Source organism: Novosphingobium cyanobacteriorum, from assembly GCF_029436685.1.
In the GTDB taxonomy this organism is placed as follows: Bacteria; Pseudomonadota; Alphaproteobacteria; order Sphingomonadales; family Sphingomonadaceae; genus Novosphingobium; species Novosphingobium cyanobacteriorum.
This window is the reverse complement of sequence record NZ_JAROCY010000016.1, coordinates 1-57,364: the sequence shown is the minus strand read 5'-3', so window position 1 is coordinate 57,364 and position 57,364 is coordinate 1. Positions and strand designations below refer to the sequence as shown.

General features: G+C 64.8%; 51 protein-coding genes and 1 tRNA gene. 35 read left to right on the top strand and 17 right to left on the bottom strand.

Annotated elements, in window-relative coordinates; genetic code table 11:
* Positions 1-117: 117 nt before the first annotated feature.
* Positions 118-1,512, top strand: coding sequence for an aspartate aminotransferase family protein (locus POM99_RS16090; protein ID WP_277279505.1), 1,395 nt, complete (start codon positions 118-120; stop codon positions 1,510-1,512).
* A gap of 229 nt (positions 1,513-1,741) precedes the next feature.
* Here POM99_RS16090 and POM99_RS16085 read toward each other — a convergent pair whose 3' ends face one another.
* The 3 genes from POM99_RS16085 to POM99_RS16075 are packed head-to-tail and all read right to left on the bottom strand — an operon-like array spanning position 1,742 to position 5,722.
* Positions 1,742-3,871: a xanthine dehydrogenase family protein molybdopterin-binding subunit gene (locus POM99_RS16085; protein WP_277279504.1), complete on the bottom strand. Its 2,130-nt coding sequence runs from the start codon at positions 3,869-3,871 to the stop codon at positions 1,742-1,744.
* On the bottom strand, positions 3,871-4,344 hold the full coding sequence (locus POM99_RS16080) for a (2Fe-2S)-binding protein (RefSeq protein WP_277279503.1): 474 nt from the start codon (positions 4,342-4,344) through the stop codon (positions 3,871-3,873). The genes POM99_RS16085 and POM99_RS16080 overlap by 1 nt, the downstream gene beginning before the upstream one ends.
* Before the next feature lie 25 nt (positions 4,345-4,369).
* Positions 4,370-5,722 (bottom strand): glutamine synthetase family protein, encoded by a 1,353-nt coding sequence (locus POM99_RS16075; RefSeq protein WP_277279502.1) that lies wholly within the window; start codon positions 5,720-5,722, stop codon positions 4,370-4,372.
* A gap of 232 nt (positions 5,723-5,954) precedes the next feature.
* On the opposite strand from POM99_RS16075, the gene POM99_RS16070 reads away from it, so the two are divergent.
* The 8 genes from POM99_RS16070 (at position 5,955) to POM99_RS16035 (ending at position 15,692) form a co-directional block, all read left to right on the top strand.
* Entirely contained in the window at positions 5,955-6,821 is an 867-nt protein-coding gene (locus POM99_RS16070; protein WP_277279501.1) for an ABC transporter permease, read from the top strand.
* Entirely contained in the window at positions 6,818-7,657 is an 840-nt protein-coding gene (locus POM99_RS16065) for an ABC transporter permease (protein WP_277279500.1), read from the top strand. Before POM99_RS16070 ends, POM99_RS16065 begins: the two co-directional genes overlap by 4 nt.
* A gap of 17 nt (positions 7,658-7,674) precedes the next feature.
* Complete coding sequence (locus POM99_RS16060) at positions 7,675-8,793, top strand: ABC transporter ATP-binding protein (RefSeq protein WP_277279499.1); 1,119 nt, start codon at positions 7,675-7,677, stop codon at positions 8,791-8,793.
* An 81-nt stretch (positions 8,794-8,874) separates the two neighbouring features.
* Complete coding sequence (locus POM99_RS16055; RefSeq protein ID WP_277279498.1) at positions 8,875-10,203, top strand: NAD(P)/FAD-dependent oxidoreductase; 1,329 nt, start codon at positions 8,875-8,877, stop codon at positions 10,201-10,203.
* A gap of 12 nt (positions 10,204-10,215) precedes the next feature.
* Positions 10,216-11,559, top strand: a complete 1,344-nt coding sequence (locus POM99_RS16050; protein WP_277279497.1) for a glutamine synthetase family protein — start codon at positions 10,216-10,218, stop codon at positions 11,557-11,559.
* Between the two features lie 83 nt (positions 11,560-11,642).
* A complete protein-coding gene (locus POM99_RS16045) occupies positions 11,643-12,695 on the top strand; it encodes a polyamine ABC transporter substrate-binding protein (RefSeq protein ID WP_277279496.1) in 1,053 nt (350 codons plus the stop codon).
* A 229-nt stretch (positions 12,696-12,924) separates the two neighbouring features.
* Complete coding sequence (locus POM99_RS16040) at positions 12,925-15,510, top strand: TonB-dependent receptor (protein ID WP_277279495.1); 2,586 nt, start codon at positions 12,925-12,927, stop codon at positions 15,508-15,510.
* 105 nt (positions 15,511-15,615) lie between these two features.
* A tRNA-Met gene (locus POM99_RS16035) sits at positions 15,616-15,692 on the top strand.
* Positions 15,693-15,850: 158 nt separating this feature from the next.
* Here the strand turns inward: POM99_RS16035 and POM99_RS16030 are convergent.
* A complete protein-coding gene (locus POM99_RS16030; RefSeq protein WP_277279494.1) occupies positions 15,851-16,606 on the bottom strand; it encodes a DUF6118 family protein in 756 nt (251 codons plus the stop codon).
* A 10-nt stretch (positions 16,607-16,616) separates the two neighbouring features.
* Positions 16,617-19,502: a Ti-type conjugative transfer relaxase TraA gene (gene traA / locus POM99_RS16025; protein WP_277279493.1), complete on the bottom strand. Its 2,886-nt coding sequence runs from the start codon at positions 19,500-19,502 to the stop codon at positions 16,617-16,619.
* Between the two features lie 172 nt (positions 19,503-19,674).
* Here traA and POM99_RS16020 point away from each other — a divergent pair, with 172 nt between their 5' ends.
* Positions 19,675-19,980, top strand: a complete 306-nt coding sequence (locus POM99_RS16020) for a conjugal transfer protein TraD (RefSeq protein ID WP_277279492.1) — start codon at positions 19,675-19,677, stop codon at positions 19,978-19,980.
* A gap of 22 nt (positions 19,981-20,002) precedes the next feature.
* Positions 20,003-20,224: a conjugal transfer protein TraD gene (locus POM99_RS16015; RefSeq protein ID WP_277279491.1), complete on the top strand. Its 222-nt coding sequence runs from the start codon at positions 20,003-20,005 to the stop codon at positions 20,222-20,224.
* A 156-nt stretch (positions 20,225-20,380) separates the two neighbouring features.
* Here the strand turns inward: POM99_RS16015 and POM99_RS16010 are convergent, their stop codons facing one another.
* Genes POM99_RS16010 through POM99_RS16000 form a run of 3 tightly spaced genes read right to left on the bottom strand, consistent with a single transcriptional unit; the run spans position 20,381 to position 22,679 of the window.
* Positions 20,381-20,995 carry a carbonic anhydrase gene (locus POM99_RS16010; RefSeq protein WP_277279490.1) on the bottom strand — a complete coding sequence of 205 codons (615 nt, stop codon included), beginning with the start codon at positions 20,993-20,995 and terminating at the stop codon, positions 20,381-20,383.
* Positions 20,996-21,006: 11 nt separating this feature from the next.
* Positions 21,007-22,209: an NnrS family protein gene (locus tag POM99_RS16005; RefSeq protein ID WP_277279489.1), complete on the bottom strand. Its 1,203-nt coding sequence runs from the start codon at positions 22,207-22,209 to the stop codon at positions 21,007-21,009.
* Positions 22,209-22,679 carry a hypothetical protein gene (locus tag POM99_RS16000; RefSeq protein ID WP_277279488.1) on the bottom strand — a complete coding sequence of 157 codons (471 nt, stop codon included), beginning with the start codon at positions 22,677-22,679 and terminating at the stop codon, positions 22,209-22,211. Before POM99_RS16000 ends, POM99_RS16005 begins: the two co-directional genes overlap by 1 nt.
* Positions 22,680-22,761: 82 nt before the next feature.
* Here POM99_RS16000 and POM99_RS15995 point away from each other — a divergent pair, with 82 nt between their 5' ends.
* Positions 22,762-23,988: an alginate export family protein gene (locus tag POM99_RS15995; protein ID WP_277279487.1), complete on the top strand. Its 1,227-nt coding sequence runs from the start codon at positions 22,762-22,764 to the stop codon at positions 23,986-23,988.
* Here POM99_RS15995 and POM99_RS15990 read toward each other — a convergent pair whose 3' ends face one another.
* Positions 23,989-24,684, bottom strand: a complete 696-nt coding sequence (locus tag POM99_RS15990) for a cyclic nucleotide-binding domain-containing protein (protein ID WP_277279486.1) — start codon at positions 24,682-24,684, stop codon at positions 23,989-23,991. It abuts the gene before it with no gap.
* A gap of 215 nt (positions 24,685-24,899) precedes the next feature.
* Here POM99_RS15990 and POM99_RS15985 point away from each other — a divergent pair, with 215 nt between their 5' ends.
* Genes POM99_RS15985 through POM99_RS15930 form a run of 12 tightly spaced genes read left to right on the top strand, consistent with a single transcriptional unit; the run spans position 24,900 to position 38,987 of the window.
* Complete coding sequence (locus POM99_RS15985) at positions 24,900-27,638, top strand: nitrate/nitrite transporter (protein WP_277279485.1); 2,739 nt, start codon at positions 24,900-24,902, stop codon at positions 27,636-27,638.
* Positions 27,635-31,372 carry a nitrate reductase subunit alpha gene (locus tag POM99_RS15980; protein ID WP_277279484.1) on the top strand — a complete coding sequence of 1,246 codons (3,738 nt, stop codon included), beginning with the start codon at positions 27,635-27,637 and terminating at the stop codon, positions 31,370-31,372. Before POM99_RS15985 ends, POM99_RS15980 begins: the two co-directional genes overlap by 4 nt.
* Positions 31,369-32,895, top strand: coding sequence for a nitrate reductase subunit beta (gene narH / locus POM99_RS15975; RefSeq protein WP_277279483.1), 1,527 nt, complete (start codon positions 31,369-31,371; stop codon positions 32,893-32,895). The genes POM99_RS15980 and narH overlap by 4 nt, the downstream gene beginning before the upstream one ends.
* A complete protein-coding gene (gene narJ, locus POM99_RS15970) occupies positions 32,895-33,590 on the top strand; it encodes a nitrate reductase molybdenum cofactor assembly chaperone (RefSeq protein ID WP_277279482.1) in 696 nt (231 codons plus the stop codon). The genes narH and narJ overlap by 1 nt, the downstream gene beginning before the upstream one ends.
* Positions 33,583-34,278: a respiratory nitrate reductase subunit gamma gene (gene narI, locus POM99_RS15965; RefSeq protein ID WP_277279481.1), complete on the top strand. Its 696-nt coding sequence runs from the start codon at positions 33,583-33,585 to the stop codon at positions 34,276-34,278. The genes narJ and narI overlap by 8 nt, the downstream gene beginning before the upstream one ends.
* Positions 34,275-35,075, top strand: coding sequence for a peptidylprolyl isomerase (locus POM99_RS15960; protein ID WP_277279480.1), 801 nt, complete (start codon positions 34,275-34,277; stop codon positions 35,073-35,075). Before narI ends, POM99_RS15960 begins: the two co-directional genes overlap by 4 nt.
* A gap of 1 nt (position 35,076) precedes the next feature.
* Positions 35,077-36,063, top strand: coding sequence for a GTP 3',8-cyclase MoaA (gene moaA / locus POM99_RS15955; protein WP_277279479.1), 987 nt, complete (start codon positions 35,077-35,079; stop codon positions 36,061-36,063).
* A 1-nt stretch (position 36,064) separates the two neighbouring features.
* Positions 36,065-36,325 carry a MoaD/ThiS family protein gene (locus POM99_RS15950; RefSeq protein ID WP_277279478.1) on the top strand — a complete coding sequence of 87 codons (261 nt, stop codon included), beginning with the start codon at positions 36,065-36,067 and terminating at the stop codon, positions 36,323-36,325.
* Positions 36,322-36,792 (top strand): molybdenum cofactor biosynthesis protein MoaE, encoded by a 471-nt coding sequence (locus POM99_RS15945; protein WP_277279477.1) that lies wholly within the window; start codon positions 36,322-36,324, stop codon positions 36,790-36,792. Before POM99_RS15950 ends, POM99_RS15945 begins: the two co-directional genes overlap by 4 nt.
* A gap of 4 nt (positions 36,793-36,796) precedes the next feature.
* On the top strand, positions 36,797-37,333 hold the full coding sequence (moaB, locus tag POM99_RS15940) for a molybdenum cofactor biosynthesis protein B (protein ID WP_277279476.1): 537 nt from the start codon (positions 36,797-36,799) through the stop codon (positions 37,331-37,333).
* Positions 37,330-37,806 (top strand): cyclic pyranopterin monophosphate synthase MoaC, encoded by a 477-nt coding sequence (gene moaC / locus POM99_RS15935; protein WP_277279475.1) that lies wholly within the window; start codon positions 37,330-37,332, stop codon positions 37,804-37,806. Before moaB ends, moaC begins: the two co-directional genes overlap by 4 nt.
* Positions 37,803-38,987, top strand: a complete 1,185-nt coding sequence (locus POM99_RS15930; RefSeq protein ID WP_277279474.1) for a molybdopterin molybdotransferase MoeA — start codon at positions 37,803-37,805, stop codon at positions 38,985-38,987. Before moaC ends, POM99_RS15930 begins: the two co-directional genes overlap by 4 nt.
* Here the strand turns inward: POM99_RS15930 and mobA are convergent.
* Positions 38,968-39,561 (bottom strand): molybdenum cofactor guanylyltransferase, encoded by a 594-nt coding sequence (mobA, locus tag POM99_RS15925; protein WP_277279473.1) that lies wholly within the window; start codon positions 39,559-39,561, stop codon positions 38,968-38,970. The genes POM99_RS15930 and mobA overlap by 20 nt on opposite strands.
* Positions 39,551-40,282, bottom strand: a complete 732-nt coding sequence (locus POM99_RS15920) for a sulfite exporter TauE/SafE family protein (protein WP_277279472.1) — start codon at positions 40,280-40,282, stop codon at positions 39,551-39,553. The genes mobA and POM99_RS15920 overlap by 11 nt, the downstream gene beginning before the upstream one ends.
* Between POM99_RS15920 and POM99_RS15915 the strand changes: the two genes are divergently transcribed.
* The 3 genes from POM99_RS15915 (at position 40,281) to POM99_RS15905 (ending at position 41,107) form a co-directional block, all read left to right on the top strand.
* Positions 40,281-40,415: a hypothetical protein gene (locus POM99_RS15915; protein WP_277279471.1), complete on the top strand. Its 135-nt coding sequence runs from the start codon at positions 40,281-40,283 to the stop codon at positions 40,413-40,415. The two genes, POM99_RS15920 and POM99_RS15915, sit on opposite strands and share 2 nt — an antisense overlap.
* A 297-nt stretch (positions 40,416-40,712) precedes the next feature.
* Positions 40,713-40,919: a helix-turn-helix transcriptional regulator gene (locus tag POM99_RS15910; protein ID WP_277279470.1), complete on the top strand. Its 207-nt coding sequence runs from the start codon at positions 40,713-40,715 to the stop codon at positions 40,917-40,919.
* A 29-nt stretch (positions 40,920-40,948) separates the two neighbouring features.
* A complete protein-coding gene (locus tag POM99_RS15905; protein ID WP_277279469.1) occupies positions 40,949-41,107 on the top strand; it encodes a helix-turn-helix domain-containing protein in 159 nt (52 codons plus the stop codon).
* Here POM99_RS15905 and POM99_RS15900 read toward each other — a convergent pair.
* Together POM99_RS15900 and POM99_RS15895 are read right to left on the bottom strand one after the other, a co-directional pair.
* Positions 41,085-42,281 (bottom strand): tyrosine-type recombinase/integrase, encoded by a 1,197-nt coding sequence (locus POM99_RS15900; RefSeq protein ID WP_277279468.1) that lies wholly within the window; start codon positions 42,279-42,281, stop codon positions 41,085-41,087. The genes POM99_RS15905 and POM99_RS15900 overlap by 23 nt on opposite strands.
* Positions 42,282-42,548: 267 nt before the next feature.
* Positions 42,549-42,860 (bottom strand): hypothetical protein, encoded by a 312-nt coding sequence (locus POM99_RS15895; protein ID WP_277279467.1) that lies wholly within the window; start codon positions 42,858-42,860, stop codon positions 42,549-42,551.
* 466 nt (positions 42,861-43,326) lie between these two features.
* Here POM99_RS15895 and POM99_RS15890 point away from each other — a divergent pair, with 466 nt between their 5' ends.
* The 7 genes from POM99_RS15890 to POM99_RS15860 all read left to right on the top strand — a co-directional run bounded on the left by POM99_RS15890 (position 43,327) and on the right by POM99_RS15860 (position 50,969).
* On the top strand, positions 43,327-43,956 hold the full coding sequence (locus POM99_RS15890) for a DUF6644 family protein (protein ID WP_277279466.1): 630 nt from the start codon (positions 43,327-43,329) through the stop codon (positions 43,954-43,956).
* Entirely contained in the window at positions 43,953-44,777 is an 825-nt protein-coding gene (locus POM99_RS15885; RefSeq protein WP_277279465.1) for a DUF6644 family protein, read from the top strand. The genes POM99_RS15890 and POM99_RS15885 overlap by 4 nt, the downstream gene beginning before the upstream one ends.
* A 176-nt stretch (positions 44,778-44,953) precedes the next feature.
* Positions 44,954-46,315, top strand: coding sequence for an SMP-30/gluconolactonase/LRE family protein (locus POM99_RS15880; RefSeq protein ID WP_277279464.1), 1,362 nt, complete (start codon positions 44,954-44,956; stop codon positions 46,313-46,315).
* Positions 46,316-46,347: 32 nt separating this feature from the next.
* Positions 46,348-48,753: a TonB-dependent receptor gene (locus tag POM99_RS15875; RefSeq protein WP_277279463.1), complete on the top strand. Its 2,406-nt coding sequence runs from the start codon at positions 46,348-46,350 to the stop codon at positions 48,751-48,753.
* A 14-nt stretch (positions 48,754-48,767) separates the two neighbouring features.
* On the top strand, positions 48,768-49,190 hold the full coding sequence (locus POM99_RS15870) for a DUF6152 family protein (RefSeq protein ID WP_277279462.1): 423 nt from the start codon (positions 48,768-48,770) through the stop codon (positions 49,188-49,190).
* Position 49,191: 1 nt separating this feature from the next.
* Positions 49,192-49,992: a hypothetical protein gene (locus POM99_RS15865; protein ID WP_277279461.1), complete on the top strand. Its 801-nt coding sequence runs from the start codon at positions 49,192-49,194 to the stop codon at positions 49,990-49,992.
* Positions 49,992-50,969: a hypothetical protein gene (locus tag POM99_RS15860; RefSeq protein WP_277279460.1), complete on the top strand. Its 978-nt coding sequence runs from the start codon at positions 49,992-49,994 to the stop codon at positions 50,967-50,969. The genes POM99_RS15865 and POM99_RS15860 overlap by 1 nt, the downstream gene beginning before the upstream one ends.
* Positions 50,970-51,046: 77 nt before the next feature.
* On the opposite strand, the gene sorB is transcribed toward POM99_RS15860, so the two are convergent.
* The 3 genes from sorB to POM99_RS15845 are packed head-to-tail and all read right to left on the bottom strand — an operon-like array spanning position 51,047 to position 53,621.
* Positions 51,047-51,358 carry a SorB family sulfite dehydrogenase c-type cytochrome subunit gene (sorB, locus tag POM99_RS15855; protein WP_277279459.1) on the bottom strand — a complete coding sequence of 104 codons (312 nt, stop codon included), beginning with the start codon at positions 51,356-51,358 and terminating at the stop codon, positions 51,047-51,049.
* Positions 51,358-52,557, bottom strand: a complete 1,200-nt coding sequence (sorA, locus tag POM99_RS15850) for a SorA family sulfite dehydrogenase catalytic subunit (RefSeq protein WP_277279458.1) — start codon at positions 52,555-52,557, stop codon at positions 51,358-51,360. The genes sorB and sorA overlap by 1 nt, the downstream gene beginning before the upstream one ends.
* An 11-nt stretch (positions 52,558-52,568) precedes the next feature.
* Entirely contained in the window at positions 52,569-53,621 is a 1,053-nt protein-coding gene (locus POM99_RS15845; RefSeq protein WP_277279457.1) for a LysR substrate-binding domain-containing protein, read from the bottom strand.
* A 361-nt stretch (positions 53,622-53,982) separates the two neighbouring features.
* Between POM99_RS15845 and POM99_RS15840 the strand changes: the two genes are divergently transcribed.
* Positions 53,983-54,468 (top strand): hypothetical protein, encoded by a 486-nt coding sequence (locus POM99_RS15840; protein ID WP_277279456.1) that lies wholly within the window; start codon positions 53,983-53,985, stop codon positions 54,466-54,468.
* Positions 54,469-54,478: 10 nt separating this feature from the next.
* On the opposite strand, the gene POM99_RS15835 is transcribed toward POM99_RS15840, so the two are convergent.
* On the bottom strand, positions 54,479-56,383 hold the full coding sequence (locus POM99_RS15835) for a TonB-dependent receptor domain-containing protein (protein ID WP_277279455.1): 1,905 nt from the start codon (positions 56,381-56,383) through the stop codon (positions 54,479-54,481).
* Between the last annotated feature and the right edge of the window lie 981 nt (positions 56,384-57,364).

Here is a 57,364-nt window from a genome sequence, read left to right as displayed (position 1 = left end):
ACCCCCCCGGCAATCAACGTTTCCGCAAAAAGGATGCAGCTTTTCGGCGCGTTTTCATTGACGCAGACCCTGCCAAGAGCCTATCTGTGATCTTAGATCAACTGCCCGGGACTGACGATGGCCACCCCCCCTACGATTGGCGTCCGCAACTATGACATCCCCGCCCTGCGCGAGCTGGACGTGGCGCATCACCTGCCGGCGCAATCGAGCTACAAGCTGCAGCAGGACCTGGGCGGCAGCCGCATCATCACCCATGCGCAGGGCTCCACGATCTATGACGGCGAAGGCCATGCGATCCTGGACGGCATGGCCGGGCTGTGGTGCGTGAACGTGGGCTATGGCCGCCCCGAACTGGCCGAAGTGGCGGCGCGGCAGATGGAGGAGCTGCCGTTCTACAACACGTTCTTCCGCACCGCCACGGTGCCGCCGATCGAACTGGCGACCAAGCTGGCCGGCCTGCTGGGCGGCAAGCTGCAACACGTGTTCTTCAACAATTCTGGCAGCGAATCCAACGATACGGTGTTCCGCCTGGTCCGCACGTACTGGGGCCTGAAGGGCGAGCCAAACCGCACGGTGTTCATCAGCCGGCACAATGCCTACCACGGATCGACCGTGGCATCGGCCAGCCTTGGCGGCATGACCTTCATGCATGCGCAGGGCGGGCTGCCGATCCCCGGCATCGAACACGTGATGCAGCCCTACCCCTTTGGCGAAGGCTTTGGAGAAGATCCGGAAGCCTTTGCCACGCGCGCGGCGCAGGCGATCGAAGACCGCATCCTGGCAGTGGGGCCGGAAAACGTGGCGGCCTTCATCGGTGAACCCGTGCAGGGCGCGGGCGGCGTGATCATCCCTCCGCCCGGTTACTGGCAGAAGGTGGAAGCGATCTGCCGCAAGTATGGCATCCTGCTGGTTTCAGACGAAGTGATCTGCGGTTTTGGCCGGCTGGGCGAATGGTTCGGCTTCCAGCACTATGGCATTTCGCCAGACATCGTCTCGATGGCCAAGGGCCTGTCTTCCGGCTACCTGCCGATTTCGGCCACCGGCGTTTCAAGCGAGATCGTGGAGGTGCTGCGCGCCTCGGGCGAGGAGTTCGTCCACGGCTATACCTACTCAGGCCACCCGGTTTCAGCGGCGGTGGCGCTGCGCAACCTGCAGATCATCGAGGACGAGCACCTTGTCGACCGCGTGCGCGAGGATGTGGGGCCATACCTGAACGCGGCGCTGCAGCGGCTGGCCGATCAGCCGCTGGTGGGCGAAGTCCGCTCGATCGGCCTGCTTGGCGCGGTTGAGATCGTGGCCGAAAAGGGCACCAACAAGCGCCACGGAACAGGCGGACAGGCCGGCCCGATCGTGCGCGATCACTGCATCGCCGGCGGCCTGATGGTGCGCGCGATCCGCGACTCCATCGTGATGAGCCCGCCGCTGGTGATCACGCACGAGGAGATCGACCGGCTGGTGGGGATCATCGGCGCGGCGCTGGATGCCAGCATGGAGCAGCTGGCGGCGTTGTGACGGTTGGCCGAGATTAAGAGAAGGGTTTCTCGCAGAGACGCAGAGAAGAAGGGAGAGCGCAGAGCGCTTACGGCGAAGCCGCCCTTCTGCGCGTTCCGCCGCGCAATCTGTAGTGAAATTATTGGCGGCCTTCGGCCAGACGCTGGCTCTCTGCGCTCTCTTTTCTCTCTGCGTCTCTGCGAGAAACCGAACCTTTAAAGCCTCTCCCGCGCGCGGGAGACAAGAACGGTCAGGCCAGCGCTTCGAAGCCTTTCTGCAAGGGCAGGCTGCGCACGCGCTTGCCGGTGAGAGCGTGGAGAGCGTTGGCCAGCGCAGGGCCGATCACGGCACAGGGCGGTTCGCCCATGCCGCCGGGCTTTTCGTGGCTGTCGATGATCATGGTTTCGATCACCGGGCATTCGGCCATGCGCATCACGCGGTAATCGTGGAAGTTTGATTGTTCCACGGCGCCACCGGCAATGGTGATCTCTCCCCACAGCGCCGCGCTGCCGCCGAAGATCACGCCGCTGTCAATCTGCGCGCGGATGCCCGAGGGGTTGACCACCTGCCCGCAATCGACCGCCACGGTCACCCGGTTGATGCGGATCTGCCTGTCCGCGCCCACGGAAACATCGGCCACGGCGGCCATGTAGGTATCCCAGTTGTGGATCACCGCCACGCCCAGCCCGGAATTGGGGGTGCGCTTGTCATCCCAGCCGGATTGCTTGCGCACCGCTTCCAGCACGGCGCGGGCGCGCGGATCGCTGGTCAGCTGCAGGCGATAGCCGATGGGGTCGATATTGGCGGCGTTGGCCAGTTCATCGACCATGCATTCCACCGCAAAGGCGGTGCGCAGCGGGCCAACGCCACGCCACCAGCCGGTGGGCACGCTGCTTTCCACCTGCTGGAAGGTGACGGTGCGCGGGAAGCCATCGTAGAGCGGGGCATTGAGGCCATCGACCACGTCTTCGTCCACGCCCTTGAACGCCGGGCCCATCAGGCGCGCCATGATCGAGGAGCCGGCGATCTTGTGCGTCCAGGAAACCGGCCTGCCCGCCGCATCAACACCCACGGTGAAGCGATCGGCATAGGCCGGGCGGAAGAAATCGTGGGTCATGTCCTGCTCACGCGCCCAGGTGAGCTTGACCGGCCAGGGCACCCGCCTTGCAAGGCCCACCGCGCGCACGACCATGTCGGGCTCAAGCCGCCGGCCGAAGCCGCCGCCCATCAGGCGGTTGTGGAACGTGACCTTTTCCAGCGGGAAGCCGAGCGCCTTGGCCGCAGCCTCGCGCGCGTCGGACGGGATCTGCGATCCGGTCCAGATCTCGCATGCGCCGTCCTTCACCTGCGCCACGCAGTTGGAAGGCTCCATGGTGGCGTGGGCGAGGAAGGACTGGTGGTATTCCGCCGTGATGGTGCGGGTGGCGGCGGGCAGCGCAACCTTGGGATCGGCGTTGATCGCCACGGTGCCGGGCTGGTTGAGCCCGGCAGCCACCGTGCCGACGATGGCGGCCTGCTGGGCGCCCTTGGCAGCGGGGGGAGCATCCCACTTGGGATCGGCGGCGATAAGCGCCTGCCGCGCGGCCCAAGTGTTGCCCGCCACGATCATCAGCGCGTCATCATCACGGATCACCGCGTCCACGCCGGGCACGGCCTTGGCCGCAGCTTCGTCGAGACCCGCCAGCTTGCCGCCAAAGATCGGACATTCGGCAATGGCCGCGAACTTCATGCCCGGCACGATCACATCGATGCCATATTCGGCAGTGCCACGGGCCTTGGCCGCGCCATCCAGCCGGCGCTGCGCCTTGCCCAGCACCTTGAACTCCGTCGGGGAGAGCAGCGGCGCATCCTTGGGCAGCGGCGCAGCGGCGGCGACGGGGACCAGCGCGGCAAACGTCAGCACCTTGCCGCTGGGCTTGTGCAGAACGGCGCCATCGTGCGCCACGCAATCGGCCACGGGCGCCTTCCACTGCGTGGCGGCGGCCTGCAACAGCGCGGCGCGGGCCTTGGCCGCGGCTTCGCGCAGCGGCTGCCACACTTCACGGATCGAGGTGGAGCCGCCGGTGCCTTGGCTCAGCGGGGCAAAGCGGGCAGCGTCACCTTCGGCAATGGTCACCTGCACCGCTTCGGGCGCGACGGCCAGTTCCTCGGCAGCGATCATGGTGATGGCGGTCAGGATCCCCTGCCCCATCTCGGTCTTGGGCAAGGCCAGCGCGATCTTGCCATCCGGGGTCACGGCCAGCCAGGTGTTGGCGGCCAGCCCGCCCTTGCCAGGAGAGCCGGTGGCGGCGCAGGCGGTGAGCGGCACCAGCAGCGCGCCGCCGAGCAGCGCCGAACCGGCCAGCATTTCACGCCGGGAAGCGTTGAGCGTCAGGTCCATCACGCCTTCCCTCCCGCATTGATCGCGGCGGCGCGCTTGATGGCGGCGCGGATGCGCGGATAGGTGCCGCAGCGGCAGATGTTGCCGCTCATCCCCGCATCGATCGCGGCATCGTCGGGCCTGGGGTTCGCTTTCAGCAGCGCGGCGGCGGCGACGATCTGGCCCGGCTGGCAATAGCCGCACTGGACCACGTCGGTTTCATCCCACGCGGTGGTCAGCGCCTTGCCCAGCGGCTGTTCGGCCAGCCCTTCGATGGTGGTGACCGATTTGCCCGCGGCATCGCCCGCCGGGGTCTGGCAGGAAAAGGCGCGCTCGCCATCCACCAGCACGCTGCACGCGCCGCACAGGCCCGCCGCGCAGCCGAACTTCGTCCCGGTCATCTGCGCCACATCGCGCAGCAGCCACAGCAGCGGCATCTCCGCCGGCACATCGAACGCGCGCGGCTTGCCATTGATGGTGATCGTGATCGCCACCCCGTTTACTCCCGATGATCCTGTGTCAAAGCACGTTGAGATAGGTATCGTACTCGAAACGATCGATGTGCGACAGGAAAGCTTCGCGATCCTGGCGCTTGCACGCAACAAGGATGTTTCGGAAGCGTTCGCCGAAGATGCGTTCCGCCGTTTCCGAGCCGGCGAAGGCGTCGATCGCGGCGCCCCATTCCACCGGCAGGGCGCGGCCCTGCCCCGGATTCATCGGGTCCTGTGGCGGGGGCGGCAGGATGGCGGCTTCGATCCCTTCGATCATGCCGCCGAGCATCGCCGTCATCGCCACATAGGCGTTCACGTCTGCGCCCGAGATGCGGTGTTCGATCCGTGTCGCCTTGGGATCGGCCACGATCACGCGCACGGCGGCGCTGCGATCGTCAATGCCCCAGCTGGCCGAAAGCGGGGCATGGGCATCGGGGCGGAAGCGGCGGAACGAATTGTGGTTGGGCGCGAAGGCCAGCATCGTTTCCGGCATGGCCGACAGGAGGCCCTCAACCGCATGATAGAGCATGTCGCTCGCCCCCCCGCCAGGCCCCGTGCCAGTTTGGGCGAAGGGGAGCGTGCCATCGGCGCCGACCACGCTGGCGTGAATGTGCATGCCGCTGCCCGAACAATCGCCATAGGGCTTGGCCATGAAGGTGGCGCCAAGGCCGTGCTGCGCGGCAAGGGCGCGGACAATGCGCCGCATCAACATGACATCGTCCGCCGCAGCCAGCGCATCCGCGCGATGCAGCAGGTTCAGCTCGAACTGGCCCGGCCCCGCCTCGCTGATCATCCCATCGGCGGGGATGCCGATTTCGCGGGCGGCGGCGAAGATCGCATCGAACAGATCAGCATGGGCGGCAAGCGCCTTGGTCGACAGGGTATCGTTGCGGCGGGCCATGCCATCGGGCGGCACGGGCAGGCCGTCTTCCAGGCGATAGAGGTAGAATTCCAGCTCCATCGCCACCACCGGGGTCAACCCCCGGGCCGCATAGCGCGCCAGCACGCGTTCCAGCGCGCCGCGGGGGTCGGACACCACGGGCTGGCCATCGGCGGTGCGCATGGCGAGGAAGCACTGCCCTGTGCCCGCGCCCACCCAGGGCATGGCTGCAAAGCGGCCCGCAACCGGATAGCACAGGCCATCGGGATCACCGGTGCCAAAGGCGAGGCCCGCGCCGGGCACGTCGCAGCCCCAGGCATCCTGCGCAAAGACCGAGACCGGCACCGGCAAGCCCTTGGAATCCAAGCCATAGGCCTTGTCCCGTTCAAGCCACTTGCCCTTGCCCGCGCCCATCAGGTCAAAGACAAAGGCCTCCACCCGCGTGATTTCGGGGTGGGCATCGAGCCATGCGGAAAGACTGGACTGGTCGCTGTTTGCCATGTGTGATCACATATGGCGACGGTGTGAGGCTGTCCAGCCCGTGCGGCGCCCTCTTTAGCACAACCCGTATCGAGGGCGTTGACGAGTTCGGACGCCGACGATAGGTGTGATCGCAGAATCCGGCCAGCAAGGATCGGGCTCATCGCAGCAGGCTGGAATTCCCCATGGCTGCGTGCCAAGCAAGGCGCGCGTCTCGTTTTCGTTGAGGGCAATCGATGGAACCTGCATCCCGATGGTTGGGCCGATGAACGGTGACTGGCGGCGGGAAAGGCTGGCCTTCCTTTCGGTGATCACCGCGCCGGCGGCGTGGATCGTGCTGTTCTTCGTGATCCCGCTTGGCGTGATCTGGGCCTACAGCTTTGGCCGCACGCTGAACCTGACCGAAGTGGCGGTGACCGGCACGCTCGACAACTATGCCCGCGTGCTCGACCCGGTCTACCTGATGATCTTCGCCAAATCGCTGGTCTTTGCCGGCGTGACCACGGCGATCTGCCTGCTGGTGGGCTTTCCCTATGCCCTGGTGATGACCTTTGCCACCCCGCGCGGCAAGATCTGGCTGCTGCTGGGGATCATGCTGCCGTTCTGGACCAACCTGCTGGTGCGCACCTATGCGCTGATGGCGGTGATGCGCACCGAAGGGTGGATCAACGATGCGGTGGGGCTGGTGGGCCTTGGCCCGTTCGAGATGCTGCACACCAACTTTGCGGTGATCGTGGGGCTGGTCTATGTCCACCTGCCCTTCATCGTTCTGCCGCTCTATTCCACGCTGGACCGGCTGGACCGTTCGTTGCTGGAGGCGAGCCTGGACCTGGGCGCGGGGCATATTCGCACGATCCTGCAGGTGGTGGTGCCGATTGCGCGGCCGGGCATCCTTTCGGCGGTGATGCTGTGCTTCATCCCCGCGCTGGGATCATATCTGACGCCGGACCTGCTGGGCGGGCCGGACAGCCAGATGATCGCCAGCGTGATCGAACGCCAGTTCAAGCGCGCCAACGACTGGCCGTTTGGCGCGGCGCTTTCGTTCATGCTGATGTACCTGACGCTGGCCGCAATGGCGGTGCGCGCGCTGCAGGACCGGCGCAAGGGGGCCATCGCATGAGCCGCAAGCCCGCCAAGGGACCGCTGGAATACGCGCGCAGCTGGCCGCTGCGGCTGTGGGTGGGCGCGGTGCTGCTGTTCCTCTACCTGCCGCTCGCCAGCCTGATCCTGTTCAGCTTCAACGACAGCCGCCGCACCATCCGCTGGGAAGGGTTCACCTTCGACTGGTACGGTAGGATGATGGACGACGCCGCGCTGATCGACGCGTTCACCAATTCGCTGACCATCGCCGCCATATCAACGCTGTTCAGCGTGGTGCTGGGCGCGATGACGGCGATCGCGCTGTGGCGCTTCCGCTTTCCGGCCAAGAGCCTGTTCGACGGCGCGGTGACGCTGCCGATCGTGGTGCCGGAAATCTGCATGGGCGTGGCCATGCTGGTGTTCTTCGGGCAGGTGATGCCCTGGCCGCGCGACCTCGTCTGGCCGCTGGACCTGGGCGCGATCATCATCGCCCACATCACCTTCAGCTTCCCCTTCGTGGCGGTGGTGGTGCGCGCGCGGCTGACGAGCTTCAACCGCGAGATGGAGGAGGCTGCGCGCGATCTGGGCGCGAGCGAGCTGCGCGCGCTGGTTGACGTGCTGCTGCCGCACATCCGCCCGGCTCTCGTCGCCGGGGCGCTGCTGGCCTTCACGCTCAGCCTCGACGACTTCGTCATCACCTTCTTCACCGCCGGGCCCAATACGGTGACCTTCCCGGTGAAGATCTATTCCATGGTCCGCTTCTCGGTAACGCCGGAAGTAAACGCCGCGTCCACCGTGCTGATGGCCATCACCGTGATCCTCACCGTGATCGGCATGAAGCTGCAGGGGCGCGAAATTGCCCAGCAGGGTCACTGAACAATGAAGTCCAAGCTATGACTGGTAAAAGCCTGATCCGCTTCGAGAATGTGAGCAAGCGCTTCGGCAGCTTCATCGCGGTGGACGACGTCTCGCTCGACATAGGCGAAGGCGAGTTCTTCACCCTGCTGGGCCCGAGCGGCTGCGGCAAGACGACGCTGCTGCGCATGCTGGCGGGGCTGGAGACGCCCACCGAGGGGCGCATCCTGATCGACGGGGTGGACGTGACCGACGTGCCGCCCAACCGCCGCCCGGTGAACATGGTGTTCCAGTCCTACGCAGTGTTTCCCCACCTGAGCGTGGCGGACAACGTGGCCTATGGCCTGAAGATCGACAAGGTGGCCAAGGCCGAGCGCGACGAGCGCGTGGCCGAAGCGCTGCGGCTGGTGAAGCTGGAAGACTTCGCCGCGCGCAAACCCGACCAGCTGTCTGGCGGGCAGCGGCAGCGCGTGGCGCTGGCCCGCGCGCTGGTGAAGCGCCCGCGCGTGCTGCTGCTGGACGAGCCGCTCTCCGCGCTGGATGCCAAGCTGCGCGAGGCAATGCGCGGCGAACTGGCAGCGATCCAGGACGCGGTGGGCGTGACCTTCGTGATGGTGACGCACGATCAGGACGAGGCGCTTGCCATGGCCAGCCGCTGCGCGCTGATGAACCGGGGCCAGCTGCAGCAGGTGGCGGCACCGGGCGATCTTTACGAATACCCCGCCAACCGCTTCGTGGCCGACTTCATCGGCACGATCAATATGGTGGAAGGCACGCTGGGGCTGGACGAACCCGACCAGGCCGCCGTGACCAGCGAGGCGCTGGACTGCCCGGTGTGGGTCAACCACGGCGTCACCGGCGCACCGGGCACCCCGGTGTGGGTGGGCATCCGGCCCGAAAAGATCGCCATGACCCCGATCGACCAGCCCCGCCCCGCCGGCCCGGAAGAAATGCCCGCTGCCAACGTGACCCAAGGCGTGATCGTGCGCAGCGCCTACCTCGGCGCGAGCACGCTCTACGAAGTGGAAATCGCCACCGGCATCGTGCTGAAAGTAGCGCAAGCCAACGGGGATCGCGACGCCGGGCAAGGCCTGCCGGCGGGATCGAGCGTGTGGCTGTCATGGGCGCCGAAGGCTCCGGTGGTGTTGCTGGGGTAATTGCCAGCCTCTTCTTGCTCCACCGGGGGAGGACCAAGCCCCAATTGACCGCCCCAGCCCACACTGATACGTGTGATCGCAATGTTTTCGTCTCGATCCATCGAGAAGGCAGGACCGGGCGGCGAGGATGTGGGCCGCCATGCCCCGAGCTTCTATGCTGCAACCGCCCCTGCTGGTCCGGCGGCGCCACTTCTTGACGAAAATGTGATCGCAGATTGCTGCGTGGTCGGCGGCGGGTTTGCCGGGCTGGGCGCGGCGCTGGCGCTGGCGCTTGCAGGGCGCAGCGTGCGGCTGGTGGAGGCGGGGCCGCTGGGTTGGGGCGCATCCGGGCGCAACGGTGGGCAGGTGCATATCGGCTGGAACCAGGACCAGCCCTGGCTTGAGCGCAAGCTGGGCCGCGTGACGGCACATGCGCTGTGGGACGTGGCACTGCAGGCGCGCGCAAACCTGGATACGCTGATTGCGCTCGATCCCGAGGCTTGCGATTTCCGCCCCGGCCATGTCCACGCCGATCACAAGCCCCGCTTCGTGGCGCACAGCCATGCCTGGGTGCGGCACATGCGGCAGGAATACGCCTATCCCCACCTGCGCGCGGTGGACCGGGATGAGATGCGCGCGCTGGTGGACAGCCCCGGCTTCTTCGGCGGCAGCGTCGATGATCTGGGCGGGCACCTGCATCCGTTGAAGCTGGCGCTGGGAATGGCGGGCGAAGCGGTGCGGCTGGGCGCGAAAGTCCATGCCCACAGCCCCTGCACCACAATCACGCGCGATGGTGACGGCTGGCGCGTATCCACCCCGCAAGGCAGCGTGCGCGCCGGGCAGGTGGTGGTGGCCGCAGGCGGCTATGCCACCGGGCTGCTGCCGCAGGTGGATGCGCACGTGCTGCCGATCAACAACTTCATCGCCACCACCGCCCCCCTGCCCGGTGATCTGGCGGACCGGCTGATCGCCGGGGGGCGCTCGGTCAGCGATTCCCGCTTCGTTGTGCGATACTTCCGCGTGACGGCGGACAACCGCCTGCTGTTCGGCGGCGGGGAAAGCTATGGCTGGCGCTTTCCCGCCGATATCGCGGCGTTCGTGCGCCCGCACCTGCTGGACACCTTTCCGCAACTGCGGGACGTTGCGATCGATCATGCCTGGGGCGGCACGCTGGCGATCACGCCGGACCGGCTGCCGCACATGGCGCAGGTGCAGCCGGGGCTTTGGTCGCTGAACGGGTTTTCGGGCGTGGGCGTGGTGCTGGCGCCCTATCTGGGCATGGCGCTGGGCGATGCGCTGGCGGGACGGGAAAGTGCCGCCTTTGCCGCGCTGCGCGCGCTACCGGCCCCGCGCTTTCCGGGCGGGCCGGCGCTGCGCTGGCCCACCATGGTCGCGGCGCTGAGCTTCTTTGCATTGCGCGACAAGATCTGAAGGGGAAATCCGATGGCCGAGAATTTTGCCGAGTGGATAAGAGCGAAAGGCATCGACGAGGTGGAATGCCTTGTGCCCGACATCAACGGCGTGGTGCGCGGCAAGGTGTGGCCGGCGGGCAAGTTCGTGGCGAGTTCCGACATGAGCAGCCTGCGCCTGCCCTCAAGCGTGTTTTCGGTGACGATCACCGGTGATTACGCCGATACCGACCACATGGATGCGCTCTATCGCGATCCCGACGTGACGCTGAAGCCAGATCTGCGTTCGATCTGCGTGGCCCCCGGTTTCCGCACGCCCACCGCCTTCGTGGTGGCCGATGCGATGCACCGTGACGGCACCCCGTTCGAGATCGCGCCCCGCTATGTCCTGCAACGCGTGCTCGACGAGTTTACGGCAATGGGCTGGAAGATGGTCGTCGCGCCCGAGCTGGAATTCTACCTGACCGAGGTGAATTCCGACCCCGACCTTCCGATCGTGCCGCCGCGGGGCCGATCGGGCCGCGCCGAAAGCAGCCCGCAGCCCTATGGCCTGGAATCGGTGACCGAGTTCGAGGACATCATCGAGGAGATCTACGACAACTCCGAGATCGCGGACCTGCAGCTGGACACCATGATCCACGAAGGCGGCACCGCGCAGCTGGAGATCAACTTCAACCATGGCGAACCCATCGCGCTGTGCGACCAGGTGACGATCTTCAAGCGCATTGTGCGGCAGGTGGCGCTGAAGCACGGGGTCTATGCCACGTTCATGGCCAAGCCGATGGAAAGCCAGCCGGGCAGCGCCATGCACCTGCACATTTCGGCACAGGATGCGGACGGCAACAACCTGTTCGCAGGGGAGGACGGCTTTTCGCCCGAGTTCCGCCACTTCGTGGGCGGGCTGCAGCGCTATCTGCCCGAAGTGGCCCCGCTGTTCGCACCCAATGTCAATTCGTTCCGCCGCATGCGCCCGGCCCATTCCGCGCCGATCAACGTGCAGTGGGGGCTGGACAACCGCAGTTGCGGCCTGCGCGTGCCGGTGAGCGAGCCGGCCGCCACGCGGATCGAGAACCGCCTGCCCGGTGCAGACGCCAACCCCTATATCGCGATTGCCGCCACGCTGGCCTGCGGGTTGATCGGCCTGCGCGAAAAGATCGAGCCTCTGCCGCTGATCAATGGCAACGCCTATCTCGAAGATCGCACCCTACCCCGCAACCTCGACGCGGCGCTGCGCCTGATGGTGGCGTGCGAGCCGGTGAAGGCGATCCTCGGCGAAAGCTTCATCACCGCCTTCGCCCGCATCAAGCAGGCAGAGCTGGAAGCCTATGACGAGGTCATCTCAAGCTGGGAGCGCGATCACCTTTTGCTGAAGGCCTAATTGCTCTGGGACTGAAGCGCATGGATTGAGTTTGCGCGCCCGCCCGGTATGGCAGGGGGGTGGTGGCAAACGGGAGTTTTGGAATGGCGCTGTCCCGCCGGATGTTCCTTGCGCAGGCGGGCCTTGCCGGGATCGGGCTCAGCTTTGGCGGCTGCGCGAAAAGCAGCGTGCGCAAGCTGAATCTCTATACCTGGGACACCTATATCGGCACGCACACGCTCGGCGATTTCGAGAAGGCGTCGGGCGCGCAGGTGCAGATGAGCCTGTTCGCCAACAACGACGAGCTTTTCGCCAAGCTGCGCGGCGGCAACCAGGGCTATGACGTGATCGTGCCCAGCAACGACTTTGTGGAGCGGATGCACGAGGCGGGGCTGCTGGCCGAGCTGGACCACGCGAAGATCCCCAACCTGAAGAACATCGCCCCGCAGTTCGCCAACCCGCCGTTCGATCCGGGCCGCAAGGTGACGGTGCCCTATACCTGGATCGTCACCGGCATCGGATACCGCAAGAGCAAGGTGGAAAGCGTTCCCGACAGCTGGAAATGGGTGTTGGATTCCGACCGCTACAAGGGCCGTATCGCCTTGCTGGCCGAAGCGAGCGAGCTGTTCGAGATCGGCGCGAAGTACCTTGGCCTGCCCGCCAATACCGATGATCCCGCCACGATGGCGCGGGTGGAGGCGATGCTGGCCAGGCAGAAACCCAACATCGCCACCTTCCACGACGACAACGGGCAGGACCTGCTGCTGGCGGGCGATGTCGACCTGGTGATCGAATACAATGGCGACATCGCGCAGGTGATGCGCGAGGATCCGGACATCGGCTTCGTGGTGCCGAAGGAAGGCGGCATCCTTGCCAGCGACAGCCTGTGCATCCCCAAGGGCGCGCCCAACCCCGATCTTGCATACCGGTTCATCGACTTCGTGCTGGGGGCGCAGGCAGGCGGGCATATCGCCGAAACCATCCGCTATCCCACGCCCAACGCGGCGGCGCTGGCGCTGATGCCCGCCGAATACCGGGACAATCCGGCGATCTTCCCGCCGCAGGCCGCGCTCGACAGGTGTGAATATTCGCGCTGGCGGGGGCAGGAAGTGGCCGCACGCTATGAACAGGCGATGACACGCATCCGCGCTGGCTGAGCGCTTTGCATAGATCACAGACGATTTGGCGAACGTTGCAGCATGGCAACAGGACGAGCAGCACCCACCCTTCGTTTCATAAGGAAATTGACATTGGTGTAGGTGGACGCATGATCCCTTTGCACGCCATCTGTGATCCTTGACGAGCGTCATAGAACCCGCCGTCGGGGACCCATCGCAGCGGTGCGCCAAAGGGGAAGAGGGACTTCAGACCGTCGGGGGGTTTTGGATGAACCGGACACATCGCGTTTCGCGCATCATGCTGCTGGCCAGCGCAGCCTGCCTTGCTCCACTGGCGCCGGCCTTTGCGCAGGACGCCAGCGCCCCGATGCCGCCCGATGCCGCACCGCAGGAGGCTGCGCAAGGCGAAGGCGGAGCAACCGGCCTTGGCGAGATCGTCGTCACCGCCACCCGCCGCGCCGAATCGAGCCAGCGCGTGGCGATCAGCCTCCAGGCGCTGAGCCCTGACAAGCTGGAGCAGCGACAGGTCTCGAACTTCTCCGACTATGCCACCATGCTGCCCTCGGTCAGCTATGCCTCATTGGGACCGGGCCGCACCGACCTGTTCTTCCGCGGCATCGCCGTGGATGGCGGGCAGTTGTCGACCGCGGGCACCTATCTCGACGACATTCCGCTCACCACCGCGGGCCGCATGCCCGAAATCCATGTCTACGACGTCTCGCGCGTCGAAGCGCTTTCAGGCCCGCAGGGCACGCTGTTCGGCTCCTCGTCGCTTTCGGGCACGCTGCGCATCATCACCAACAAGCCCGATCCTTCCGCTTTCGCGGCGGGCTACGATGTCGAGCTCAACAAGTTCGGCAAGGGCGGCGTGGGCCACCAGGAAGAGGGCTTCGTCAACCTGCCCGTGGCCGACGGCGTGGCGCTGCGCGTGGTCGGCTTCTACAGCCGCACTGGCGGCTATATCGACAACCTGCCTGCAAGCCATACTTACGGCCTCGGCGACTATCTGATGGATGCCGATGGCAACTATCTCGATAGGTCAGGGCGATCGATTCTTCCCGATGGCAACGGAAACTACACGGTCAACGGCCAAGTTCTGACCGACGCGAGCGGAACGCCGCTAACGCAGCTTCCCGCGTCGATCCTTCAGGAAGACAAGAGCACAAATTACACGACCAGAAATGCCAAGGTGGCGAAGGACAACTACAACCCCGTCACCGAATACGGCGGGCGTGTTGCGCTGTCGGTCGAAGCCGCACCGGACTGGACCATCCTCCCGCAGTTCGTCTACCAGTACCTCGATGCCAAGGGCGGCTTCAATTACGACCCGCGTGTGGGCGACCTCGCCGTCCACGATTTCCATGAAACCTACAACAAGGACGGCTGGTGGCAGGCCGCGCTGACCGTCACCGGCAAGATCGCGGACTTCGACGTGGTTTCCTCCACCGGCTATTTCCGCCGCCGGGTGAAGAACGCCAACGACTATACCTACTATACCATCCACTACGACGACATGGGCCAGCAATACGGCGGGTATGAAAGCTACCTGCAATTCCGCGACCCGGCCGGCAACCTGATCGATCCGACGCAGCAGTATTACGGCAACAACACCTATTCCAAGTTCACCCAGGAAGTGCGCGTCTCGGTGCCCAAGTCGTGGCCCTTCAGCCTCACCTTCGGCGGCTTTTATCAGTGGCAGAAGAACGAGTTCAACGAGGATTACTACATCCCCGGCCTCAGCCAGGCCACCAACATCGACGGCGGCACCTCCTACCTGCGGCGTGACGCGTTTTACCTCACCGAGGTGGACCGGCTGTACAAGGACTACGCCCTGTTCGCCGAAGGCAGCTATGAGATCGTGCCGCGCGTGAAACTGACCGGCGGCATCCGCCTGTTCCGCGCCGAGAACGAAAGCCGCGGCTGGGAAGGCGTGGCTGCCCTGGCGCGGGACAATGGCTGTGCGGTGCCTCTCACCGGCCCGCGCCTTTCGTGCGACAACGTGACCGTACCGAACCCCTACAAGGAAAGCGGCGAGACGCACAAACTGGGCGTCGCCTTCCAGGTGACGCCCGACAAGATGGTCTACTTCACCTACTCCACCGGCTTCCGCCCCGGCGGCAGCAACACCATCGCGCCCGACAATCCCTATAAGGCGGACGAACTCAGCAACTTCGAAGCCGGGTTCAAGACCAGCTGGGGCCCCAATTTCCGCTTCAACCTGTCCGCCTATTACGAGAAGTGGAAGGGCATACAGTATTACGTCGTCCCCGCAGGATATCAGGGCAATGGCCTGACCCTCAACGCAGGCGATGGCCGCGTCTATGGCGTGGAGGCCGATTTCGACCTGCGCTTCGGCGGGCTGACCCTGTCAGGCTCTGGCGCCTACAACGATGCCGCGCTGGCCAGCGATTTCTGCGCACTATCCGCGCCCGACAGCACGACGCAGTTCGCATCCTGCGCCGGCGAGCCAGACAAGATCGCCGCCGCAAAGGGCACCCGCCTGCCCCGCCAGCCGAAGTTCAAGGCGCAGGCCTCGGCACGCTACACATTCGATGTCGGCGCGCTCAAATCCTTCGTGCAGGGCGTGGTGCTCCATCAGTCGTCCAGCACATCGAACCTCGATGCCTTCAAGAACAGCCTGCTGGGCAACACCCCAGGCTTCACCAGCTTCGATTTCTCGGCCGGGTTCAGCAAGGACAACTGGAACTTAGAAGCCTTCATCCAGAACGCCTTCGACAGGCGTGGCATCCTTTCGCGCAACACCTTCTGCGCCATCGAATACTGCTCCGGCTCCAGCCGCAGCCTGCCGATCACCCCGCGCTTTTTCGGGGTGCGCTTCGGGCAGACGTTCTGAAACACAGCGCTTGGTCAGGCGGCGCAAAAACCCGGTTGACCAAGCCCCCCACCCCTTCTATGTGCGCCCCCTGCCCGGCGCTCTGGTCCCAGATCGCCCGCGCGTGGCGGAGTAGCTCAGCAGGTTAGAGCAGCGGAATCATAATCCGCGTGTCGGGGGTTCGAGTCCCTCCTCCGCTACCATTCAAGCCATTTATCGCTTTGTTTTCAAAGGAAAATATGGCGTTTCCGGAAAATCGAAACCACATTCGGTCCCACATTTTATCTGGGTTAGGGTGGGCTGCTATGCCCCTCTTTGGGATCGTTTTGCGCCCCCTTTTCGACGTCATCGCTTACCTTCGCTATCTGCTCCCCGCACGAATCTTGACGGTGCATCTCACTGGCTGCTGCGATGTTGCAGCGGTCTTCCGGCAAGCGTCAATGGTATCGCGATTGTCGCGCTGGATGTCGGCTGCTTGCACCAGTGCATTCCATGCCTCGGGGCTGCCGCTCTGCATCAGCCGCGCGCCTGCATCCCAGCGTGAGGGTGCGCCCACCAGCCGCCTGGCCATGCGCTCTGGCCAGTGCCAGCTTTCGGGCAAAGCACGGGCAATGGTGCCGGGAAGGAAAGACCATAGCAGGATACCAGCCAGCACAGCCCCGCCTGCCACTTGGTAGAGCTGCTGCCGCTGCTCGGCGGCGGTGCGCGCCTGGGCCGTGACGCTGCGCATTTCCTGGGCGGCGTGGTTCAAGTCGCTCCGGGCCAGACTGATCCTTTCCTGATCGCTGCGCCGCGCGGCTTCCGCTGCGGCGGCTATCCGATTGCCAATGCTGTCAGGGGTCATCTGCATCGCGGGATGACCAGCCATTCCCTTCAGGCTCTCGCTAATCGCGCCCATCCGCTTGACCATGTCGGTCAAGGTCGCTCCATAATCGGGAATGACAATGTCCGCCCGTTCGGCGGCAAGGTGCTGAACCGCACGGCGCATCAAGGCCAGCTCGCCTTCAAGGCGGGCGAAAGCCTCGGCGGCGGGATCGCCAGCCGTATCCGGGGCGCGCGGGTCGGGCTCCGGCTCAAGGTCCAAGGTTAGTTCTACGTCATCCGTATCGGTATCCATTACGCTTCTCCTAAAGGCCCATGCCGATTGACCGGCTCCGCTCCATCGTGATGGAAGCGGCCAGGTCGCGGGCCAGATCGCGACCGAGTTCTGTCTTGATGCCAAGCTCGCGGGTGCGACCGCGCAGCAGGGATTCAACCTGCGCGTCGCGCTCCAGCCCCTTAGCCATGTCCGTCATTCGATTGGTGAGCCTTTGCGCGCCCTGAATGTCGCCATCGCGCTGCATGGCATGTCGGGCCTGCCCAAGCCGCTGCCAGTCGCTGACAAAGCGGTCGGCGCGCTGCGCGGGATCGACGCGGATTTCGGCTTCAAGCAGCATGGCGCGGATTGCGCCCTGGCCGCGACCATCGGCAGCCTCACGGACCAGCGAGGGCTGGCGCTGCAAGGCGCTGGCGAGGTCGGCCGTGCCATGCGGGCGGATCGCATCGAGCGCCTTTCCGGCCTTCTCCAGCGCGTCGCGTTGGTGTGGCAGGACCGGCAATCCCTGTTCGCGCATTTGCCCAATGTCGGCGGCGGCGCGGGCGTAGCGTTCGACCGCCCGGCGCTGATCGGAGAGGCCAGCCTGATCGGTGGGCAGCGCTTCGAGCCGGTTAGCCTGCGGGCGGAATCCCGCGAAGATCGACTTCGCCCGCTCCGGCAACTGCCGTGCGATCTCCACGATACGCTCGCGGAAGGTAATGCCGCGCCGTTCGGCGAACTGCTGCTCGGGCTTGTAGTCGCTGGCCATGTCTTTGCCGCGCTCTCGGCTCAGCGTGCGGACAAGCTTTGACTGATCGGCGAAGTCGTCGCGGCCAAAATGCAGGGCCACGCCATCGCGATGGCGCGACATCGCAACGTAGGCCCCGTGGCTGTCCATGCCGGGTGTGGCCAGCACATGCGTGCGGTCCACGGTCATGCCCTGCGCTTTGTGGATCGTGGCGGCATAGCCGTGATCGATGTGCGCATAATCCTTGGTATCGAAGGCAACGCTGCGGCCATCGTCGGTGCGCACGGCCATACGCTGGGGCGTCACCTGCTCAATGGTGCCCAGAGTGCCATTTTTGACCCCAAGCCCGCGTTCGTTGCGCAGGAACATAATCCGGTCGTCGCTGGCGAAATGACGCTCGCCACGCTCGGCGCGGATGGTTACGTCGTTGCCAAGTTCGCCGCTCGCACGCAGCTTTCCGCGCGCCGCGTCATTGAGTTCGCGCACCTCGTCATTGGTGTGGGTGAGGATGATCCGCGTATCGCCGGGGCTGGCCTGCCGGTCGCGATCCCAACGCTCGATCAGCTCGCCGCGTGCGGCCTCTCGCGTCTCGGCAACGTGGACCATACCCCGTTCGCCATAGGCCTGAATGGCAAGACCCGTGCGTCCGGTCGCGAGATGCCGCGTTGCATCCTGTTGCCAAACTTCATGCTGGCGGCGTACCTCGCTGATTTCGACGCCGCCGTGGCGTTCATGGATCTCACGGAAGGCCGCTCCGGCTTCGATAGCCTGGAGCTGCTGTTGGTCGCCGACCAAGACAACCTTCGCGCCTGCATCGGCGGCATGGGAGAGGACGCGCTCCATCTGGCGCGTGCCGACCATGCCCGCTTCGTCGATCACCAGAACGTCACGGGACGTGAGCAATTCGCGGCCCTGGCCCCACTGATGTTCAAGGCTGGCGATGGTGCGCGAGGCAATGCCCGAACCGTGCTCCAGCCCCTCGGCGGCAATGCCGGACAGCGCCGCGCCGCGAACGGTGTAGCCCGCGCTCTCCCAGGCCTCGCGCGCGACGCCCAGCATCGCGCTCTTGCCGGTCCCGGCATAGCCGACAACGACGCTGATGCCGCGCCCATCGGTCACATGCTCGAACGCCGCGCGCTGCTCGCCGGAAAGCACCAGCTCGCGCTCCGCCGCGCGCGCCAGCGCGCCTTCCCGGCCACGATCTTCGACATGATGCCGCTCGCGCTCGGCCATCAATTCCGATGCGCGACCAAGCCGCTGTTCGGTCTCGATCATCTGGCGCGATGTGAAGCGCTCTTCGCCGCGTCCGTCCTTGCCCAGCGCGATCAGGTCGGACGAACCGCGCACCGCGCTCATCGCCAGATCGAACTGTTCTTTCCCGTCACTGTGCCGATGCACGAACATGGCAAGGTCGCGGGTTGTGAACGTCGCCTGTTGGTGCGTGATCGCATCGAGCGCGACGGTAGGATTGGCGATGATCCGCTCGCCATTGCGCTGCGCGACGGCGCGATGTTCCTCAATCCGTTCACCCTCAAGCCCGCGCACCCCCATGCGCGATGCGGCGGGGCCGATCTTGTCCTGCGGCTCCAGCGCAATGCCCTGCGCTTCCAGGCTGCGGTGATCGATCCGTGCGTCGATATCGAGTTCGGCCAGGCGCTGATTGACGTGATCGGCCCAGCGCTCGCGCCACTGCTCAACCAGTTCGGCCTTGTTCCACTCGCGCACCTTCGGGCCGAACCCGTCCTTGCCGACCTCGCGCATGGTGAGCATGACATGCGCGTGGGGTTTGGGCTGACCGTCCGCGCCAATATCCCAATGCACATTGAGGTCGGCGATCATGCCCTTCTCGACGAACTCGGCCTCGGCGAATTCGCGCGCCAGCTCGATGCCCTGTTCCTTGGTCAGCTCGCGCGGAATGGCGAATTCGACCTCGCGGGATAGCTGCGCATCCTTGCGCTTCTCGGCGGCCTCGACCGCGTTCCAGAGCTTTTCCCGGTCGGCAAATTCCTCCGGCGCGCCTTCCGGCAACAGCACTTCGGAATGAACGACGCCGTCCTTGTTGGTGAAGTCATGGTCGCGGTCGAGGCGCTCGTCGTGCAGCCGCTCGCCCCCGCGATAGGCCGCTGCGGCCACAGCGCTGCGCCCGCTCGACCGGCTGATGACTTTGACGGAGAGGTGGAAGATCGCCATGACGGCAATCCATCTACGCCATGAGCGCCACGTCGGCACGACGTATAAGCGCGCCCTCCCATGATAAAATCCTGCTCGGGACTATGCAGTATCAGGCCGTCTCGACGACTCTACAGCATTGGGAGAGCATCGATATTATCATCAGCGCATCACCTCTCAATGGAGAACTTCGATGCGCAAACCCCGTGACTTTGATTCGGAACTCAAGGCGCTCGCCGACAAGGCGAAGCAACTGAAGGAACGCCGGGTGCAGCAGCTTGGCGAACTGGTGATCGCCACCGGGGCCGATGCGACCGATGCGGAAACGCTGGCCGGTGCGCTGCTTGTTATTGCCGAAACCAGCGAAGCTCAACGGAAGGAGGCGTGGCGCAAGCGTGGCGCGGCCTTCTTTCAGAGCAAGGCGCGCAAGCGTGGCGGCGGACCTCAAGGCCAGCCGGATGGCACTCTCTCGCTTGACGGCGGCGCGGCATCGGCTTGAGGCACGAAAGGCGCGAACTGACATGCGCGAATGGCAGGTCAAGCGACGCGAACGCACCCGGCAACTGATCGAACTGGGCGGTCTGGTCGTGAAGGCCGGGCTGGTCGAACTCGCCGATGATGATCGCGCCACGCTCTACGGCGCGTTCCTCACCGTCGCGGCAAAGCTGCGCGGCGAGGAACGGGAGCAGGCGCTGGTGCTGTGGAGGCGCAAGGGCAAGCGGGCGTTTGAGATGGAAGAATGACAGTCGGAAAGGTCGGCTCGGCAAGCTAGAATTGCAGGCGGGCCGCGTGAAGTCGGCCCTGGCCAGACCAATCATTGCATTCGCCCTGAATACACGTGGTCTGAAGAGGGCTTCGCGGCCTTCAACCCGAAAGAGAGGCGCGCGCAACTGGCGAAGTCAGTAATTCTGAAAAAAGTCCACCCGTCCGGAATCCAGGTGATAGTAGGCACCGACCACCATCAGCCGTCCGGCCGCTTGCGGTTCAAGCAGGGCCGGGGAGGCTTCCTCTCGAAGTTCTTTCACGACCCGGCGGACATTGCACAGTGCGGCGGCGTTGCAGAGGTCTTCGGCCCAGGGATCAGCCTCCAGCACAGCCGGGAGCAGCGACTGCAGGACCTTACCGACATTGCCGCTATAGGCCGTCTCGCCCCGCGCTACTGAAACCGCGGCGCTGACCGCGCCGCAGGCTTCGTGGCCCATGACCACGATCAGCGGCACCTGCAATTGTGTGACGGCAAATTCCAGGCTGCCCAGCGCCGTGGCGCACAGCGTGTTGCCGGCATTGCGGACGATGAACAGTTCCCCCAGTCCGCGTTCGAACAACAGTTCGGGCGGGACCCGCGAATCCGAGCAGCTGAGATAGGCTGCGAACGGACGCTGCGCGGCAGCAAGGTGCAGCCGGTGCACCCGGTCCATCACCGGCGTGTAGGGCGCGTCCGACAGGAACCGGCGGTTGCCGTCCTTCAACAGGTCCAGCGCTTCGTGCGGAGTGATTGGCGGCAGGTCGGTCATCGCATTGGTCCTCAGCCCGGGCGGCCATCGCGGCGCGGGCGGCAATAGATCAGCGCATTGCGGACCAGCCACGGCAGCAGCCCGGCGGCAAACAGCAACGCGGCCAGCACCAACAGCAGGCCCTGTTCCCCGCGCAGCGCCGCCGCGATCCGCGCGGCGGCCGCCAGTTGCACCCCGGCAAAGGCCAGCCAGGCCAGCGGCACCATCGCCAGCGGCCGGCCGGAATGGCCGTGGGTGACCCGCGTGACCATGCCGACCAGCAGGCTGCCGGCAAAGCCCAGCGCCAGCGCATGGGTCGGGGCCAGGCCCAGCGGCAGATCCAGCGCGGAGAGGGCTGCAAGCAGAAAGCCGACGGGCGCCCAGGCAAACCCCCATATCAGCACCGACAGCAGCCCCGGCGCCGGCCCGCGCGGCCACCAGCGCCAGACCATCAGCCCTGTCAGCCCCGCAAGTCCAAGGCTGGCGATGGCGGACAGCGGCGGCAGCAGGGCCAGGTCGGCGCCGCACCGCAGGACCAGCAAGGCCCACAGCGCGCCAATCAGCCAATCCGGGCGCCAGCGCCGGTAATCCTTCACCACATTGCCGGCAAAGAACGGCACCATCCGGTGGGCCACGGTCAGGAACACCGGCAAGACGAACCAGTTCAAGGCCAGAACATTGCTCCAGCGCAGCGGCCGCGGATCACCGCCGGTCAGGAAGGACAGCGCAAGCAGCAGCGCGGCCAGGCCCGCCACCAGCGCGGCCAGCGCCGAAAGGGCGTGCCAGCAAGGCGGCTGGCCGCTGCGGCGGTGATCGGCCAGCACCCGTGCCAGGACCACCAGCGCCAGCCCCCAGCTCAGCGCAAACACCGCCATGCCCGCCGTGACCAGCCCGCCAAGCCCCGTCCACAGGCCGGCAGCGGCCAGCGCCATGCCAAGGGCCAGCCCGATGCCGACCGGTCCGAAGCGGCCGGCCTCGAGGTCCGGCTGGCCCATCCAGCGCGGAAAGACTGTCAGCAGGAAGCCGAAGATGAAGGCGGGATAGACCAGCAGGAGCAGGGCGGGGGCATGGAGCAGGCTGGCGGGCAGGGTGCCGCTGGGCAGTTCTGGCCAGCCCAGGAGCAGCCCGCCCAGGCGGACCAGCCACCACAGGGCGATTGCGCAAAGCCCCAGGCTGCCGCTCAGGAGCGGCAGGCGGTGCGGCGCGGCCAGCAGCAGGTGCGGGGAGGTTGCCATCACAGCAATCCGTGGGCGCCGGCCATGGCCGCCAAGACCGTGACCAGCGCGGCAAGCGACAGGACCCGGTGGACCAGTACCATCTTCGCGAAGTCGGTCTCGGGCTTTGGCGAAGCGGCCATTCGCCGGTGCAGCACCAGGGGTTCAGCCACGAACAGCATCACTGCAAAGATCGTCCACAGCACCAGCATGGCGTGCATCCACCAGAACCCGGGATCGGCAAAACGGCTCCACAGGCCGGCCTGGTGGGTCATCCAGAACCCGCTGGCCCCGGCCAGCAGCACCCAGAGCTTCGCCTGCGAGGCAAAGCCCTGCTCGATCTGGTGGAAGGCGGAGAGGCGCCGGGTGGGCGGCTCGCTGCGGACAATGGCCGGCATCACCACGAAGGTCACGAACCAGACACCGCCGATCCAGCCGACGATAGCAGCGACGTGCAGGACGCGGGCCAGAGTGAAAAGATCAAACGTCATGCCTGGCTCTTCGGTCAGATGGGCCGAACAATCGTTGATGAAAGTCAATTACAAATACGGATTACGGGCAGATCTGAAAGACATGAATCAAGCAAGCGCCCGTTTCGCCCTGGTCCTTTCCGCCCTGCTGGCCGGCACTGCCGCCCATGCCGAAACCGCTGCGCCCAAGCCAGCGCCACCGCCGGTCACGCCCTATGTCGACCTGCGCTACCGGCTTGAACTGGTCGACCAGGATGGACTGGCAGAGCAGGCAGCGGCATCTACGCTGCGGGTCAAGGCCGGGATCAAGACTGCCGAATGGCACGGTTTCAGCGCGCTGGTTGAAGGCGAAGCGATCGTGGTGCTGGGCGAGACCAGCTATAACGACACGGTCAACGGCAAGACCGCCTATCCGGTGGTTGCCGACCCTTCGGACGTGCTCCTCAACCAGGCCTGGTTGCGCTGGCGTCCCACGGCCGAGTTTGAAATCACGGCCGGCAGGCAGGCGGTCAATCTCGACAACCAGCGCTGGATCGGCTCGGTTGGCTGGCGGCAGAACGACCAGACGCTGGATGCCGCCCGTGTCACGGTCAAACCAGACAAGGGGGCCAGCATCGACTACCTCCATGCCTGGCGCGTCAACCGGGTATTCGGTCCGGATTCGCCCCAGGGCATCTGGCGCGATACCGACATTCACGGGGTCCGCGCCGCCTATACGATCAAGCATATCGGTACGCTCTCGGCCTATGGCTATTGGCTGGATGTCCCCTCAAGCCCGGCCAGCAGTTCACGGACCCTGGGCGTACGGATCGCTGGCGAGCTGCCGGTGGCAGGGAAGTCCTCCATCCTCTATGCCGCCGAGTACGCTCGCCAGCACGATCACGGCAACAATCCGCGCAGCTTCGCCCTGGATTACTGGCTGATCGAGCCGGGATTCAAGGCCGGGCCGGTGACGCTGAAGGCCGGGTACGAGCGGCTGGAAGGCAACGGCACGGTCGGCTTGCAGACCCCGCTGGCGACGCTGCATGCCTTCAACGGCTGGGCCGACAAGTTCCTGACCACCCCGGTCGGCGGTCTGCGCGATTTCTATCTGGATGCCGGGTACAAGGTTCCCGGCAAGGGCCCGCTGGCCGGGCTGGTGCTGCGCGGCGTCTGGCACGATTTCGGATCGACAGTCGGCAGCACGGCCTATGGCCGGGAATGGAATGCACTGGCCAGTTATCCGGTGGGCAAGCATGTGGTGCTGACGGCCAAGCTGGCCCATTACGATGCCGATGCCTTTGGCACCGACACCACCAAGCTGTGGCTGCAGATTGAAGCGAAGTTCTGATCAGGTCGGATCGTCGCGTACCGGATCGGGCCGGGAATAGGCTTCCAGCGCGGTCCGGTCGGTAATCGTCACCTGCGCGCCGCTGACTTCGATGCCATGCGCGGCCAGCAGGCCGAAGGCGCGCGAAAGGTTTTCGGGCGTCATCCCCAGCAGCGAGGCCAGCAGGCGTTTTTCCGCCTTAAGCGCAACCTTGCCGGTGCCGCCCTGGCGGCGTTCCTGATCGAGGATCAGATTGCCCAGCCGTTCGGCTGACTGGCGCAGCTTCATGTCAGTCAGCGCGCGGACCATGCCGCGATAGGCCTGGGCCAGTTCACGCATGGTCGCCTGCATCAGCGCGCAATCATCCTTCACCACTTCGCGGACCAGCGCGGCCGGAACCAGCAGGATCCGCGATGCCACCAAGGTGCGGGCCGACATCAGATAGGGCTGGTCGGTCACCACCGCGGCCAGGATGAAGCTGGTAACCGGTTCCACAATCCGCATGGTCGTGTCGCGCCCGGCGCTGTGGGCATAGAGCTCCACCAGTCCGTCGACCAGGACATGCAGGAAATCGGGTCGCTGACCCATCTCGAACAGGGTCAACTGCGGCGGGAAGACCTGCAGGAACGATCCGGTGAAGATCCGTTCGCGCTGGGCGTCCTGCATTTCCCGGAACAGAGGCAGATTCGCGATTTCGGGTCTTTCGCCGGGGCGCACGCAGCAGACTTCCTGTTTGGTTGGATAGCGACCCTAGCAGCCCACTTGATGTGCATCAATCGCCTGCTTGATCTGTTTCAGGCTGATTTCCCGCGCAGATCAGGCCGAAATCAGAAAGCGGGACCGAAATGGCGTTTCTTGATCGGGATCAAGCTTACCCGGAAATCATCGGTCATTCCTGCTGGCATTCAACCCACTACAGGGGACTCAGTGCCATGCCATTGCAGCAACAGGTCAGCGCCGGGCAACAGAACCGCGCCCTTGGGCTCAGCACCTTTGCCTTCACCATCTGCTTTGCGGTCTGGACGATTTTCGCAATCATCGGGATCGAGATCAAGGCGGAGCTGGGGCTGAACGATACCCAGTTCGGCCTGCTGGTCGGCACGCCGATCCTGACCGGATCGCTGGTCCGCCTGTTCCTGGGCGTCTGGACCGACCAGTACGGCGGACGGATCGTCTTTCCGCTGACCATGCTGGCTTCGGCGGCTTCGACCGTGCTGCTCAGCCAGGCCGATTCCTATATCCTGATGCTGCTGGCGGCGCTGGGGCTGGGCATGGCAGGCGGTGGCTTTGCCGTCGGTGTGGCCTATGTGTCGAAGTGGTACCCGCAGGAAAAGCAGGGCTCGGCGCTAGGCTTCTTCGGGATGGGCAATGTCGGGGCGGCGGTGACCAAGTTCGTCGCGCCCTGGGTGATGGTGGCGATGGGCTGGCAGGCCGTGGCCCAGATCTGGGCCGTTGTCCTGGCTATCACCGCCGTGCTGTTCTTCCTGTTCGCCAAGGATGATCCCGATCTCGCCGCGCGCAAGATCAGCGGGGAAAAGCCCAAAGGGCTGAAAGAGCAGCTGGAGCCGCTCAAGAACGAGCAGGTCTGGCGCTTTTCGCTCTACTACTTCTTCGTCTTCGGCGCGTTCGTCGCGCTGGCGCTGTGGCTGCCCAAATACCTGATCGGGGTTTACGGCGTCGACATCAAGGTTGCGGGGATGCTGGCGGCGACGTTCTCGCTCTCGGCTTCGGTGTTCCGGGCCTATGGCGGGATCCTGTCCGACCGCTACGGCGCGCGGCGGATCATGTACGCGACCTTCGGCGTCTCGATGCTGTGCCTGTTCATGCTGTCCTATCCCGCGACCGACTATGTGATCCACGGGATCAAGGGTGACATCACCTTCTCCACCTCGATGAGCCTGGTGCCCTTCGTCATCACGGTTTTCGTGCTCGGCTTCTTCATGTCGCTGGGCAAGGCGGCGGTCTACAAGCATATCCCGGTCTATTATCCCGGTCACGTCGGCTCCGTCGGCGGGCTGGTCGGGCTGGTCGGCGGTCTCGGCGGGTTCGTCCTGCCGATCGTGTTCGGCGCGGTCAGCGATCTGACCGGGATCTGGACCAGCTGCTTCATGGTGCTGTTCGCCCTTGTCGCCGTCGCGCTGGGCTGGATGCACCTGGCGATCCGCCAGATGGAACAGAAGGCTGCCGGGATCGATACCCGCTCGCTGCCACAGTTCCCGGAAATGGCCGGCCTCCATGACGAGGAGGTTCATGCCGAACACGGCGTGAAGGCCAAGGTGCTGACCGACTGGCGGCCCGAGGATTCGGCCTTCTGGGAAGAAACCGGCCAACGGATCGCCAATCGCAATCTCTACCTGTCCATTCCCGCGCTGCTGCTGGCCTTCAGCGTGTGGATGGTCTGGTCCGTGGTTGTCGCAAAGCTGCCCCTCATCGGCTTTGACTACACCACGGACCAGCTCTTCTGGCTGGCCGCGCTACCCGGCCTGTCGGGCGCGACCTTCCGGATCTTCTACAGCTTCATGGTGCCGATCTTCGGCGGGCGGTTGTGGACCACGCTGTCCACCGCATCGCTGCTGATCCCGGCCTTCGGGATCGGCTATGCCGTGCAGAACCCGGATACGCCGTACTTCATCTTCCTGGTCCTGGCCCTGCTGTGCGGCTTCGGGGGTGGCAACTTTGCCAGCTCGATGTCCAACATCGGGTTCTTCTTCCCCAAGGCGCAAAAGGGCAACGCGCTGGCGCTCAATGCCGGGCTCGGCAACCTGGGTGTCTCGGTGATGCAGTTTGCGGTGCCTTTGGTGATAACGGCCGGGGTGTTTGGTGCCCTTGGTGGCACCGCTCAAGTGGCCAAGGATGGCAGCCAGCTGTGGTTGCAGAACGCCGGCTTCATCTGGGTGCCGTTCATCATCGCCAGCACCCTGCTTGCCTGGTTCGGGATGAACGACATCGCCGATGCCAAGGCCAGCTTTGCCGAGCAGGCGGTGATCTTCCAGCGCAAGCACAACTGGCTGATGTGCTGGCTCTACACCGGCACCTTCGGTTCGTTCATCGGCTTCTCGGCCGGCCTGCCACTGCTCGCCAAAAGCCAGTTCCCGGACGTCAACGTGCTGAAATACGTGTTCCTCGGCCCGCTGGTCGGCGCGATCAGCCGCGCTGCGACCGGCTGGATTTCTGACCGCTGGGGCGGGGCGCGGGTCACCTTTTGGGTGTTCATCGGCATGATCGCCGGTGCCCTGGGCGTGATCCACTTCCTTGAAGCCAAGGATTTCAACGGTTTCCTGGGCGCCTTTATCTTCATGTTCTTCGTCACCGGGGTGGGCAATGCCTCCACCTTCCAGATGATCCCCAACATCATGCGCCAGGAAGTTCCGCGCCTGATGCCGGAACTGGACGCTGCCCAGCGCACCCGCCAGGCCGAAAAGGAATCGGCCGCGATCGTCGGCTTCACCTCGGCAATCGCGGCCTATGGGGCCTTCTTCATCCCCCGTGCCTTCGGGATGTCGATCAGCGCGACGGGTACGCCGATGGCCGCGCTCTATGCCTTCGCGATCTTCTACGCGAGCTGCGCCGCACTGACCTGGTTCATCTACACCCGCAAGGGCGGCCTGCTCCACGATGTCGAGCGCGGTCGCACCCCCTCTGCCCCAATTGCCCAAGGAGCCACCGCATGAGCCACCTGCTCGACCGTCTGACCTTCTTCCGCCAGAAGAAGGAGCAATTCTCCGAAGGCCACGGGGTCACCACCGCCGAAGCCCGCGACTGGGAAGACAGCTATCGCAAGCGCTGGCAGCACGACAAGATCGTGCGCAGCACCCACGGGGTGAACTGCACCGGTTCGTGCAGCTGGAAAATCTACGTCAAGGGCGGGATCATCACCTGGGAAACCCAGCAGACCGACTATCCGCGCACCCGGCCGGAACTGCCCAACCACGAACCGCGCGGTTGCCCGCGCGGGGCGAGCTACAGTTGGTACATCTATTCGGCCCAGCGGCTGAAATACCCGTTGATCCGCAAGCGGCTGGTCAAGCTGTGGCGCGCCGCGCGCAGGGATCTGCCGCCAGTCGCCGCCTGGGCCTCGATCCAGAACGATCCGGTCAAGCGCAAGAGCTATACCGCGATCCGCGGCCACGGCGGCTTCGTGCGCTCGACCTGGGACGAGGTGAACGAGATCATCGCGGCGGCCAACGCCTATACCGCCAAGCAGTGGGGCCCGGACCGGGTGATCGGCTTCTCCCCGATCCCGGCCATGTCGATGGTCAGCTATGCGGCGGGTTCGCGCTATCTCTCGCTGCTCGGCGGGACCTGCATGAGCTTTTACGATTGGTACTGCGATCTGCCGCCCGCCAGCCCGATGACCTGGGGTGAGCAGACCGACGTTCCGGAAAGCGCGGACTGGTACAATGCGGGCTTCCTGATGATGTGGGGATCGAACGTGCCCCAGACCCGCACACCCGATGCTCACTTCATGACCGAGGCGCGCTATCGCGGGGCCAAAGTGGCCGTGGTCAGCCCCGATTATGCCGAGGCAACCAAGTTCGCCGACCTGTGGCTCAACCCAAAGCAGGGCACCGATGCGGCGCTCGCCATGGCGATGGGCCACGTCATTCTGCGCGAATTTCACCTCGACCGGCAGGTGCCGTATTTCGAGGACTATTGCCGCAAGTACTCGGACATGCCGATGCTGGTCCGGCTGGTCGAGCAGGATGGCCGGCTGGTGCCCGAACGCCTGCTGCGTGCGTCCGATTTCAAGGGCGAGCTGGGTGAGGGCAACAATCCCGAATGGAAGTGCGTGGCGATCGACGAGGCCCGCGACGAAGTCGTGGTGCCTTCGGGCTCGGCCGGCTTCCGCTGGGGCGAGAAGGGCAAGTGGAACCTGCAGGAAACGGATGGCAAGGGCAGCGATGTGAAGCTGCGGATGACCGCCATCCTCGACAAGGACCACGACGAGGTAGTCGAGGTCGGCTTCCCCTATTTCGGCAACCGCGAGCATGATCATTTCCAGGGCACCGACCATCCGGACGTGCTGATGAAGCGCGTGCCCGTGCGCGAACTGGAGCTTAAGGACGGGCGAACCTACGTCGCCACGGTATTCGACCTGTTCTGCGCCAACTATGGCCTCGACCGGGGCCTGGGCGGTGAACATGTCGCCCGCGATTATGCCGATCCTGCACCCTACACCCCGGCCTGGGGCGAGAAGATCACCGGCGTTCCGGCCGATGCGATCATCACGGCCGCGCGCGAGTTTGCCAGCAACGCGGAAAAGACCAATGGCAAGTCGATGGTGATCCTGGGGGCCGGGCTCAACCACTGGTATCACATGGACATGAACTACCGGGGGATCATCAATCTCCTGGTGATGTGCGGCTGTGTCGGCCAGTCGGGCGGCGGCTGGTCGCACTATGTCGGGCAGGAAAAGCTGCGCCCGCAGACCGGCTGGCTGCCGCTGGCCTTCGCGCTCGACTGGAACCGTCCGCCCCGGCAGATGAATTCCACCAGCTTCTTCTATGCCCATACCGACCAGTGGCGTTACGAGACGCTGGGGGTAGGCGAGATCCTCTCTCCCACCGCGCCCAAGGGCGACTGGGACGCCAGCTTGATCGACTATAACGCGCGGGCCGAGCGGATGGGCTGGCTGCCCTCCGCGCCGCAGCTCAAGACCAACCCGCTGGAAGTGGGCAAGGCGGCAAAGGCTTCGGGCATGGAGCCGAAGGACTATGTCGCGCAGGGGCTGAAGGCCGGCGATTTGGAACTGTCATGCATGGACCCGGACGACGAGGCCAACTGGCCGCGCAACATGTTCGTCTGGCGTTCAAATCTGCTTGGCTCATCCGGCAAGGGGCACGAGTATTTCCTCAAGCACCTGCTGGGAACGGCCCACGGCGTCCAGGGCAAGGACCTGGGCGAAATGGGTCACCAGAAGCCCAGGGACGTGAAGTGGCACGATGAAGCGCCCAAGGGTAAGCTGGACCTCCTGGTCACACTGGACTTCCGGATGTCGACCACCTGCGTCTACTCCGACATCGTCCTGCCGACCGCCAGCTGGTACGAGAAGGACGATCTCAACACTTCCGACATGCACCCCTTCATCCACCCGCTAAGCGCGGCCGTGGACCCGGTGTGGGAATCGAAGAGCGACTGGGAAATATACAAGGGGATCGCCAAGGCCTTCTCCGAAGTAGCTCCCGAAGTGCTGGGCGTCGAGCAGGACCTGGTGCTGGTCCCGATCCAGCATGACAGCCCGAACGAGATCGCCCAGCCGTTCGACGTGGCCGACTGGGGCCAGGGCCAGGTCGAGCCGATCCCCGGCAAGACCATGGCCAATGTCGCCCTGGTCGAGCGGGATTATCCGAACCTCTACAACCGCTTCACTGCGCTCGGTCCGCTCATGGACAAGCTCGGCAACGGCGGCAAAGGCATCGCCTGGAACACCGCGCATGAGGTGGAAAACCTGCGCAAGCTCAACGGCACGCAGAGCGGTGAAGGCCCAACCAGCGGCATGGCAAAGATCGAGACCGCGATCGATGCGGCCGAAGTGCTGCTGATGCTGGCACCGGAAACCAACGGCGAAGTGGCGGTCAAGGCGTGGGATGCACTGTCGCAGTTCACCGGGATCGATCACACCCACCTGGCCCGGCCCAAGGAAGAGGAGAAGATCCGCTTCCGCGACATCCAAGCTCAGCCACGAAAGATCATTTCCTCGCCCACCTGGTCCGGGCTGGAAAGCGAGCATGTCTGCTACAACGCCGGCTACACCAACGTCCACGAGCTGATCCCGTGGCGGACCCTGACGGGCCGTCAGCAGCTTTACCAGGATCACAAGTGGATGCGCGCCTTTGGCGAGGGCTTCTGCGTCTACCGCCCGCCGATCGATACCAAGGCGGTCAAGCCGATGCTCGATAAGGCAGAAGGCCAACCCCACGTGGTGCTGAACTTCATCACCCCGCACCAGAAGTGGGGGATCCACTCCACCTATACCGACAATCAGCTGATGCTGACCCTGTCGCGCGGCGGACCGATCGTGTGGATGAGCGAGGTCGATGCCGCCAAGGCGGGCCTCGTCGACAACGACTGGGTCGAAACCTTCAACGCCAACGGCGCCCTGGTTGCCCGCGTGGTCGTCTCGCAGCGCATGAAGGAAGGCACCCTGTTCATGTACCATGCGCAGGAAAAGATCGTGAACGTGCCCGGCTCGCCGCTGACCGGCCAGCGCGGCGGGATCCACAATTCGGTGACCCGCGCGATCCTCAAACCGACCCACATGATCGGCGGCTACGTCCAGCAGGCCTACGGGTTCAACTATTACGGCACCGTCGGTTCCAACCGCGACGAATACGTCATCGTCCGCAAGCTTGAGAAGGTCGACTGGCTTGAAGGGCCGCTCGCCGAAGGGGAGAACGCAGCATGAAAGTCCGCGCGCAAATCGGCAAGGTGCTGAACCTCGACAAGTGCATCGGCTGCCACACCTGCTCGGTCACCTGCAAGAACGTCTGGACCAGCCGCGAAGGCATGGAATACGCCTGGTTCAACAACGTCGAGAGCAAGCCCGGGATAGGCTATCCCAAGGACTGGGAGAACCAGGACCGCTGGAACGGCGGATGGGTCCGCACCCCCACCGGATCGATCCGCCCGCGCATGGGCGGCAAGTGGCGGCTGCTGGCGAAGATATTCGCCAACCCCGACCTGCCCGAGATCGACGACTACTACGAACCCTTCACTTTCGATTACGGCCATCTGCAATCGGCCGGGGAAAGCAAGGCCTTCCCCACCGCGCGTCCGCGCAGCCTGATCTCCGGCCAGCGGATGGAGAAAATCGAAGGCGGCCCCAACTGGGAGGAAATCTTGGGCGGCGAGTTTTCGAAGCGTTCGGCCGATTACAACTTCGAAGGGGTCCAGAAGGAAATCTACGGTCAGTTCGAAAACACCTTCATGATGTACCTGCCCAGGCTGTGCGAGCATTGCCTCAACCCGACTTGCGTTGCGGCTTGCCCGTCCGGTTCGATCTACAAGCGCGAGGAGGACGGCATCGTCCTGATCGACCAGGAAAAGTGCCGCGGCTGGCGGATGTGCGTTTCGGGCTGTCCCTACAAGAAGATCTACTTCAACTGGAAAACCGGCAAGAGCGAGAAGTGCATCTTCTGCTATCCGCGGATCGAGGCGGGAGAGCCGACCGTCTGCAGCGAAACCTGCGTTGGCCGCATCCGTTACCTTGGCGTGATGCTCTATGACGCTGACCGGATAGAGGAAGCGGCCAGCGCCGAGCATGTCGAGGACCTTTATCAGGCCCAGCTCGACATCTTCCTCGATCCCAACGATCCGGCGGTGATCGAACAGGCCCGCAAGGACGGGGTGCCCGAAGCCTGGCTGGAAGCCGCGCGCCGCTCGCCGGTGTGGAAAATGGCGATGGAATGGAAGGTCGCCTTCCCGCTCCACCCCGAATACCGCACGCTCCCCATGGTCTGGTACGTGCCGCCGCTCTCGCCGATCAGTTCGGCGGCCAGCGCGGGCAAGATTTCCGCGCGCAACGGCATGCCGGATGTCCGCTCCTTGCGGATTCCGGTGCGCTACCTGGCCAACCTGCTGACCGCGGGCAAGGAAGCCCCGGTGGTCGATGCGCTGGAACGGATGCTGGCCATGCGCGGCTACATGCGGGCCAAGACGGTCGACGGCGTCGTCGCCGCAGACATGGCCCACGAGGTTGGCCTGACCCCGGCCCAGATCGAGGAAATGTACCACGTGATGGCGATCGCCAATTACGAGGACCGCTTCGTCATCCCCACCGGCCACCGCGAAGATGCCGAGGACATGTACGACGAGAAGGGCGGCTGCGGCTTCTCCTTCGGCAACGGCTGTTCGGGCGGGTCGAATGAGACCAACCTGTTCGGGGCGCCGGCCCGCAAGAAACTGCAAACGCCGACGGAGGTGTTCTGATGCGCCTGACCCTGCTGATCCTCTCGGCCCTGCTGCGCTATCCCGATGCCGAAGTCCAGCAGGCTGCCCCTGGGCTTGCCACGGCGCTGGCCGAGGATGGCCTGCTTTCTCCCGAACAGCGCGCCAGCCTGCAGCCGCTGATCGAGGAACTTGCCAACATGGACCTGCTCGATGCCCAGGAACGCTATGTCGGCCTGTTCGACCGGGGGCGGGCGGTTTCGCTCCACCTGTTCGAGCACGTCCACGGTGAAAGCCGCGACCGGGGCCAGGCGATGGTCGACCTGCGTGACCGCTATGAGGCGCAGGGTCTGGAAATCGCGGCCAAGGAATTGCCGGACTACCTGCCGCTGTTCCTTGAGTATCTCTCGGTCCTGCCCCCGGCCCAGGCGGCTGACGAGCTGGCCCAGCCCGGCGTGATCCTCTCTGCCCTGGCCCAGCGGCTGGAAGAAAAGGGCACCGCCTATGCCGCGCCGATGCGGATCCTGGCCGACCTGGCCGGGGCCGGCGGCGAAGCGTTCGAGATCGCCCCGGCGGACGATCCCGACGATCTTGCCGCGCTCGATGCGGCTTGGGAGGAAGAACAGATCCGCTTCGACAGCCCCGTCGCCCCCGGCACTGCCGATTGTCCGCAGGTTGCTGCGATGGTCGACCGCATTCTCACTCAGGAACCCGTCAGGAGTCCGATCCATGGCTGACTTCGTCCACCACCTGCTCTTCGGGATCTATCCCTACATCGCACTCGCCGTTCTCGCGGTGGGTTCGGTGATCCGCTATGATCGGGAACCCTATTCATGGCGGGCCGGATCGAGCCAGCTCTTGCGCCGCAAACAGTTGATCGTCGGATCGGTGCTGTTTCATCTTGGCGTGCTGCTGATCTTCGCGGGCCACGTGGTCGGCCTGCTGACCCCGATCGCGATATTCGATGCGCTGGGCATTTCGCACGGGGCCAAGCAACTGCTGGCGATCGTTGCCGGCGGCTTTGCCGGGGTGGCGGGGATTGTCGGGGCCACTTTGCTGATCCACCGCCGGTTCTTCGATCCGCGGATCCGCGCGGCCTCCAGCTTTGCCGACAACATGATCATCCTGCTGCTGTGGGCGCAGCTTGCGCTTGGCCTCGCCACGATCCCGCTGTCGCTCCAGCATCTCGACGGGCATGAAATGGTCAAGTTCATGAACTGGGCCCAGGGCATCTTCACCTTCCGCTCGGGCGCGGCGGATCAGATCGCCGATGTGGCGCTGGTCTTCAAACTGCACCTGTTCCTCGGCCTGACGATCCTGTTCCTGTTCCCCTTCACCCGCCTGGTCCATATGCTCAGCGCGCCGGTACGCTATGTCTGGCGGCCGGGCTATCAGGTGGTCCGGTCAAGGAAGCTGGCGCGATGAACTTTGAACCGGTCCTGGTCGGCGGACGCGAGATCCCGGCCGAGGCGATTGCCGCCGAAGCCCAGCATCATCCCGCTCCCGATGCCGCAGCCGCCTGGAATGCGGCAGCCGAAGCCCTTGCCGTCCGCCAGTTGCTGCTGGACGAGGCGGAGCGGCTGGGCCTTTCTTCCGGAGACCGGCGCGATGGCGAAGGCCGTCCGCTGACCGAGGAGGACGCCCGGATCGACGCCCTGCTGGAACAGGAAGTGCGGGTGCCGCAAGCGGACGAAGCCGCCTGCCGCCGGTTCTATGATCACAACCGCGAACGCTTTGCCTCGCCGGTGCTGGTCGAGGCCGCGCATATCCTGATCGAGGCCGATCCGGCGGACGAATTTGCCATGGGCCTCGCCACCGGCGATGCCCGCACCCTGATCCGCCAGTTGCAGGCCGAACCCGATCGCTTCGCGGACCTCGCCCGCGCTCGCTCTGCCTGTCCTTCGGGCCAGCAGGGTGGCAACCTGGGGCAGGTCGGGCCGGGGCAGATGGTCAAGCCGTTCGAGGAGGCGCTGTTCGCGCTGCCGGAAAACTCGCTGTGCACGCAGCCGGTCAAGACCCGCTTCGGGGTGCACGTGATCCGCTCCGGACGCCGGGCCGAAGCGCGCCAGCTGCCGTTCGAAGCGGTCCGGGATGCCATCGCTGGCTATCTGGAAGAAGCCAGCTATCGCCGCGCCGTGGCGCAGTACATCGCGATCCTCGCCGGGCAGGCCGGGGTCAGCGGGGTTGCCATCGCCGGGGCTGAAGGGGCCATGGTGCAATAGGATGAACTCGCCGCTGACCGATGGCCACGGCCGCCGCTTCGAATATCTCCGTCTGTCGCTGACCGACGTGTGCAACTTTCGCTGCACCTATTGTCTGCCGGAAGGCTATCGCAAGGTGGCGGGCCAGCCGGCCAGCCTGACCGTGGCGGAAACCGGACGGCTGATCGCGGCCTTTGCCAGGCTCGGGCTGTGGAAGGTCCGCCTCACCGGCGGTGAACCGAGCCTGCGGCCCGAACTGCTGGACATTGCCCGGACAGTGGCCACCACGCCGGGCATCCGCAAGTTGGCCATGACCACCAACGGCTATCGCCTGGCGGAGCGGGCAGCAGACTATGCCGCGGTCGGAATCTCGGCGCTAAACATCAGTGTCGATTCCCTTGATCCCGTGCGGTTTGCGGCGATCACCGGGCATGACCGGCTGGGCGAGGTGCTGGACGGCATCGCCGCTGCGCGCGACGCCGGGATCACTTCGATCAAGCTCAACAGCGTACTGATGCGCGGGGTCAACGATGACGAGCTCGAAGGGTTCATTGCCTTTGTCCAACAGCACAATCTGGCGCTGCGGTTTATTGAGGTGATGCGGACCAATGACAATCCCGCCTTCTTCGATCGCCACCACCTGGCCGGCGAGGAAATCGCCGGGCGGCTGACGGCGCTGGGCTGGCAGCGGCAGATGCGCGAGGCCGGAGCCGGCCCGGCGGTCGACTTTGCCAAGCCGGGCGAACCGGGCCGGATCGGGATCATCGCACCCTATTCGAAAGATTTCTGCGCCAGTTGCAACCGTCTGCGGGTATCCGCGCGGGGCAAGCTGCACCTTTGCCTGTTCGGCGATGCCGGGATCGATCTCAGGCCGCTATTGCAGGATGATGGCCAGCTCGATGCGCTGGTGGCGCGGATTAGCGCGCTGACCGCGACCAAGGCTCCCGCCCACCGCCTGCACGAAGGCAACAGCGGCGGCACGCCGCATCTCGCCTCGATCGGGGGATAGAATGACCATGACGACCCTGCGGATCGAGCTGTGCGGGCGGCTGGCGGAAGCCTGCGGGCGCGAGGTGGAACTGGCCGTACCGATCGATGGCTTGCCGGTCCACGCGCTCTTCGCTGCCCTTGCGGATGCCCATCCGCTGCTGGGCGAGGCGTTGGCCCGGGGCCGGGTCCGCGCCTGTGTCAACGAAGAGCTCGTTTCCGGAAGCACGGTTGTAACCGCCGGCGATGCCGTGGCCCTGTTCCCGCCGGTGTCGGGGGGATGACCAGCGCCGTTGAACTGGCCGAGGCGGCGTTCGATCCGGCCGCGCTGCTGGCCCGCTTTACCGACGATCTGGACGGTGAAGGCGGGGTGGTCAGCTTCACAGGTTATGCCCGCGGCGCGGCCAAGGATGGCGGTGCGGTCCAGGCCCTGGTGCTGGAAAGCTATCGCGGTGTCACCCTGGCCTCGATGCGGGCGATTGCTGCCGATGCCCATGCCCGCTTTGCCATTACCCGCAGCCTGGTGGTGCACCGGGCCGGGCGGATCCTGCCGGGGGAAGCGATTGTCTTCGTTGCCACGGCTTCGGCGCACCGCCGCGCCGCTTTCGAGGCGGCCGATTATCTGATGGACCGCCTCAAGACCGAAGCGGTATTCTGGAAGCGCGAGGAAGGCCCCGACGGGCACCGCTGGATCGAGCCGACCGAGGCCGACCAGGCGGATCTTTCCCGCTGGACCGCGAAACAGGACTGAACCTATGCCCGGAATTGACGAGAGCCTGCCGTTCCACCCGCTCAACATCGCGGTGCTGACCGTGTCCGATACCCGGACCATGGAAACCGACACGTCCGGCGCCTTGCTCGCCGAGCGGCTGACCGGAGCCGGTCACCGCCTTGCCGCGCGGGCAATCGTGATCGATGATGTCGAGGCGATCCGCGACCAGATGCGGGCCTGGATCGCCGATCCGGCAGTGGATATCGTGGTCAGCACCGGCGGAACCGGCTTTACCCCGCGCGATGTCACGCCAGAGGCGGTGATGCCGCTGCTGCGCCGGGTAATGGACGGATTCAGCGTAGTGTTCCACCAGGCCAGCATGGGCACGATCGGCGTATCGACCCTGCAATCGCGCGCCTTTGCGGGGCAGGCCGAGGACACCTTCATCTTCTGCGTACCGGGATCGACCGGAGCCTGCCGCGATGCCTGGGACCTGGTCCTGGGGCTGGAATTTGACAGCCGCTATCGCCCTTGTTCGATCGCCGGGCAATTGCCGCGCCTGCGGGACGTCTGCGCATGACCGGGCTGACCCACCTCGATGGCGAGGGGCGGGCGCGGATGGTCGATGTCGGGGACAAGCCCGTCACCACCCGTCAGGCCGAAGCGCGCGGGGAACTGCGCTGTCTGCCGGAAACGCTGGCCGCCGTGCGGGCCGGAAACACGCCCAAGGGCAGCGTCATCGCCACGGCCGAACTGGCAGGTGTCATGGCCGCCAAGCGCACTGCTGACCTGATCCCGCTGTGCCACCCGCTGGCCCTAACCAAGGTGGTGGTGGAGATCGCGATCGACGATGCCCTGCCCGGCTTCACCCTGCGCGCCGAGGTGCGGACCAGCGGGCAGACCGGGGTGGAGATGGAAGCACTGACCGCCGTATCAGTCGGCGCACTGACCCTGTTTGACATGCTCAAGGCGGTGGACAGGACCATGACGATTGGCGCGATCAGGGTGACGGCCAAGTCCGGTGGCCGTTCCGGAGACTGGACGGCGACATGATCGGGTTTGACGAAGCGGTCGGGCTGATCGCAGAGCAGGTCCTTCCGCTGGGAACCGAACAGGTCGCACTGGCTGAAGCCGCGGGCCGCGTCCTTGCCGCACCCCTCCATGCCCGTTCTGCCGCGCCGCGCGTCGCTGTATCGGCCATGGACGGATATGCCGTGATCGATGCCGCGACCCGGCCGGGCGAGCCGCTGACCGTCGTGGGGGAGAGCCGGGCAGGTGCCGGCTATCCCGGCATTGTCCAACCTGGACAGGCGGTGCGGATCTTCACCGGCGCGCCGCTGCCAGCCGGGGCCGACCGTTGCATCATGCAGGAATATGCCACCCGCGATGGCGAGATGGTGCGCTTTGCCGAAGGCTATGGCCCTGGCTGGCACGTCCGGACTGCTGGCAGCGACTTTGCTGCTGGCGATCTGCTACTTGCTGCCGGCACCCGGCTGAACTCCCGCGCGATGATCGCCGCCGCTGCTGCGGATCTGGCCGGCGTGACGGTTGCACGGCGGCCACGGGTGGCGATCATCGGCACAGGGGATGAACTCGCGCCGCCCGGCGAGGCCCATCTGCGCGCCGACGCCATTCCCGAAAGCGTCACTTTCGGCGTTTCCGCCATGGTGGCGGAGAGCGGGGCGCAGGTGGTGCACCGGGTGATCGGGCTTGATGATCTGCAAGCGTTGGAAACGGCCGCAGGCGCGGCGCTGGAAGCTGCCGATCTGGTGATCGTCACCGGCGGGGCCTCTGTCGGTGAGCGCGATTTTGCCAAGCCGATGTTTGTCCCCCACGGGCTGGACCTGGTCTTCGCCAAGGTCGCGATCAAGCCCGGCAAGCCGGTCTGGCTGGGCCGGGCCACGGGCAAATGGGTGCTGGGCCTGCCTGGCAATCCCACCTCGGCGATGGTCACAGCCCGCCTGTTCCTGCTGCCCTTGCTGGCCCGCTTGCAGGGCCAGCCGGTGGCCGAAGTGCTGCGCTGGCGCAGCTTGCCGGTGGCCGCGCCGATCGGGGCCACCGGCAACCGCGAGACCTTTGTTCGCGCCCGCTGGGACGAGGCCGGGCTGATGCCGCTGGGCAACCAGGACAGCGGCGCCCAGGGCGCCCTGGCGCAAGCCGACTGGCTGATCCGCTGTCCGGCCGGGCTGCCGGCGCTGGAAACCGGTCAGCCGGTCAGTACCCTGCCGTTCTGATCCGCTCCTCCGCCGCAGCCAGGGCTGCGGCATCGTTGACGTTGGCAAAGGGCTCTGGCGTTTCGCTCCACTCCACCGGGGCCATGCCAATTGCTTCGGCAAAGCGCCACAGCGACTGGCCGCCACCGGCCATCCAGCGGTCCAGAGCATCGGGCGCGCTACGCCAGAGCGCCGCCATCGGATGCAAACGGCCGCTGCTGACCGGCATGGCGGCACCGTGATCCGGCAGGGCTGCCGACAGGCGCGGCACCAGGTCGGCGGGAAGAAAGGGCAGATCGCAGCCCACCATCAGCACAGCTGCGCGGTTCAGCCTAGCTCCTTCGTGCAGCGCGCTGGCAAGCGCCGAAATCGGACCGATCCCGGCCTGTGCGTCGAACAGCTGCGGCAGGCCGGTGCCCCAGTCGCCATTCCCGGGCCGCACCGCCAGGGCCACCGCATCGCTGTGCTGCCGCGCCCAGGCGCAGGTCCGGTCGATCAGCCGCTCTCCCGCCAGCAGCCGCGCCGGCTTGTCCCCGCCGATCCGGCTGCCATCGCCGCCAGCTGCGATCACGATCAGGGGCGGCTCAGGTGCCAAGCAGCTTTGCTCCGGCGATCACCAACACCAGCGCCAGCAGCCGGATCAGCGCCTTACGCGGCAGCCAAGTCGCGCTGATCCCGCTGCCGATCAGCCCGCCGACTACTACCGCGCCGACATACCACGGCGTTTGCCCCGGCAGAGCGTCCAGCCTTGCCCCCTGACCAAGCAGACCGGCTGCACTGTTGCAGAAAATGAAAGCCGCGCTGATCCCGGCCACTGTGCGGGCCTCAGCCCAGCGCATCAGGATCAGCAGTGGGCTGAGGAAGATCCCGCCGCCGGTGCCGGTCAGTCCTGCGATCAGGCCCAGTGCAGCCCCGGTCGGAAGGGCTACGAGCGGCTGCGGGGGATGGGTTTCCGTCCCGGCCAATTGCGGCCGGAACACCAATGCGGCCGCCGAGGCAATCAGGACCGCGCCGAGCAGAATGCGGTGCCAGGCCCCGCCAAGGTCGATTGAACCACCCAGGAAGGCCAGCGGGATCGCCGCTACGGCAAACAGCAGGAATAGCCGCAGGTCAAAAGCCCCGGTCCGGCGAAACTGGATGAAGGCAATGGCCGAAACGAACAGGTTCAGCACCAGCGCCAGCGGTCGCATCTGCTCGGGCGCAAAGTCGGTCAGGGCCATCAGTGCTAGATAGGCCGAAGCCCCGCCATGCCCCACCGTTGCGTAGGGTGTGGCTGCCGCGAATAGCAAAATGACAAATAAGTTCGGATCGATCATGCTGCCAGTGTTCTTGGCTGGCAGCGACAGGTCAAGCTGGGAAGTCCCAATTCACCAGCTCAACATGCCCATCGGCTTGCTGAACAGCCTGAACTGGATCGAGCAGCAACGCGGACCGAAAGGCGAAGGTTGATTCGCGCGCAAGCGTCGTCAGATCTTGCGCAAATATCCGCCGCTTGTGCGCAGATTTACCGGCATGATCCAGCGCCTGCTCTGATCACGGCACAAAAACATCGCATCAAGGCGGCCGGTGTTTGCGTCCGCCGTCTTCTATACTCTTCCGTATCCGTGCCTATTCGTCCGCAAGTTATTCTATCCGTATCTACGCTGACCGAATCAGGGACTACGAATTCTGTTGCGCTGGATGCCTCATAACGAAATTCTCGGACCAGGGGGCACCAGTAACTGCCAATGAATGGAAGCAAGTCCCATGTCCAACTCCGACAAGATAATTCGCCTTAAGACCGTTCTCGCCCGGACCGGCCTGTCCCGGTCCACCATGTATCGCAAGATCGCAGAGGGTACTTTTCCGTCCCAAGTGAAGATCAGCGTCCACGGCGCGGGCTGGCGGGAATCCGCCGTTAACCGCTGGATCGATGACCCGGTGTCGTATCGGGCTGAGAGCTCGGCGCAGTGATATCGCCGCCTTTAGTCGAGCCGATCTGCGTGAGGGTCAATGACGCGGCGCGCATGATCGGTATTGGTCGCACCAAGCTCTACAAGATGATTGCTTCCGGCGAGATCGAGGCCATCAAGCTCGGCAAATCGACCCGGATCACAACCACCAGTCTGCACAAACTCATCATGCGGCAGCACGAGCCGTAATAGGCTCGGTTGCCAGCTTATTAACTTCCGACGCGTGATTGCCCAGGTAATCCGCCCATTGCTTCATCAAGCTCCGGCGCTTTTCAAAGAAGTCGGTTCGGCGGTAGGCGGCTTCAACCTTGTTGGGCAGCTTGTGGGCCAACGCCTTGTCAGCGACCTCTTTGGGAAAGTCCGTGCATTCAGCGGCCCAGTCCGTGAAGGTCGAACGAAAGCCGTGCACAGTGATTGTGGCGAAACCATCGTCGCGCAGCAGTTTGGTCATGGTCATGTCGCTGATCGGCTTCTTGCCATCGTTGGAGAAGACCAAACCGGTATCGCTGGTTCGCTCATTCCAGCGCTTGCGTAGCAGCGCCAAAGCCGGTGCAGAGAGCGGCACGATATGGGTTTCGCCTGCTTTCATCCGCTCGCCGGGAATGGTCCATACCGCATTTTCGAGGTCGAACTCGGACCATACCGCAAGGCGCGTCTCGTTGGATCGCACGGCATTGTAGATCGTGAAACGCAGTGCATCGCGTCCGGTCGTAGGAGACGCGGTGGTCAGCTTCTGCATCAGCGCCGGGACATCGGAATAGGGCATGGCCTCCATGTGCCCGCGCTTGTCGTTCTGACGCGGCAGACCCTTGCGCACCGAACGCAACGAGACTTCTTCCGGTACCCATCCTTTCACATGCGCGAAATCGAGCACCACGCCGATGCGCTGGAGCAGGCGTCGGGCTGTTTCCGGTATCTCCAGCCAGATCGGGGACAGCGCCTCGACGACGCAGGCGCTATCCACTTTGTCGACTGGCTTCTTGCCAATGCGCGGAAACAGGTGGCGCTCGAAACCAGACAACCAGCGGGCATGATGCCCGTCCTTCCAGCCGTCTCCCAGGGTCTCATGACACGTGCGGGTCGCGGCTTCGAAGGTCGGAATGACCTTCCGCGCTTTGCGCCGCTCGGCAACTGGATCGAAACCGTCACGAACCCGGCGACGCAGTTCTGCCGCCGCTGTTCTGGCATCGGTCAGCGAAACATCATGTGCCGATCCCAGCCCATAGTCGCGGCGTTGGCCTTTCAACTGCATGCGGAGCACCCATGTGCGCGCGCCGCTGGGCTTCACGACCAGGCACAAGCCCCTGCCATCGACATGCCGACCGGGCTTCGCATTCTTCACTTTCAGTACTGTCAGCGCCATCAGGTTCTAGTCCCTGTCAGGGATTCATACCGCCAAAAACAGGGGTATTTGGTCCCACAAGCATTCCCACATTTTAGCGGGAATTCAGGCGTTTCAGGGCGACCGACCGCGAACACGTTACAAGATAAATTGCTGATTTTACAGAGTAGTTGGAGACGCTCTGAAATTGCCTGAGACGAAAGTTATAGCGCCTCCTCCGCTACCAATAATCAAGCTCTTCGGGGCTTTTTTGAAACCAGGTTTGCAGACGATGTATCCTCGCACCTTTCACGCATGGCCTTTCTTGGCCGCGCTGTCAGGCTTCAGGAATGCGCGGATGTCTTTGACTTTGGCGTAGATGCGCAACCTTTGCGCAAGGCCATTCGTACCGATAGCTGGGTCTACTTCATCGGTGCCGAGGATGGCCCGGTTGAGATCGGCAGGACGAAAGAGCCTTAAACCCGGCTTGGCACATTGCAGACGACCTACCCCGACAAACTGTTCATCTATGCCGTGATCCCTGCCGCGGCAGAGCGCGAGCGTATCCACGCCCAGGAAGATGCCGCACTGGACGCCATCAAGCAGATTGCCAACGGGCACAACGATCCCCGCATCTGGCCATGGGCAGGAGTATCGGCGGTGCCACCATCATCGCCGCTCAGTGCCAACGCATGACCAGCCAAGCAGCCAGCCTTGCCCCTGAGCAATGCACCGCATCGGTGAAGGGACAGATACTACGCTGTGATTGCCCGCAATCCATTCGCCAAGCATTGGAAAATTGTCCACGCCGCCTAAACGCGAAATAGGTGGTGAAATCGCTGGCATGGTCGATCGCCCCTCCCTTCGGCGGCCGCTGCATGGTGATTTGCATGGGCATGACTTCGAACGAATCGTCACAAGATAATGGCCGATCCGCCTAAGGACTGGTGGCGCGATCGTTATGACGAACCTGTCGTTCCCCGCACCCGATCCGCGCAGTACCCGCAATCCAGGTGTCGCCGGGCCTCTGCCCGTGCGCGGATGAATCTGCTGCGGGCGTTTGGCCGGCGCAGGCGACGAGGGGACCATGATTTCGCACTGGCTTGCCGAATTGCAGTATCGGCTCGGCGCTACGATTGATGCGTCTGGCAAGATCGTTCCCGATACGTCGTGGAGCGCGCAGCTTCTCTCGTCCGATCGACTGTGGATGTTGCTGGAAGGCACGCACGTGCTGACGCTCATGCTGTTTGCGGGCACGATCCTGTTTGTCGACCTGCGCCTGCTTGGTGTGGCTTTCCGCAACGTGCCGGTTTCGCGAGTGGCGGACCAGGTCCTGCCATGGACCGTGGGCGGGTTTATCGTGCTGCTGGTGACGGGAAGCCTGCTGTTCTTCTCCAATCCGCTGGAATACTGGCACAATTTTGCATTTCGGCTGAAGCTGGGCTTTCTGGCCGTGGCGGCCGTCAACATCTTCTGGTTCCACTATCGCGTACAGGCCAACCGCCCCTTGTGGGACGATGCGCAGGTCCCGCCTGCGAGGGTGCGCATTTCGGGCGCCACATCGATCGCCCTGTGGTTCGCGGTCATCTTTTCGGGCCGCTACATGGCTTATGACTGGACCAAGTGCATGAACCCCGGCCCGCTGGTCGGCTCGGTCGCCCAATGCGAACTCTACGACCAGACACTCGAACAGATCGACGAGGAGATCGCACAATGAGCGTCAACTTCCGTGGTGTCGTCCCCGCACTGGAGGGCCCGCTCGACAGCTTTGCCCAGATCGAGTGGATCAAGGAACTGAACCAGACGACATGGCTCTTCGCCATTGTTGAAACCGCGCACCTGCTGTCGATGGTCATCCTCGGGGGCGCTGTGCTGGTGCTGAACCTGCGCCTGCTCGGCGCCATCCTCAAGGATGTTCCTGCCCGCACGGTTGAGGCGGCCACCCGGCCCTGGCTGTTGGCCGGGATCATCGGCACGATTTCCACCGGTATCTACATGGGCGTGGCCACCATCGTCACCCTGCTGCCCAATGGCGCTTTCTTCGTGAAGATGATCGCGCTGATCGCCGCGATCCTGATGAGCGTCGCGGTCTCGAAGCAGGTGCGTGAAGGCGAGAGAAAGGAAGGCGGAGACCGGCATCCGCTCGGCCTGGCCATCGCCTCGGGCGCGTTGTGGCTGGTCGGCCTTGTGCTGTTCTCGGCAACGACTGAACTGGCTTCGGGCTCGCTGATCGTCGCCTTTGCCGGCTTCGTGCTGTTTGCCGCCAGCCTCGCACGCTACCGCGGCGCCTATCTCGCTTCGCTTGGCGCAGTCGTCGTCCTGGCCGTCCTGCTTTCACTGCGCCTCGATGCAGGAAGCACGGCGCTTCCCGGGCTTGCGGCAATTGTTCTCGCACTCGGCGTGGCCATTGCAGCGGGATGGTTCGAGACGCGAGCCAGAACCGGGCCCGTCCTCGGCCGGCTTCAGGTTGCTGCGCTGTCCTCGTCCATGGCGTGGATCACCGTTGCCGCTGCGGGAAGATGGATCGGCTTCAGCTGATAGCTGCGCCAGAAATGACAATAAACCTCCCCATCCCCTGCCCGGGATGAGGGAGGTTTCGGAATTTCGAAATATCGCTTTTTGAGTTCATAAGCATATTACGATTGCTTTCTTCTGCATCATTTCCAGCAGTACTAAGCGCCCACCATCGTAATCAAATTCAGATGGGGGTCCCAATGTCTCGTCAAATCACCAAGCCTGCAGGAAAGCGCGCAAATATTGCTGCTCTCACGCTAGGAGCTTCAATCTTCGCCATCCTCCCCGGCAACCCCGCCCTCGCCCAGGCAGCCACGCCCGCCGCACAGGCATCCGTCGAACAGGCACCCGTCGCACAGGCGCCCGCCGCGCCCAAGCTGGACAAGGCCAGGATCGACGCGCTTCTCGCCACGCCCGACAAGGTTGTTTTCATCGACGTGCGCCGCGCCGACGAGATCAGCCAATTGGGTGGCCTGCCGGTGTTCCTGAACATCCAGATCAGCGAGCTCGACCGCTTCCTGTCCTACATCCCGCGTGATCGCCAGATCGTCACCGTGTCCAACCACGCTGGCCGCGCTGGCAAGGCGGCGGCCCTGCTGCTGGCCAAGGGGCTGAACGTGGTCGGTGCCATCGGTGTGGAAGACTATGCGGCGGAAGGCGGCTTTCTCTATGGCCAGAAGGTGGTGACACCCGCCATCGACGGCGTGGTCGCCGCCGGCACCCGCGTTGAAGTGGTGCGTGAAGGCTTCGAAGGCACCGAAGGGCCGATCGCGCTGGCCGATGGCTCGATCCTGTTCACCGAAAACCGGGCTGACCGCATCGTGAAGCTCGGTGTCGACGGCACGGTTTCGACCTGGCTCGAAAAGACCGGTGGCGCCAATGCGCTGGCGCTCTCGGCCAACGGCGAACTGCTGGCGGTGCAGACTGCGCCTTCGGGCATAGCGGTGCTGCAGCCCAAGCCCAAGGTTCTTGCCGCCAAGTTCGATGGCAAGCCGCTCAACCGCCCGAACGACTTCGCGCTCGCCCGCAACGGCAACATTTACTTCTCCGATCCGGGCGCTCCGGCGCAGGCCGGTGCGCCTGCGCCCGCAACCCCGCCCAAGACCGGCTTCTACTGGCTCGATCGCAAGGGCAAGGTCCACCTCGTGGCCGATGACATCCGCCGCCCCAACGGCGTGGCGCTGAGCCCCGATGAAAAGACCGTCTATGTCGCCAACACGGCCGGTGAATATCTCCTCGCGTGGACGGTCAATGCCGACGGCAGCCTGACCGGGCGCCGGGATTTCGTGAAGCTGGCCGGCTTCAAGACCACCCCCACCGGCCCGTCAAGCGGTGCGGACGGCATCGTCGTCGACAAGGATGGCCGCGTGTTCGTGACCAGCACCCTCGGCATCGAGGTCTTCTCCGCCGAAGGCCAGCCGCTTGGCGTGATCAAGCTGCCCAAGCAGCCCCAGAACCTTGCCTTCGGGGGCAAAGAGCACGCCCACCTCTACGCGGTCGGCCGCGGCTCGGCCTACCGCATCGCCACGCTGACCAAGGGCGTGGATCGGCCGGGCAAGTAACCAGAACAAAACGATTTCAGGGACAAATCATCATGCGTAACCTTTCCACCCGCCGTTCGGCGCTTGCCGCCGCGCTGCTGCTTTCCACTGCTTCGGGCGCCTGGGCGCAGGAGGCTCCGGCCGATGCCCCGGCGGCAGACGAGGCTGACGGCATCGTCGTCACCGCCCGCAATCGCGAAGAAGACATCAACGACGTTCCGATCCCGATCACCGTGCTGAGCGGTGACACGGTCGCGCAGCAGCGCGTCTTCACCATTGCCGACCTGACCCAGCGCTCGCCCGGCCTCACCGCAACCACGCCCAACGCCCGCCGTACCGGCGTTTCGCTGCGCGGCATCGGCAAGACCAGCGGCAACGACAACATGGAAGCCGCCGTCGGCGCGATCGTCGACGACGTGTTCCTCGGCCATGTCGGCATGACCTACCAGGATTTCACCGATCTCCAGCAGGTCGAGATCCTGCGCGGTCCGCAGGGTACGCTGCTTGGCAAGAACACCTCGCTGGGCGTGATCAAGTATACCACCAAGGCGCCCACCTTCGATCCCGAAGGCACGCTGGAACTGGAAAAGGGCTTTACCCGCCGCGCGTTCAAGGCACGCGGTTCCTACTCCACCGGCCTCGTGCAGGACGTTCTCGCCTTCCGCGCTTCGTTCTTCCTCGACAAGCAGGATGGCGACATCCTCAACATCAACCCCGCGCGCGGCGGCCGCTGGCACGAACGCAACCGCTGGGGCGGCCGCTTCCAGCTGCTGTTCAAGCCTTCGAGCAACTTTTCGCTGAAGCTGAACGCCGACAGCGCCGAAACCAACGAGAATTCGAACACCAAGCCGTGGATCGTCGATCCCGCCACGCTGGATGACGGTTCGCCTCGCACCAGCAGCTACTCGATCCGCCTCGCCCGCAGCTATTTCAACGGCTACACTCCGATCATCGGTTCGACCACCACGATCGACATGGACCAGGCCGAACCGCTGATCACCCGAAACAGCGGCGTATCGCTGGTGGCGGACTGGGATGTGGGCCCTGTCCAGCTCAAGTCAATCTCGGCGTGGCGCACGCTGCACTTCGATGCGAAGAACGACAGCGAGCAGACCCGCTTCCCCATCGCCCGGGGCGGCACGCTGGTGGATACCGAGCAGCTCTCGCAGGAACTGCGCATCAGCGGCAACCTGACCAACCGGATCGATTTCCAGGCGGGTCTCTACCTGTTCAAGATCGATACCGAAACCACCAGCCGCAACCTGTTCGGTCGCGATGCCGGCGCGTTCTATGCCTCGAGCAGCCAGTACGCGGCGCTGAATACCGCAGCCAACCTGCCATTCCTGCGCGCCTCGCTGGAAAACGTGTTCTCCACCACCTACCAGAACCCCGTTTCGAAGAGCGAGGCGGTGTTCGCGCAGGCCAACTGGAAGCTGACCGACCGCTTCACCGTCACCGGCGGCGTGCGCTACACCTGGGAGCAGAAGGACAGCATCACCACCCGCGCTGCGACCTACGTCGATGGCACAGCCTTGGTCGCCACCGGTAATAGTACCGCCGATGCGATCCGCAGCACCCAGCTCGGCGCGCCCTATGCCGACATCAAGGGTGAACCGATCCGCGACGGTTCGTTCTCGTGGCTGATCAACCCCAGCTTCAAGATCACCGACGATGTGCTGCTCTATGCCTCGGCTAGCGGCGGCGGCAAATCGGGCGCGGTGGCGTTCCTCAACGACGGCACGCTCGCCAACGTGCTGCCCGAACGCACCACCGACTTCGAACTGGGTGTGAAGGGCGCGTTCTTCGCAAACGCCTTGCAGCTCAGCGTGAACCTCTACAATACCCGGGTCCGCAACTACCAGAACGTCACCAGCTACAAGGACGATGCGTCGGCCACCGGCTTCAGTTCGCGCCTCGGCAACATTCCGGGCCTGCGCGCCCGGGGCGTCGAACTCGATGGCCACCTGCGCGTCAGCGATGCGTTGTCGTTCAACTTCGGCGGGGCTTTTAACGATGCAGTCTACACTGACTGGTCGAATGCAACCTGCCCGCGCAACGTCGTCACCACCAAGGATAACCCCACCTGCAACAACACTGGCAAGCAGGTCGTCGGCGCACCGAAGTGGAACGTGATCATCGGCTTCAACGTCGACCAGCCGATCGGGGACAGCGGCTTCACCCTGCGCGTGTTCGCCAATGATACCTGGCGTTCATCGCACAACCTCGAACAGCTGCTTTCGCCCTATGGCTTCCAGAAGGGTTACCACCTGACCGACGCCGGCATCGGCGTTGCCAAGGAACTGGGCGGGGTGGAAACCGAGTTCAGCATCGTCGCCAAGAACCTGTTCGACACGCAGTACACCACCAGCGTCAACGATTTCAGCAACAACGCGCCGGTCGGTTACGATGGCGTCGGTCCCCGTCGCTACGTTGGCGCGCTGCTCCGCGTGAAATACTGAAGGAGGCCACAGACATGAACCGCAAGTCGCTTCTGATCGCCGCCAGCTCTGCGCTGGCAGGGCTCGTCGCCCTGCCGGCCGCCAGCTGGGCCCACCATGCGTTTGCCGCCGAGTTCGATTCCAGCAAGCCGCTGGTGATCGATGGCGTGGTCACCAAGGTGCGCTTCGTCAATCCGCACAGCTGGATCTACCTCGACGTCAAGAACAAGGACGGCTCGGTCACCAATTGGGGCTTCGAATTCGGCACGCCCACCTCGCTGCGGTCCGCCAACATCACGCGTGACAACGTGCATGCCGGCGTGCCGATCCGCCTTGCCGGCTACAAAGCGAAGAACGGCGGTCCCTTCGGCTATGCCACCACGGTCGTCTTGCCGGGCGGGCGCAAGGTGCAGACGGGCAGCGCGCCAGACGCACCGCCGCCGCCCGTGGGGAAATGAGATGATCCGCAAGACAGCGATCCTGCTGGCGGCATCCACCGCGCTTCTGATGCCTGCCCTTGCCGAGGCCGCTCCCGCCAAGTCGGCTGTTGCCTCTGCTCCTGCCGCACCCGCCATTCCGCGGCAGGCGGATGGCAAGCCCGATTTCTCCGGGATCTGGCAGGTTCTGGGAGAGGCCGACTACGATCTCGAACCCCATGCGGGGCGCCGCGATGCGCCACCGGGGCCGGGCGTGGTCGAAGGCGGGGTGATCCCCTACACCGCCGAGGCGCACGAACGGCGCAAGGCCAACTTCGCCGCGCGGGCCAAGGATGATCCGCGCCTGAAGTGCTGGGTGCTGGGCGTCCCCCGCGGTGTCTATTATCCGGCACCGTTCCAGATCTTCCAGCGGGCGCAGGATCTCACGCTCGTCCACCAGTTCGGCAACCAGGTCCGCACCATCCGCACCGATGGCTCCGATCACCCGCAGGAAAAGCACCAGGAGTTCTGGCTGGGGGACAGCCGCGGCCACTGGGAAGGCGAAACGCTTGTCGTCGACGTGGCGGATTTCAACGAGGAAACCTGGCTGGATCGTGCAGGCAATTTTCATGGTCCAGACCTCCACGTCGTGGAACGCTGGACCTTCCTCGATGCCAACACGATCAACTACCGCGCCACGCTTGATGAACCCGGCGTCTATTCGAAGCCCTGGACCATCGAGGTCCTGCTGCATCGCCGCCGGGACAAGGGTTTCCAGCTGATCGAGGACTATTGCTACGCGCTCGAGTACGATCGGTTCTATCCGCACAAGGATGGCCAATGATGAACGTCAGGATTCTCTGCGCCACCACGGCGCTGCTGCTTGCCGGCCACGCCCCTGTGGCTTCGGCCCAGGACGCGGCCCCTGCGCCCCAGCCAACCGCGCCAGGCATCCGCTGGCAAAAGGAAGTGCCCGTGATCGCCTCGGGCGAATGGACAGGCGCGCGGTTGCCCGATGGACAGCCCGATGTCGGTGGATTCTGGTCGAACACCATTTCGAACCACAGCAACTTCACCGATCCGCAGGCGGGTCCTCCGGGTGAACCATCGGCAGCGGCCAAGCTGCCGCGTGACCAGCGCGCGCCCAGCCGCGTGTCCGATCCGGCGGATGGGCAGATCCCCTATCTCCCCGCCGCCCGCGCGCTGCAGGAAGATTTCGCCCGCAACTTCCCGAACCCGGTCAAGCCGCGCTACATCGAACCGCTGGCGCGTTGTGCCCCGGCCGGGGTGCCCAAATCGTTCATGTGGCATGGCTACGAGGTGCGGCAATATCCCGGCCATTTCGTGTTCCTGTTCGATTCCGGCACGCGGATCATCAAGCTCGATGGCTCGCCGCATCTCGCACCCGGGATCAAGCTGTGGAACGGTGATTCCCGGGGCCACTGGGAAGGCAACACCCTGGTCGTCGATACGCGCAACAACAACGGCAAGTCCCTGTTCGGCCGTTATGGCGATTTCATGAGCGAGAATGCCACCGTCGCCGAACGCTTCGTGTTCGATGCCGATGGCAAGCGCTTCAACTACATCGCCACCTTCACCGATCCCACGGTCTATTCGCGCCCGTGGACGGCCACCATCCCGGCCCGCCGCTATACCGTGGCGGACAAGCCCGATGGCTGGCACTTCGACGTGAAGCCCGTGAACGCGCCGGGCAAGCCGCTGCAGTACGAGCACTACGAGCGCATCTGTGCCGAAAACAACGGCCCGTTCGGCGGCGGCGCCGTGGGCGTGCCTTCGGATGAGGCCGTGATCGATCGCTGATCCACCTGCAGCGTACGCAAAAAAGGGGGGCCGGGATGCTTGAAGCGTCCCGGCCCCCCTTTTTCATCTTTCTGCCGTCAGCCGAACTTGCGGGCCAGCACCGCCGCGATCGCATCGGCATCGGCCGGCGCGATCGGCGCCTTGTAGACGTTGATCATCTTGGCGACCGAATCCTTCCAGAACTGCGCGCCTTTGCCTCGCGGCTGGGTCACGATGTATTCCAGCGAATGGCACGTCGAACAGATGTTGACCACGATCTCGCCCTCGCTGTCGACCAGCACGGCGGGAACCGCCTCGGCCGGTGGCGAAAAGGTCAGGGGCCTTGCAGCCACGGCACCGCACAGCACCAACGTGGCCGATGCGGCCAGAGCGATCGATCCCTTGCGCATCACGCCACCTCCAGCCTGATCGTCTCGATCACGTTGCGCATGTATCCGGCGGGTTGCCAGCGTTGCTCCAGCGGCTGCGTTTCGCCGGCCGCAGTCTCGGCGCGCACCATGATCCGGTGCTCTCCCTTCTGCAAGGCAAGTCCAAGCTGCCATTCTCGGAACGAATAGCGCCCCAGGTCCTCGCCCAGCCGCGCCTCCTGCCAGGTTTGTCCGTCATCGGCGGAAAGCAGCACCCGCGCGATGTTCGATCCCCCGGCAAAGGCGATGCCCCGCAGCTTCGCCGTCCGCCCCGCAGCCACTCTCGCGCCATCGGCATGACTGGTGACGAACGATCGCACGTTAAACCGCCCGATCGGCTTGGTCTTGTCGGGCTTCTGCCCGGGGATCAGGCAATTGCAGTCGTTGTCGGGAATGCGATAGGCCGTCTTCATCCAATACCCGTCGAACTGGGCATCGACCACATTGATCTCGTCGAGGTGCTTCACCCAATGCGTGCCGTAATGCCCCGGCACGATCAGCCGCAGCGGATAGCCGTTCAGGAAGGGCAGGTCCTGACCGTTCATCTGGAACGCCACCAGCACCTCGCCATCGCGCGCATGATCGATATCGAGCGCCTTCACGAAATCGGGGATACCGTCGAGCGGTGGGTTGTCGAGGCCGTTGAAGGTCACCTGCCGCGCGCCTTCGCGAACCCCGGCCTTGTCGAGCAGCGCCTTCAGCGGCACGCCACGCCAGCGCGCATTGCCCATGGCCCCGTTGCCCAGCTGGCCGCCGCCAACCCGTGGCTCCACAAACCCGCGGCTATTGCCCGAACACTGGTTCACCGCCACGATCTCGCTCACCGGAAAATCGCGCTTGAGGCTGGCCAGTGACAGGTCGAGCGGTTGGCCCACATGCCCGCCGATCCGCAGCCGGAACGTGGCCGGGTCGATCACCTGAGGCAGACCGGACAGGTGATAGCGCACGAAGAAGGCGTCATTGGGCGTGATCAGCCCCTTGTCGAACACCTCGAACGGCGTTTCCAGCTGTGGCGGGCGGCTCGTCAGCAGGATCAGTTCGCGCTTCTGCGGAAAGCGAACGAGAGGGCGCGTGCCGTTGCCAAACGGCAGATCCACCGAACGGGCGATGGTTCGCGTGGACGCGGCGGCGAGCGACAGGCCTGCTGCCGTCACAAAGCGGCGGCGATCAATGTGTGTCATCGGCGTTCCTGTCAGTGGCTCAGCGGCGCGGTGGCCAGCTGCGCGATCGCCAGCGCCCCTGCCTCTATGCCCGGCGTCGGAACCAGCAGCAGATCCTTGCGGTCGGTGAACGGCGCAATCTGCACGGCCTGCTCGGCCGGGCGGGCCCGCTTCTTCCCGCTCAGCACGTCGGGATCGAGATGCGGCGCCAACATGGCGACGAACTGATAGGCATAGTTGCGCAGCAGCGTGCCCTTCTGCAGCGCGATCTTGGTGGTGCCCGCGCCGAACAGCGCGCCCGATCCGGGAACGACCCGCAGTTCACCCTGTGCGCCGCCATCGATCGCCATCTCGGCAATGATGCCCACTCCGGCACCCAGCCGCACATAGGTCTTGATCACGTCGGCATCCATCGCGCGCAGCCGCAGGTCCACTTCGATCCCCGCCCGCTCGAACGTCTCGATCACCCGCGATCCGCCTGAAAACTCGGCGTTGTAGGTGATGATCGGATAGCGGGCGATGTCGGCCAGCGTCGGTTCGGCGATGTCCAGCAGCGGGTGCCCCTCTGGCGCGATCGCCACGTGGCGCCAGGTGAAGCAGGGATAGGTTTCCAGGTGCTGGTTGCCGTCCACCGCCTCGGTCGCCACGCCAATGTCGGCCTCGCCCCGCACCAGCGCATCCACCACATAGCTCGGGCTGCCCTGCAGCAGTTCCACCTCAACCTTCGGAAACAGCTGTCCGAACTGCAGCAGCAGTCGCGGCAGCACATAGTTGGCCTGGTTGTGCGTGGCGGCGATGATCAGCCGGCCCTTGTCCGCCTGCGCGAACTGGTCCGACAGGCGCTTGAGATTGTCCGCCTCCTGCAGCAGCCGGTCGATCACCTTCGCCGCATTCTCGCCCGCGGGCGTCAGGCCCACAAGTCGCTTGCCCCGCCGCACGAAGATATCGACCCGCAGCTCCTGTTCCAGTTCGCGGATCTGCTTGCTCACGCCCGATTGCGACGTGAACAGCTCGTTGGCCACCTTGGTCAGGTTCAGGTCATTCTTCACCGCCGCGCGGACATAGCGCAATTGCTGAAGGTTCATGTCCGCCCCCGCTGCCCGGCTCGTGCCGGATCGGCTTGAGGCGAGACGCGGGTGTCCAGTGAAATCGACATGATGTGCGCCCCTCGCTCGCTTGTGGCGAAGCATCCTCCGAAGGGTAGCAGCCGTCTCTACCTCTTTAGTAGACATTTCGGCGATTCTCAAGCGGCGCGTGAGTTTGGCCAAGCCAAATGGCAAGTGAAACCTGCAAATTGTTCTATGCTAATTGCAATTCACGCTTTCCCGGTGCTTCGCACCCTGCCGCATGTCGATATGACCAACCATGCCTTCGCCCTCGCCGATCCGCGGCGTATGGCGCGAAAGGGGCAAAGACCGGACACGATGCCCCGATGATGAGGTGATCGTGAAACCCACTGCAATTCTCGTACCGGCCGCGGCGGTGGCCAGCCTGCTCGTCGCCTCATCGGCGCTCAATGCGCAGGCTACTCCGGCCGAGCCCCTGCCTTTGCCCGAATTGATGGGGCACGTGATGCAGCGCAACGCAACCCAGCTCTGGGCCTGGACCGCGCAGGAAACCGATGCCGGCGGCAACCATTCGGGTGAACCACGCACCGACGAGGAGTGGGAGGACGCGGAAAGCGACGCGCTGACCCTTCGCCAACTCGCCGTGGTGCTGCGCGGCGCACCCTATCGGCAGGAAGATCCACGCTGGGACCGTCTTGCCGGAGACCTCGAAGCCGCCGCCAGGCAGAGCGCAGAGGCGGCCGAGCGCAAGGATCTTGTCGGGTTGACCAGCGCGGGCGAAGCAATCAACGCCCGCTGCGTCGCCTGCCATTGGGCCTTCGCCCCCGCGCTAGAGGCCACGCCTCCGCCAGTGCCCATCTCCTGAAGGTTCAGCGTCAAAGATCGAAGCGCAGTTCGGCAAGCAGCCGCCGGCCGGCCGAATAGAGAAACGCTCCGTTGGACGAGACCTGCCAGCCATAACCGTCGAACACGTTGGCCATCTGCAAGCGCAGCAGCGCACGCGTTTTGCCCAGCGGAAACCGGTATCGCATGCCCAGGTCCAGCGTTTCACGCGGCGGAGCATAAAGGCTGTTCGAAGGATTGCCCACGCGCGCCGAAAGGCTTTCGAACGCGGCATCGAGCGACAGCGGGCTCGCCCCGCCGTCCAGCCTCCAGTCGATGTTGGCGATGGAGCGCCGCCGGATCGTCCCCACCGGCCGCGCACCGATCCGCCCCTCGTCCACCAGCAGGCCCGTGATGCGTGAATCGATCAGGACATTGCCCAGCACCACGGTCAACCCCGAGCGCAGCGCGCCGGTGAGCGAAACCTCGATTCCCCGGTTGGAAGAAGAGCCGAGATCGCGATAGAGCAACTGATCGTCGAGATTGTAGTAGGGCTTGGAGATCTGGAACACCCCGGCCACCAGGCTCAGGCCCTTGTTCAGGCCATAGCGGAATCCCAGGTCGGTCTGGCTGGTGCGGATCGCGGGGGGAACTGCGCCGCGATTGGTCGCGTTCTGCGGCGCCACGGCCACTTCCTCGAACCCGCGCATGTACCCGCCATAGAACGTCAGCCTGGGCGTCAGGCTGTAATTGCCGGTGATGCTCCCCGTGACCGGCCTGTCGCGGTTTGACGTGACCAATCCGGCGCTCACGAAGCGGATGGTCTTGCTGTATCGCGATGCCGCAACCGCTGCGTCCACCAGGAAGCGCCCTGGCCGCGTGAGGGTATAGGCTACGCCCAGCGTCGCTTGCGCGGAGTCGTCGGTATCGTCCACGCCCAGCGTGATCACCGGCCGGCGCCGCTCGTCGGCGAACAGGATGCTGCTGGGCCCCAGCGATATCCGCTGCACCCCGCCGAACCGGCGATCGCCGGTCCGCCCGCGAAAGCTCAAGGTCACCCGGTGCGCCAGCGGCCCGTCGGCAAAACTGCGCACCACCCGTGCTTCGCCGGAAAGCGTGCGGTCCCGGTTGTTGCCGTCCACCACCATCACGCGGTTGGCCACGGTCCCATCGGCGCGCAGATTGGCGAAGATATCGGTGAAGTTGGCGTCCACCCGTCGCACTGCGCGGAACAGACCTGCCTCGATCCGCCAATCGCCCAGCGGCAGCTTGGCCAGCGCGCCAAACACTTCCTGCGTGTTGTCGCGGTCGCTCCAGCTCTGGCCGATCATCCTGCGGCGGGGGATCTGCGGCGGCAGGGCGTCCCCACCGGGGAACAGCGCCGGGGCAGCCTCGTCGTCATAAGTGCGGGTCTTGCCCCAGAAGGCGATCACGCTCGCTCCCTGATAGGGGCGCCATGCGACGCCACCCGATGCGATCCATGACTTGAAGTTGCCGCCTTCGTGGCGGTTCTGCCGGCGCACCGTTCCGCCCAGATAGGCGCGCAGGCCCGATCCCAGCGCAAAGTTGCTGTCAAGGCTGCCCAGCACCGAGCCGAACTGGGCCCGTTCCAGCCCGATGGTGAACTGGTCGGCATCGGACGCGGCAGAAAGATCAAAGTCCACGATCCCGGTCGGCGCCGGAAATGGATAACCCTGCGCAGCAATGCCCACGCGCACGCGGCTGCCGCGCGCCAGGCGGTTCGGCAGTCGGTCCACCGGTGCGAAATACAGGCCCTCGATGCGCGCATTGCCGGCATCCACTGGCGAAAAGCCCCGCACGTCCTCGTTGCTGTACAGCCCTACCCGCTCATTGCCGACGGATTGCCCAAAGGCATCGTTGGCGTTGGTGATCACGTTGTCGTCCACCCGCTGCGCCAGCGCGGGGCCGGGCATTGCGATGAAGCAGGCCGATGCCATCAATGCACGCGGCAACAGGCCGGAGCCCCCCCTGATCGTCCGGTTGTCCAATTTCGCCCCCACAGCTCAACGTCCCGACCCGTCGGCAGGAATTCCGATGCGCGTTATGAACGGACCCATCGGCGGAAAACCAATCGTTCGCCACATCCTTGTTCCAGATCATCACATGCACGTTGCGTGCATCCGGTTGTGCATGAAGCCATAAGTCCATGCAGAACAGAAAATGCTGCACAGGTGGCTTGAACGCGACGAGCGTCTCACCGAGCTTGCATGTTTGGTCTGCGTCCGCCGCGACGAAGCATTCGGCCCGGAGCCAGGGAGTGGGCGAAGTACACCAGATGCGACGGCCCGCTTCCGGCTGCACGTGACCGGACGCGGTCAGACTTGTAGGCCGCAACGGACCTCCGCCATTGCTGGGGGCGGTCGACGCGAAATCGGTTCAGATTGAAAAAGGAAGCGCCAGAGCTGAGGCCTTCCTTTGCAAGTCTCACGCCCCTTGCAGTCAGAACTACGTGGCCAAGGGCGGCAGCTCTACCGCTTTGAAGCGGCGAGCCGCAACTTTGCGGGCCGGCAGTCCGATAAAACTTCAAAACCTACCATCCTGTCAGGCGGAATCGAGGTAGTACAGACGTACCTTGAACGCATTGGCGCCAACCGCCTGCCCAGAGGAATGAACCAGTTGTATGGAGGGGGCAGATGGCGCGCCGCTTGAAACAGGCACTGATCCGTAATCAGGAACAGGCATGGCACTCGCATAGCTGCAGGTGAGACGCGCACGCGCAAGGCGGTGGCTGGGATCCTGCTTCGGCCATTCGTCAGGGGGCAACGGCGCTGCCCGAGGCTGCTTCTCTTGCAAGACAAGGCCTCTCCTGCCCGGTTTCAGGAGAGGCCTGTCATGTGGGTTTTCCGGGACGTTCGTTGTGGAGCGCTGGTGCTGTCAGCGTCAGCCCGCGACGACGGGGTGGCGCAGCTTGCCGATGC

Coding starts and splice junctions, on each gene's coding strand:
- POM99_RS16090 (WP_277279505.1), top strand. CDS start 118: ATGGCCACCCCCCCTACGATTGGCGTCCGCAACTATGACATCCCCGCC.
- POM99_RS16085 (WP_277279504.1), bottom strand. CDS start 3,871: ATGGACCTGACGCTCAACGCTTCCCGGCGTGAAATGCTGGCCGGTTCG.
- POM99_RS16075 (WP_277279502.1), bottom strand. CDS start 5,722: ATGGCAAACAGCGACCAGTCCAGTCTTTCCGCATGGCTCGATGCCCAC.
- POM99_RS16070 (WP_277279501.1), top strand. CDS start 5,955: ATGGTTGGGCCGATGAACGGTGACTGGCGGCGGGAAAGGCTGGCCTTC.
- POM99_RS16065 (WP_277279500.1), top strand. CDS start 6,818: ATGAGCCGCAAGCCCGCCAAGGGACCGCTGGAATACGCGCGCAGCTGG.
- POM99_RS16060 (WP_277279499.1), top strand. CDS start 7,675: ATGACTGGTAAAAGCCTGATCCGCTTCGAGAATGTGAGCAAGCGCTTC.
- POM99_RS16055 (WP_277279498.1), top strand. CDS start 8,875: ATGTTTTCGTCTCGATCCATCGAGAAGGCAGGACCGGGCGGCGAGGAT.
- POM99_RS16050 (WP_277279497.1), top strand. CDS start 10,216: ATGGCCGAGAATTTTGCCGAGTGGATAAGAGCGAAAGGCATCGACGAG.
- POM99_RS16045 (WP_277279496.1), top strand. CDS start 11,643: ATGGCGCTGTCCCGCCGGATGTTCCTTGCGCAGGCGGGCCTTGCCGGG.
- POM99_RS16040 (WP_277279495.1), top strand. CDS start 12,925: ATGAACCGGACACATCGCGTTTCGCGCATCATGCTGCTGGCCAGCGCA.
- POM99_RS16030 (WP_277279494.1), bottom strand. CDS start 16,606: ATGGATACCGATACGGATGACGTAGAACTAACCTTGGACCTTGAGCCG.
- traA (WP_277279493.1), bottom strand. CDS start 19,502: ATGGCGATCTTCCACCTCTCCGTCAAAGTCATCAGCCGGTCGAGCGGG.
- POM99_RS16020 (WP_277279492.1), top strand. CDS start 19,675: ATGCGCAAACCCCGTGACTTTGATTCGGAACTCAAGGCGCTCGCCGAC.
- POM99_RS16015 (WP_277279491.1), top strand. CDS start 20,003: ATGCGCGAATGGCAGGTCAAGCGACGCGAACGCACCCGGCAACTGATC.
- POM99_RS16010 (WP_277279490.1), bottom strand. CDS start 20,995: ATGACCGACCTGCCGCCAATCACTCCGCACGAAGCGCTGGACCTGTTG.
- POM99_RS16005 (WP_277279489.1), bottom strand. CDS start 22,209: ATGGCAACCTCCCCGCACCTGCTGCTGGCCGCGCCGCACCGCCTGCCG.
- POM99_RS16000 (WP_277279488.1), bottom strand. CDS start 22,679: ATGACGTTTGATCTTTTCACTCTGGCCCGCGTCCTGCACGTCGCTGCT.
- POM99_RS15995 (WP_277279487.1), top strand. CDS start 22,762: ATGAATCAAGCAAGCGCCCGTTTCGCCCTGGTCCTTTCCGCCCTGCTG.
- POM99_RS15985 (WP_277279485.1), top strand. CDS start 24,900: ATGCCATTGCAGCAACAGGTCAGCGCCGGGCAACAGAACCGCGCCCTT.
- POM99_RS15980 (WP_277279484.1), top strand. CDS start 27,635: ATGAGCCACCTGCTCGACCGTCTGACCTTCTTCCGCCAGAAGAAGGAG.
- narH (WP_277279483.1), top strand. CDS start 31,369: ATGAAAGTCCGCGCGCAAATCGGCAAGGTGCTGAACCTCGACAAGTGC.
- narJ (WP_277279482.1), top strand. CDS start 32,895: ATGCGCCTGACCCTGCTGATCCTCTCGGCCCTGCTGCGCTATCCCGAT.
- narI (WP_277279481.1), top strand. CDS start 33,583: ATGGCTGACTTCGTCCACCACCTGCTCTTCGGGATCTATCCCTACATC.
- POM99_RS15960 (WP_277279480.1), top strand. CDS start 34,275: ATGAACTTTGAACCGGTCCTGGTCGGCGGACGCGAGATCCCGGCCGAG.
- moaA (WP_277279479.1), top strand. CDS start 35,077: ATGAACTCGCCGCTGACCGATGGCCACGGCCGCCGCTTCGAATATCTC.
- POM99_RS15950 (WP_277279478.1), top strand. CDS start 36,065: ATGACCATGACGACCCTGCGGATCGAGCTGTGCGGGCGGCTGGCGGAA.
- POM99_RS15945 (WP_277279477.1), top strand. CDS start 36,322: ATGACCAGCGCCGTTGAACTGGCCGAGGCGGCGTTCGATCCGGCCGCG.
- moaB (WP_277279476.1), top strand. CDS start 36,797: ATGCCCGGAATTGACGAGAGCCTGCCGTTCCACCCGCTCAACATCGCG.
- moaC (WP_277279475.1), top strand. CDS start 37,330: ATGACCGGGCTGACCCACCTCGATGGCGAGGGGCGGGCGCGGATGGTC.
- POM99_RS15930 (WP_277279474.1), top strand. CDS start 37,803: ATGATCGGGTTTGACGAAGCGGTCGGGCTGATCGCAGAGCAGGTCCTT.
- POM99_RS15915 (WP_277279471.1), top strand. CDS start 40,281: ATGCTGCCAGTGTTCTTGGCTGGCAGCGACAGGTCAAGCTGGGAAGTC.
- POM99_RS15920 (WP_277279472.1), bottom strand. CDS start 40,282: ATGATCGATCCGAACTTATTTGTCATTTTGCTATTCGCGGCAGCCACA.
- POM99_RS15910 (WP_277279470.1), top strand. CDS start 40,713: ATGTCCAACTCCGACAAGATAATTCGCCTTAAGACCGTTCTCGCCCGG.
- POM99_RS15900 (WP_277279468.1), bottom strand. CDS start 42,281: ATGGCGCTGACAGTACTGAAAGTGAAGAATGCGAAGCCCGGTCGGCAT.
- POM99_RS15890 (WP_277279466.1), top strand. CDS start 43,327: ATGATTTCGCACTGGCTTGCCGAATTGCAGTATCGGCTCGGCGCTACG.
- POM99_RS15885 (WP_277279465.1), top strand. CDS start 43,953: ATGAGCGTCAACTTCCGTGGTGTCGTCCCCGCACTGGAGGGCCCGCTC.
- POM99_RS15880 (WP_277279464.1), top strand. CDS start 44,954: ATGTCTCGTCAAATCACCAAGCCTGCAGGAAAGCGCGCAAATATTGCT.
- POM99_RS15875 (WP_277279463.1), top strand. CDS start 46,348: ATGCGTAACCTTTCCACCCGCCGTTCGGCGCTTGCCGCCGCGCTGCTG.
- POM99_RS15870 (WP_277279462.1), top strand. CDS start 48,768: ATGAACCGCAAGTCGCTTCTGATCGCCGCCAGCTCTGCGCTGGCAGGG.
- POM99_RS15865 (WP_277279461.1), top strand. CDS start 49,192: ATGATCCGCAAGACAGCGATCCTGCTGGCGGCATCCACCGCGCTTCTG.
- POM99_RS15860 (WP_277279460.1), top strand. CDS start 49,992: ATGAACGTCAGGATTCTCTGCGCCACCACGGCGCTGCTGCTTGCCGGC.
- sorB (WP_277279459.1), bottom strand. CDS start 51,358: ATGCGCAAGGGATCGATCGCTCTGGCCGCATCGGCCACGTTGGTGCTG.
- sorA (WP_277279458.1), bottom strand. CDS start 52,557: ATGACACACATTGATCGCCGCCGCTTTGTGACGGCAGCAGGCCTGTCG.
- POM99_RS15845 (WP_277279457.1), bottom strand. CDS start 53,621: ATGAACCTTCAGCAATTGCGCTATGTCCGCGCGGCGGTGAAGAATGAC.
- POM99_RS15835 (WP_277279455.1), bottom strand. CDS start 56,383: ATGGCATCGGCCTGCTTCATCGCAATGCCCGGCCCCGCGCTGGCGCAG.